At 35.1% G+C, this 57,671-nt stretch carries 47 protein-coding genes and 1 tRNA gene (1 of these 48 running past the window's edge); 23 read left to right on the plus strand and 25 right to left on the minus strand.

From position 1 onward, the window contains the following. Positions 1-25 precede the first annotated feature (25 nt). The 7 genes from ACQUQZ_RS19440 to ACQUQZ_RS19470 all read right to left on the minus strand — a co-directional run bounded on the left by ACQUQZ_RS19440 (position 26) and on the right by ACQUQZ_RS19470 (position 6,067). Complete coding sequence (locus tag ACQUQZ_RS19440; protein WP_435356750.1) at positions 26-1,237, minus strand: OmpA family protein; 1,212 nt, start codon at positions 1,235-1,237, stop codon at positions 26-28. 23 nt (positions 1,238-1,260) lie between these two features. After that, on the minus strand, positions 1,261-2,043 hold the full coding sequence (trpA, locus tag ACQUQZ_RS19445) for a tryptophan synthase subunit alpha (RefSeq protein ID WP_435356751.1): 783 nt from the start codon (positions 2,041-2,043) through the stop codon (positions 1,261-1,263). 40 nt (positions 2,044-2,083) lie between these two features. Next, positions 2,084-2,950, minus strand: a complete 867-nt coding sequence (locus ACQUQZ_RS19450) for a hypothetical protein (protein WP_435356752.1) — start codon at positions 2,948-2,950, stop codon at positions 2,084-2,086. Between the two features lie 2 nt (positions 2,951-2,952). Further along, positions 2,953-3,609, minus strand: coding sequence for a DUF2306 domain-containing protein (locus tag ACQUQZ_RS19455; protein WP_435356753.1), 657 nt, complete (start codon positions 3,607-3,609; stop codon positions 2,953-2,955). 46 nt (positions 3,610-3,655) lie between these two features. Next, a complete protein-coding gene (locus ACQUQZ_RS19460) occupies positions 3,656-4,036 on the minus strand; it encodes a Dabb family protein (protein ID WP_435356754.1) in 381 nt (126 codons plus the stop codon). Between the two features lie 51 nt (positions 4,037-4,087). Continuing rightward, the gene (gene trpB / locus ACQUQZ_RS19465) at positions 4,088-5,296 is read right to left on the minus strand and encodes a tryptophan synthase subunit beta (protein WP_435356755.1); all 1,209 of its coding nucleotides are present in this window, start codon (positions 5,294-5,296) and stop codon (positions 4,088-4,090) included. A gap of 138 nt (positions 5,297-5,434) precedes the next feature. After that, positions 5,435-6,067, minus strand: a complete 633-nt coding sequence (locus ACQUQZ_RS19470; RefSeq protein WP_435356756.1) for a phosphoribosylanthranilate isomerase — start codon at positions 6,065-6,067, stop codon at positions 5,435-5,437. 342 nt (positions 6,068-6,409) lie between these two features. Between ACQUQZ_RS19470 and ACQUQZ_RS19475 the strand changes: the two genes are divergently transcribed. Then, complete coding sequence (locus tag ACQUQZ_RS19475; protein WP_435356757.1) at positions 6,410-7,210, plus strand: hypothetical protein; 801 nt, start codon at positions 6,410-6,412, stop codon at positions 7,208-7,210. 8 nt (positions 7,211-7,218) lie between these two features. Here the strand turns inward: ACQUQZ_RS19475 and trpC are convergent, their stop codons facing one another. The 6 genes from trpC to ACQUQZ_RS19505 all read right to left on the minus strand — a co-directional run bounded on the left by trpC (position 7,219) and on the right by ACQUQZ_RS19505 (position 13,480). Next, positions 7,219-8,013, minus strand: coding sequence for an indole-3-glycerol phosphate synthase TrpC (gene trpC / locus ACQUQZ_RS19480; protein ID WP_435356758.1), 795 nt, complete (start codon positions 8,011-8,013; stop codon positions 7,219-7,221). Between the two features lie 108 nt (positions 8,014-8,121). Then, positions 8,122-9,111, minus strand: coding sequence for an anthranilate phosphoribosyltransferase (gene trpD / locus ACQUQZ_RS19485; RefSeq protein ID WP_435356759.1), 990 nt, complete (start codon positions 9,109-9,111; stop codon positions 8,122-8,124). A 93-nt stretch (positions 9,112-9,204) separates the two neighbouring features. Then, positions 9,205-9,771 carry an anthranilate synthase component II gene (locus tag ACQUQZ_RS19490; protein ID WP_435356760.1) on the minus strand — a complete coding sequence of 189 codons (567 nt, stop codon included), beginning with the start codon at positions 9,769-9,771 and terminating at the stop codon, positions 9,205-9,207. Positions 9,772-9,793: 22 nt separating this feature from the next. After that, positions 9,794-11,218 (minus strand): anthranilate synthase component I family protein, encoded by a 1,425-nt coding sequence (locus ACQUQZ_RS19495; RefSeq protein WP_435356761.1) that lies wholly within the window; start codon positions 11,216-11,218, stop codon positions 9,794-9,796. 379 nt (positions 11,219-11,597) lie between these two features. Further along, positions 11,598-11,981 carry a hypothetical protein gene (locus ACQUQZ_RS19500; protein WP_435356762.1) on the minus strand — a complete coding sequence of 128 codons (384 nt, stop codon included), beginning with the start codon at positions 11,979-11,981 and terminating at the stop codon, positions 11,598-11,600. Positions 11,982-12,082: 101 nt separating this feature from the next. Then, positions 12,083-13,480, minus strand: coding sequence for a Gfo/Idh/MocA family protein (locus ACQUQZ_RS19505; RefSeq protein WP_435356763.1), 1,398 nt, complete (start codon positions 13,478-13,480; stop codon positions 12,083-12,085). A 69-nt stretch (positions 13,481-13,549) separates the two neighbouring features. Here ACQUQZ_RS19505 and ACQUQZ_RS19510 point away from each other — a divergent pair, with 69 nt between their 5' ends. Next, entirely contained in the window at positions 13,550-13,768 is a 219-nt protein-coding gene (locus ACQUQZ_RS19510; RefSeq protein ID WP_435356764.1) for a hypothetical protein, read from the plus strand. Here the strand turns inward: ACQUQZ_RS19510 and ACQUQZ_RS19515 are convergent. Further along, positions 13,765-14,331 carry a GH32 C-terminal domain-containing protein gene (locus ACQUQZ_RS19515; RefSeq protein ID WP_435356766.1) on the minus strand — a complete coding sequence of 189 codons (567 nt, stop codon included), beginning with the start codon at positions 14,329-14,331 and terminating at the stop codon, positions 13,765-13,767. The two genes, ACQUQZ_RS19510 and ACQUQZ_RS19515, sit on opposite strands and share 4 nt — an antisense overlap. Before the next feature lie 126 nt (positions 14,332-14,457). On the opposite strand from ACQUQZ_RS19515, the gene trxA reads away from it, so the two are divergent. After that, the gene (gene trxA, locus ACQUQZ_RS19520) at positions 14,458-14,757 is read left to right on the plus strand and encodes a thioredoxin (RefSeq protein WP_435356767.1); all 300 of its coding nucleotides are present in this window, start codon (positions 14,458-14,460) and stop codon (positions 14,755-14,757) included. A gap of 69 nt (positions 14,758-14,826) precedes the next feature. On the opposite strand, the gene ACQUQZ_RS19525 is transcribed toward trxA, so the two are convergent. Next, positions 14,827-14,979 (minus strand): hypothetical protein, encoded by a 153-nt coding sequence (locus ACQUQZ_RS19525; protein WP_435356768.1) that lies wholly within the window; start codon positions 14,977-14,979, stop codon positions 14,827-14,829. 218 nt (positions 14,980-15,197) lie between these two features. Further along, positions 15,198-16,541 carry a 4Fe-4S dicluster domain-containing protein gene (locus tag ACQUQZ_RS19530; RefSeq protein WP_435357665.1) on the minus strand — a complete coding sequence of 448 codons (1,344 nt, stop codon included), beginning with the start codon at positions 16,539-16,541 and terminating at the stop codon, positions 15,198-15,200. Between the two features lie 211 nt (positions 16,542-16,752). On the opposite strand from ACQUQZ_RS19530, the gene ACQUQZ_RS19535 reads away from it, so the two are divergent. The 5 genes from ACQUQZ_RS19535 to ACQUQZ_RS19555 all read left to right on the plus strand — a co-directional run bounded on the left by ACQUQZ_RS19535 (position 16,753) and on the right by ACQUQZ_RS19555 (position 23,809). Beyond that, positions 16,753-16,825, plus strand: a tRNA-Phe gene (locus tag ACQUQZ_RS19535). 629 nt (positions 16,826-17,454) lie between these two features. After that, positions 17,455-18,816, plus strand: coding sequence for an FAD-dependent oxidoreductase (locus ACQUQZ_RS19540; RefSeq protein WP_435356769.1), 1,362 nt, complete (start codon positions 17,455-17,457; stop codon positions 18,814-18,816). Between the two features lie 38 nt (positions 18,817-18,854). Beyond that, the gene (locus ACQUQZ_RS19545; RefSeq protein ID WP_435356770.1) at positions 18,855-20,603 is read left to right on the plus strand and encodes an FAD-dependent oxidoreductase; all 1,749 of its coding nucleotides are present in this window, start codon (positions 18,855-18,857) and stop codon (positions 20,601-20,603) included. A 4-nt stretch (positions 20,604-20,607) separates the two neighbouring features. Continuing rightward, on the plus strand, positions 20,608-22,701 hold the full coding sequence (locus ACQUQZ_RS19550; protein WP_435356771.1) for a sensor histidine kinase: 2,094 nt from the start codon (positions 20,608-20,610) through the stop codon (positions 22,699-22,701). A gap of 37 nt (positions 22,702-22,738) precedes the next feature. Then, entirely contained in the window at positions 22,739-23,809 is a 1,071-nt protein-coding gene (locus ACQUQZ_RS19555) for an SMP-30/gluconolactonase/LRE family protein (RefSeq protein WP_435356772.1), read from the plus strand. A gap of 189 nt (positions 23,810-23,998) precedes the next feature. Here ACQUQZ_RS19555 and ACQUQZ_RS19560 read toward each other — a convergent pair whose 3' ends face one another. After that, the gene (locus ACQUQZ_RS19560; RefSeq protein WP_435356773.1) at positions 23,999-26,152 is read right to left on the minus strand and encodes a hypothetical protein; all 2,154 of its coding nucleotides are present in this window, start codon (positions 26,150-26,152) and stop codon (positions 23,999-24,001) included. A gap of 231 nt (positions 26,153-26,383) precedes the next feature. Between ACQUQZ_RS19560 and ACQUQZ_RS19565 the strand changes: the two genes are divergently transcribed. The 10 genes from ACQUQZ_RS19565 (at position 26,384) to ACQUQZ_RS19610 (ending at position 39,981) form a co-directional block, all read left to right on the plus strand. Next, positions 26,384-28,576 carry an alpha-galactosidase gene (locus ACQUQZ_RS19565; RefSeq protein WP_435356774.1) on the plus strand — a complete coding sequence of 731 codons (2,193 nt, stop codon included), beginning with the start codon at positions 26,384-26,386 and terminating at the stop codon, positions 28,574-28,576. 75 nt (positions 28,577-28,651) lie between these two features. Next, positions 28,652-29,548 (plus strand): PorP/SprF family type IX secretion system membrane protein, encoded by an 897-nt coding sequence (locus ACQUQZ_RS19570; protein ID WP_435356775.1) that lies wholly within the window; start codon positions 28,652-28,654, stop codon positions 29,546-29,548. Between the two features lie 131 nt (positions 29,549-29,679). After that, entirely contained in the window at positions 29,680-32,460 is a 2,781-nt protein-coding gene (locus tag ACQUQZ_RS19575) for a 2-oxoglutarate dehydrogenase E1 component (protein WP_435356776.1), read from the plus strand. Between the two features lie 96 nt (positions 32,461-32,556). Continuing rightward, complete coding sequence (gene odhB, locus ACQUQZ_RS19580) at positions 32,557-34,110, plus strand: 2-oxoglutarate dehydrogenase complex dihydrolipoyllysine-residue succinyltransferase (protein WP_435356777.1); 1,554 nt, start codon at positions 32,557-32,559, stop codon at positions 34,108-34,110. A gap of 21 nt (positions 34,111-34,131) precedes the next feature. Next, entirely contained in the window at positions 34,132-35,076 is a 945-nt protein-coding gene (locus tag ACQUQZ_RS19585) for an AAA family ATPase (RefSeq protein ID WP_435356778.1), read from the plus strand. After that, a complete protein-coding gene (locus tag ACQUQZ_RS19590) occupies positions 35,073-35,531 on the plus strand; it encodes a hypothetical protein (protein WP_435356779.1) in 459 nt (152 codons plus the stop codon). The genes ACQUQZ_RS19585 and ACQUQZ_RS19590 overlap by 4 nt, the downstream gene beginning before the upstream one ends. Before the next feature lie 2 nt (positions 35,532-35,533). After that, a complete protein-coding gene (gene lpdA, locus ACQUQZ_RS19595) occupies positions 35,534-36,934 on the plus strand; it encodes a dihydrolipoyl dehydrogenase (RefSeq protein ID WP_435356780.1) in 1,401 nt (466 codons plus the stop codon). 247 nt (positions 36,935-37,181) lie between these two features. After that, a complete protein-coding gene (locus tag ACQUQZ_RS19600; protein ID WP_435356781.1) occupies positions 37,182-37,898 on the plus strand; it encodes a thioredoxin domain-containing protein in 717 nt (238 codons plus the stop codon). Positions 37,899-38,000: 102 nt separating this feature from the next. Next, complete coding sequence (locus ACQUQZ_RS19605) at positions 38,001-39,155, plus strand: CaiB/BaiF CoA transferase family protein (protein WP_435356782.1); 1,155 nt, start codon at positions 38,001-38,003, stop codon at positions 39,153-39,155. A 277-nt stretch (positions 39,156-39,432) separates the two neighbouring features. Further along, a complete protein-coding gene (locus ACQUQZ_RS19610) occupies positions 39,433-39,981 on the plus strand; it encodes a fasciclin domain-containing protein (RefSeq protein ID WP_435356783.1) in 549 nt (182 codons plus the stop codon). A 141-nt stretch (positions 39,982-40,122) separates the two neighbouring features. On the opposite strand, the gene ACQUQZ_RS19615 is transcribed toward ACQUQZ_RS19610, so the two are convergent. From ACQUQZ_RS19615 to ACQUQZ_RS19625, 3 genes are all read right to left on the minus strand, one after another. Further along, a complete protein-coding gene (locus ACQUQZ_RS19615) occupies positions 40,123-40,713 on the minus strand; it encodes a phosphatase PAP2 family protein (RefSeq protein ID WP_435356784.1) in 591 nt (196 codons plus the stop codon). A 29-nt stretch (positions 40,714-40,742) separates the two neighbouring features. Beyond that, positions 40,743-41,297 (minus strand): acyl-CoA thioesterase, encoded by a 555-nt coding sequence (locus tag ACQUQZ_RS19620; protein ID WP_435356785.1) that lies wholly within the window; start codon positions 41,295-41,297, stop codon positions 40,743-40,745. Positions 41,298-41,673: 376 nt separating this feature from the next. Continuing rightward, on the minus strand, positions 41,674-45,378 hold the full coding sequence (locus ACQUQZ_RS19625; RefSeq protein ID WP_435356786.1) for a hypothetical protein: 3,705 nt from the start codon (positions 45,376-45,378) through the stop codon (positions 41,674-41,676). Between the two features lie 536 nt (positions 45,379-45,914). Here ACQUQZ_RS19625 and pfkA point away from each other — a divergent pair. After that, positions 45,915-46,889, plus strand: a complete 975-nt coding sequence (gene pfkA / locus ACQUQZ_RS19630) for a 6-phosphofructokinase (protein WP_435356787.1) — start codon at positions 45,915-45,917, stop codon at positions 46,887-46,889. 79 nt (positions 46,890-46,968) lie between these two features. Here the strand turns inward: pfkA and ACQUQZ_RS19635 are convergent, their stop codons facing one another. Next, on the minus strand, positions 46,969-47,697 hold the full coding sequence (locus ACQUQZ_RS19635) for a YdcF family protein (protein ID WP_435356788.1): 729 nt from the start codon (positions 47,695-47,697) through the stop codon (positions 46,969-46,971). A 225-nt stretch (positions 47,698-47,922) separates the two neighbouring features. On the opposite strand from ACQUQZ_RS19635, the gene ACQUQZ_RS19640 reads away from it, so the two are divergent. Continuing rightward, on the plus strand, positions 47,923-49,365 hold the full coding sequence (locus tag ACQUQZ_RS19640; protein WP_435356789.1) for a thioredoxin-like domain-containing protein: 1,443 nt from the start codon (positions 47,923-47,925) through the stop codon (positions 49,363-49,365). Positions 49,366-49,437: 72 nt separating this feature from the next. Here ACQUQZ_RS19640 and ACQUQZ_RS19645 read toward each other — a convergent pair whose 3' ends face one another. Together ACQUQZ_RS19645 and ACQUQZ_RS19650 are read right to left on the minus strand one after the other, a co-directional pair. Further along, entirely contained in the window at positions 49,438-50,520 is a 1,083-nt protein-coding gene (locus tag ACQUQZ_RS19645) for an aminotransferase class V-fold PLP-dependent enzyme (RefSeq protein ID WP_435356790.1), read from the minus strand. A 190-nt stretch (positions 50,521-50,710) separates the two neighbouring features. Continuing rightward, positions 50,711-51,946: a M16 family metallopeptidase gene (locus tag ACQUQZ_RS19650; protein WP_435356791.1), complete on the minus strand. Its 1,236-nt coding sequence runs from the start codon at positions 51,944-51,946 to the stop codon at positions 50,711-50,713. Between the two features lie 155 nt (positions 51,947-52,101). Here ACQUQZ_RS19650 and ACQUQZ_RS19655 point away from each other — a divergent pair, with 155 nt between their 5' ends. Continuing rightward, positions 52,102-53,193, plus strand: a complete 1,092-nt coding sequence (locus ACQUQZ_RS19655; RefSeq protein WP_435356792.1) for a glycosyltransferase family 4 protein — start codon at positions 52,102-52,104, stop codon at positions 53,191-53,193. 105 nt (positions 53,194-53,298) lie between these two features. On the opposite strand, the gene ACQUQZ_RS19660 is transcribed toward ACQUQZ_RS19655, so the two are convergent. Further along, positions 53,299-53,925, minus strand: a complete 627-nt coding sequence (locus ACQUQZ_RS19660; protein WP_435356793.1) for a LysE family translocator — start codon at positions 53,923-53,925, stop codon at positions 53,299-53,301. 277 nt (positions 53,926-54,202) lie between these two features. On the opposite strand from ACQUQZ_RS19660, the gene ACQUQZ_RS19665 reads away from it, so the two are divergent. Continuing rightward, a complete protein-coding gene (locus ACQUQZ_RS19665; protein ID WP_435356794.1) occupies positions 54,203-55,033 on the plus strand; it encodes a universal stress protein in 831 nt (276 codons plus the stop codon). A gap of 70 nt (positions 55,034-55,103) precedes the next feature. Here ACQUQZ_RS19665 and ACQUQZ_RS19670 read toward each other — a convergent pair whose 3' ends face one another. Next, entirely contained in the window at positions 55,104-56,300 is a 1,197-nt protein-coding gene (locus ACQUQZ_RS19670; protein ID WP_435356795.1) for a hypothetical protein, read from the minus strand. A 414-nt stretch (positions 56,301-56,714) separates the two neighbouring features. On the opposite strand from ACQUQZ_RS19670, the gene ACQUQZ_RS19675 reads away from it, so the two are divergent. Next, a protein-coding gene (locus ACQUQZ_RS19675) for an acetyl-CoA carboxylase biotin carboxylase subunit (protein WP_435357666.1) crosses the window boundary here: on the plus strand, positions 56,715-57,671 show its 5' portion. It continues 486 nt past the right edge of the window; only the first 957 of its 1,443 coding nucleotides appear in the window; the start codon lies at positions 56,715-56,717; its stop codon lies off the right edge, out of view.

Genomic DNA, 57,671 nt, shown 5'->3' on the forward strand with positions numbered 1-57,671 from the left:
AACTTCGAAAAGTTGTTATACAGGGTTACATGCTAATAATTTGCATTTCTACCCTACGATTTTGGGATTTATCTGTTTTTGAGATGGGAGAATCTGGCCCCATGCCTCTTACTTGAATGCGATTAGATCTAATTCCTTTTTTTACAAGGTAGGCTTTGCAGGCTTTTGCTCTATTTAATGATAATTCGATATTACTATTTCTATCACCTTCATCAGAAGTGTGCCCAATGATTTCGATTACCATACTTGGCGATTGTTCCATCAATTTTTGAACATTATCAAGCTCATTCATCGCTATTGATGTTATGACTGCTTTTGACTGTTCAAACTGAATATTTTTCAAAATAACTTTTTCTCCTGTTATCATTTTTTTGCCTTCATACTCTACCGACTTATTGGGAATAGGAATAGGCTTGTTGTCATTGACAAGTGGCTGTTTAGCTTTTCTTGTGTTCTTTGTCCATATAGTTATAGGAACTCTTACTCTCAGCCAAAGTGCAGCTTGTGTAAAACGCAAAGTATTTTCTCCAGCATTTGTATTGTTCCTAATAAATGTTGATTTGTCTTTTGAAAATACAGAAGTTGGAATGTGTAGTCCTACGCTTAGTTCCATTGGCAGATCGAATGAGCTTACACCGGTGACTCCATATTCGGGAGATATAATAATGGTATTAGATTTCTTAGAGATATTTGTTGTGATCAAACCATTACCATTTGTTATTAATCCTCTTCCACCTGTTCCATTGTTATTTTCGCTTACTGCTTTTGTATCTCCTGCATAATGAATATTGCATTGAAAAAATTGCCAATTATGGGTATATCTTGCACCTAATAATAAAGAAGTGTATTTATTGGCAAATAGCCATTTACTATATTGAGTTGTGCTGGAAACCCTTATTGGGTCGGGGTCGTTAAGGATATTAATGTGCAGGGCTCGATTGATGCCAATATTTAGCGACCATGTTTTGTTTATGCTATAATTTACGTCAATACCAAAAGTATTAGTGATTTTAAATACTCTACGAGAATTACCCGAAGATGTGCCAATTACATTAATGAGTCCGTTTTTGAAATAGTTGGGTTGAAGGATGAGATTACTGTTGCCTCCAGTGATAAAAGGGGGAATTGCCCAGCCAATTCCAATATGCGGTGAAACCGTTAATTTTGATCGAAAAGAAGTTTGTGAAAAAACCAAAGAGTTGATAAAAACGAAAAATAATATTCTTAGTAATTTCATCACCTCTTTGGTTTATGGACTATTTATCCTTTAACGGATTTAACATAGCTTACTATATCATTATATATACTACTTTTATCTGCGGCATTTTGTAACACTCTGATAAACTGGCTTCCAATGATGGCACCTGCAGCATATTGGCTGGCTTTGATGAAAGTAGCATTGTCTTTTATTCCAAAACCTATGAGTCGTGGGTTTTTGAGATTCATAGCATTGACACGGTTAAAATAAGTTTCCATCGTGTCAGTAATGCCTGATGTACCTCCTGTAACGCTCGCACTGCTTACCATATATATAAAGCCATCTGAGATTTCGTCAATTCTACGAATACGAGCTTCTGATGTTTGTGGCGTAATCAAGAATATATTGAGTAGTCCGTATTTATCAAAAATAGCTTTATAATCTTCATAATACTCATCCATTGGTAAATCTGGTAAGATTAATCCATCGACTCCTACTTCTTGACATTTCTTACAGAAATTTTCAATGCCAAATTGCACGACTGGATTAATATAACCCATCAAAACAATTGGAATTGAAACCTTGCTTCGAATACCCTCTAATTGCTGGAAGAGTACTTTCAAACTCATGCCATTTTCTAAAGCAACTTGATTTGATTGCTGAATGGTCTCGCCATCGGCAACTGGGTCAGAATACGGCATTCCGATTTCGGCAATATCTGCACCTGCTTCTTGAAGAGCTTCCAAAACCGTAGCTGTATCGTCAAGATTTGGGAAGCCTGCGGTAAAATATATATTTAAAACCTTATTGGGTTTATTAATAAATAACTGAGTTATACGATTCATTCTTTTTTTCTTTGGTAAATTAAAAATACATCAAACAAAATTATTGCACTGGTTTTGTTTCATGCCACCACTCATCCATTTCCCAATAATTATCCCAGCCAAGATGGCGGTATTTTGGGTTTATTTCTACATCACGTTCGCCAATACTAAAATCTTTAATGATTTCATTAACAAAACTAAAGAGGTCTTTTGCCCAAATCACTGATTTAATTGCTTTGGTAGAATAACTTTGCCATTCACCAATAAATCTAAATCCACTTGCTTTGCTTTTGGTTTGAGGCGAAAAAAACCAAAGTTCTGTTGAATTATCATTTCTTACTAAAAAATCCATTGTAATTTTTCCTGAGAAAATACCTGAGCCTTTCAACGTAGAATCTTCTTTAAGGATAAACTTTCCAACAGTAGAATAAACAACTTTATGTTTGATTGACTCTTGACCGAAGTAAGCCGTATCAATATTTGGATCTTCAAAAGCTGTCAAAGAATCAATGATAATTATGCCATCAAAGGGTATAATATTCTTTTTGAAACGACTTTTTCCTCTAATGTGATACGTATTTGGATTCTTTAAGTCTTTGCTTACTTCTGAAAAGAACATTTCTATGCGATAATTATCTTTGCCATACAAGCCATCAAATCTATTACTATAACCATCTTCAGGGTTTTTCGTAGCAAAAAGGGTCGATAAATCTAAAGTCGATAATGAATCATTGACTTGCTTATTAGTCAATGATGTCAATTTCAAAGGTTTTTCAACAATATTCTCTGTACGAAGGCTATCAATGGCTTCTTTGTGCGTTGTCAATTTAGCAGCAACTTTTGTTTTATCTTGTGTATTTCTCGAACATGAATAATAGGTGATAGATAAAGTCAAAAGAATACCAACAGCAAGAAGAGTATTTTTCATAATTATTTATGGTATTTAAGTAAGTATTTTGCTAAACCAACTTTAATAAGTACTTCGACAATTAATAAATTTCCAACCCATGAAAGCCAAGTAACTGTTAGATATGTTTCAATTGGTTTGGTACCAAAATGATAAATCATTACGTAGCTTCCTACTCTTAAACTCATTGCTGCCAGTGTAACTGCATAACTTCTAAGCATTGCTTGGGTATGCAAAAGCCAATTTTTACGGCGTATTTCTTGCCAAGCAAAAAAAGTAATAAACCACCAAACAATACATTGACACGAGAAACCAACTTTGGTTGATAAGCCCCCATTCGCATAAAAAGCCAAGCCAAGTCCAGAAGGTGCTGCTAAAAATAAGACTAAAATAACATACACTTTGCCAGAAATTCGGTGAATGATAGGGTAATTTTTCAAAATATAAGGAATAAATTGAAGAATACCTGCTACCATCACAAACCAACTACTAATAATATGTATATAAAACGACCATTGAAAAACACTTTTTTGTAATACTTGGTCGGTTTTTGTACTTAGAAAATTGATGGCAGGCTCAAAACTCAAATAAGGTATTACTTTCGTAAACATCAATACAGTAAAAGCTCCGATTGATAATAGGATTGTAATGAGTAATATTTGTTTGAGGTTTGTTGCCATTGATTACGGCGAATCTGGATGCGGTCGCCGCCCGATTCGCTCCACATTATTTTGTTGCCCAATAATCAAGTACCAAAACTTTATCAAGGTGTGGCCCTAAAACTTCTACGAAGGCTTTGTGAGCTGGGTGTGGCAAATAAACTGCTCTATCTTCTTCAGATTTGAATGTCACAAAAAAGAGGTGAGTAAAACCTTGATTCAAGTTTTCAGGGCTATTATTTGTTCCCCATTCAAACCCTGATATTTCTTTGATTTTACTTGGCAATGCTCTGAAAGCATCTTCTACTTTTTTGATATCAGCGGGGCTGCTTGAATCTTTAAACTTGAATAATACTGCGTGGCGTAGCTCTTTGCTCGCAGGCTTTGTTTGGGCATTTGACATAAATGAAACAGATAGTAAAGCAATTGCTAAAAAGAGGGTTTTCATTTTTTATTTTTGTTTTAATATTGGTTGAATAGTATTCTTGACTGTTTATACTTATAAATACTTCATATAAGTATCCAAATCCTTATCTCCACGACCTGAAAGATTAATCACAACAGTCTCATTATCAGTCGCTCCCAAATAGGGCAGTACTGCCAAAGCATGAGCCGACTCGATTGCGGGAATAATTCCTTCGAGTTTTGAAAGCTCAAACCCTGCTTTGATTGACTCATCATCAGTAATAGCAAAAAACTTTGCTCTACCCGAATCCCACAAGTGGGCATGAAGTGGGCCAATTCCAGGATAATCAAGTCCAGCCGAAATTGAATGTGGTTCTACTACTTGTCCATCTTCAGTTTGCATCAAAATACTTTTGCTTCCATGTAATACACCCATTTTTCCTAAGAAAGTAGTGGCAGCCGACATACCTGAGTTGATACCATGTCCACCAGCTTCGGCAGCAATGAGTTTAACGCTTGGTTCGTCAAGATAATGATAAAAAGCACCTGCAGCATTTGAACCTCCACCAACGCAAGCAATAACATAATCTGGATTTTCAGAACCTGTTTTTTCGAGTAACTGCCAACGTATTTCTTCTGAAATAATAGCCTGAAAACGAGCAACCATGTCAGGATATGGATGTGGACCCACAACCGAACCTATAATGTAATGTGTATCTACAGGATTATTTATCCAATGACGCATGGCCTCATTGGTGGCATCTTTAAGTGTTTTTGAACCACTCATGGCTGGGCGAACTTCAGCTCCTAACATTTTCATACGTGCTACATTGGGTGCTTGGCGTTTGATGTCAATTTCACCCATATAAACGATACATTCCAGACCCATCAAAGCACACACAGTAGCTGTTGCCACACCATGTTGCCCTGCTCCTGTTTCTGCTACAATTTTTTTCTTACCTAATTTTTGGGCTAATAAAATTTGTCCAATGGTATTATTTACTTTATGAGCTCCAGTATGGCACAAATCTTCACGTTTTAGGTAAACATTGGTCTTGTACTTTTCCGATAAGCGATTCGCATAAAATAGCGGTGTTGGACGACCAACGTAATCTTTTAGCAAAGCATGGTATTCTGCTTGAAAAGCTGGCTGATAGATAATTTCCAAGTAATTTTGTTGTAATTCTTCAATATTGGGAAATAACATTTCAGGAATATATGCTCCACCAAATTTACCGTAGTAGCCTTTTGAATTAACTGCAAAGCGGTTTGCCGCCTGTTGTGATTTCTCTATGGTTATCATATTTTAAACTACTAAGGTTTACTAAATTTCAAAAACTATTGATTGATTACTTAAATTATAACTTTTGTCCAAAATACTAACTTATCATGGTAAAATAAAACGCCAAACTTTCAATGTATTTTCAACAAAATCCATTCTTTAAACCTCAATTGGTCGAATTTTCTCTAATAATTCGGCGATTTTTTCAATATCTTTTATCGCAGGCGAAATTTCAAACTTGCTATTGACATCCATTGCATAAGGCTTTGGTACAATGCTTTCCAAATCATCTACATTCTCAAGACTAATTCCACCTGCCAAAAAGTAAGGTTTTTCGTTGTCATATTTTTTTAATATACTCCAATCGAAAGTAATGCCATTTCCACCATAACCATCTCCTTTTGCATCAAATAAAAAGAAGTCAACGTGTGGCTTATAGTTATTTAACTGACTGAATATAAATGAGTTATCTATTCTAAAAGCCTTGATAATATTTACTCCTTTAAATTTGAGGTTTCTACAAAAATCTGGCATTTCATTGCCGTGTAATTGCACATAATGTAATCCATATTTCCTAACATTTTGCACGATAAAGTCGATCGTTGCATTGACAAAAACGCCTACTTTTTTTATGTCTCGTGGCAAGGAATTGATAAATTCAGCATCAAAGGCTTCTGTACCCACAAAACGGGGCGATTTATCATAAAAAATAAAACCTATAAAATCTGGTTTCAACTCACTAAGTGCTTTGATGTTTTCCACATCACGCATTCCACATACTTTTAGTTTCATACAAAAACGCCTGCCCCCACAGGAGAGTTTATTTTGATTTCATACTTGGGGTAATAGTACGATTTTTAGCAAAACGCATAAAAAACCACCAAAATTAACACTTTTTCTTATATTTTAGCAATATTTTTATCTTATAAAAATTGGCAACAAGGATGAAACTAAAACAATTTACTTAACAATGTGCCGATATAAAAAATCTTAGTTTTTCTTTTAATTCAAACAAAAAAACAATTTATAATCTTAAAAAAATGCCCTTTCTAAAATTTTACCACCATGCACATTTTGTTACAGTGCTTTTTTTGCAACTTTACAGTCTCATATTAAACATAAAATCAAATTTTTATGAAATTACTGCTTACCGCTCTTTGTTTATGTACATTTTTATACACATTTGAGTCTTGTAAAAAAAGTGATAATACTGACCTTAACCCTTCATTATCATTTGTAACGATAGCTGATGCCAATTTTGAACAAACCCTCATTGACCAAAAAATTGATACAGATGGCAAACTTGATGGACAAATAAAATCTCAAGATGCTTTGAACGCAACAAAATTAGATCTTAATGGTAGTAATAAACCAACTACTAAAGCAATAAAAGATTTGACAGGAATAGAAAACTTCAAAAATTTACGGACTTTAGATTGCTCTAATAATGCTTTAAGCAGTTTGGATGTCAGTAAAAATCTCTCTTTAGTTGACTTACGTTGTTCTAATAATAATCTAAGTAATCTAAATGTCAGTAAAAATCTTGCTTTATCGATTTTTCATTGCGTTGGCAATAACCTAAGCGAATTAGATCTTAGCAAAAATATTGCTTTAACAGTCTTGGTTTGCTCTAAAAACCATCTTAGTACCTTAGATATTAGTAAAAATACGGCCTTAAATATCTTGCTTTGTGATTCTAACAAATTAAGTACCTTAAATGTCAGCTATAATTTGGCTTTATCCGATTTATATTGTGATTTCAATAATCTAAGCACATTAGATATTCAATATAACATAAAGCTATATTATTTTAGTTGTACCAATAATCCACTCCTTCAAACTATTTGTGTTTCCAATTTAGCGATTGCTCAGCTTGCTCAATCATATAATAATTGGAAAAAAGACAATCTGGCAACCTATATCACTTGTAATTAGGATATTGTTTATGCAACAAGGGAATCTATAAGACTTTTCAATGCTCCAGCGGGATTATCAGTTTTCATAAAAGTTTCACCAATCAAAAAACCTTTATACCCAACTGCTTGTAATTGTTTGATCGTTTCGGGTTGTGAAATACAACTTTCTGAGATTTTTACAAGATTGGCTGGAATCTTTTCTGCCAATGCTAAAGATGCATTGACATTATTTTCTGCAAAGTTTTTTAAGTTGCGATTATTCACACCTATCACATCTACATTTGCTAAAGGGCTTCGTTCCAACTCTTCTTCATCATGGATTTCTAATAAAACCTCTAAACCTAATTCATGGGCTTTTTTACTCAAATCTGATATTTGATTTGGTGTTAGACAAGCGGCTATCAACAAAATTACATCGGCTCCCCATGCTTTGGCTTCATAAATTTGGTATTCGTCAATCATAAAGTCTTTTCGCAAAATAGGTATTGCGGGGTTTGCCGCACGGGCTTTCAGTAAATCTTCTTTTGTTCCACCAAAAAAATCAAAATCTGTCAAAACAGAAAGGCATGCTGCTCCTGCTTGGGCATACCCTTGCGTAATTTCCTCAACTGAAAGCAAGTCATTAATCACTCCTTTTGAAGGTGATTTTCGCTTATGTTCGGCAATTATCCCAGTTGAGTTTTCGGACAAAAGATTGGCAACCAACGAATTGGTTTTCCTTGAAAAGGAATTACTTTTTTCTAAATCTTGTATAGAAACTTCAGCTTTTGCTGTTGCAACTTCAATGGCTTTATGGGCTGTTATTTTATCTAAAATGGTCATGAACAATGAGATGAGTGAATTAATGAATGAATGTATGAATGAGTGAATGTTTAGGAATATGCAAAACTTATTCTAACATTCGTTCACTCTATCATTCTATCATTAGATTTATTCTATTAATTTTTTCATACAATTTAAGGCTTTTCCGCTCAATAATGAATCTTTGGCTTGAGCAATGCCCTCTTCTAAACTGATGTCTTTTGCTATGCTTAAAGCCAAACCTGCATTTGCCAATACTACATTGGTTTGTGCTTCAGTGGCTTCATTTTTTAATATATTCAATAAAATTGCTGCCGACTCTTCGATTGTACCCCCACCATAAATATCTGATTGCTGCTGGAGTGTAAAACCAAAACTTTTAGACGAAACAATATTTTTATCTTTATTAATATGCGTAGAAATTTGAAAATCATCGGTAAGAGAAATTTCATCATAACCTGCTAAATCATAGATTATTCCAAATTTTGCAGATGTTCTACCAAAAAGTTCAGCGTACAAATCAAAAACAGCAAGATTATAAACACCTGAAAATTGTTTCTGAACTTTCGCAGGATTGAGCAATGGGCCCAAAATATTAAAGAATGTTTTCATTCCTAATTCCTTGCGAATCGGAGCGACATATTTCATGGCTGGGTGAAAGAGAGGTGCGTGCATATAGCAAATACCCGCTGTTTCAAGTTTTTGTTTCAAATAACTTTCATCATTGGTAAATTTCACACCCAAGTACTCCAAAACCGTACTCGAACCAACGGCAGACGAAACACCATGATTGCCATGCTTGGCTACATTTTGCCTAGCCCCTGCCAATACAAAAGCCGAAGTAGTCGAAATATTAAAAGTGTCTTTTCCATCTCCACCTGTACCAACAATATCCATCGCATCAAATGCAGATAAATCTATTTGAACTGCTAAGTCAAGCATGGCTTCACGAAAACCTTCGAGTTCGTCAACGGTAATTCCTTTTTGTTGAATCCCCATCAAAAAAGCGGCAATTTGGGAATTATTGGCTTCGCCACTTCCGATTTTTAAGAGTGCTTCTTGAGCTTGTTGTTTCGTTAGTGATTGTTTTTCTACAAGTAAATTTAAATATTGCTTCATCTGGTTTAAATATTAATTTTGATTAAAACCAAGAACGGATTTTATCTTATGCAACCGTCAGTCAGTTAAAACAGTCGGCAATGAATCTATTTTTTAACTTTTCATCCAATTCTCAACCATTTTCACACCATGTTGTGTCAAATAAGCTTCTGGGTGAAACTGTACGCCCCTCACATCATACTTTTGGTGAGCTTCGGCCATTACATACCCTTTTTCGTCAATAGCAGTGATTTTCAAATCAGCAGGCATCGTTTCTGGAACAACTGTCCATGAATGATAGCGACACACTTCTATTGCCGCTGGAATTCCTTGAAACAAAACTTCATTGGGATCAGTAATTAAACATTGCGTTGTAACACCGTGTAACACATCCCCCATATTATGTAATTTTGCCCCAAAAGCTTCTCCAATTGCTTGATGACCTAAACAAACACCAAAAATAGACTTGGTAGTAGCATATTCTTTGAGTAAATCAAGCATAATCCCTGCTTCTTCTGGAATGCCAGGGCCTGGAGAAAGCAAGATTTTATCATACTTTTTAACCGCCTCTAATGCAATTTTGTCATTTCTAAAAACGTCCACATCTCCGCCTAATTCTTTCAAAATATAGACTAAATTATAGACAAATGAATCGTAATTATCGAGAACTAATATTTTCATGTTATTTATTTTTTTATTTACTTCAAATCTCAGCTGCCATTTCAATTGCTTTTCGCAAGGCTGCCAGTTTTAAATGAATTTCTTTCATTTCTGATTCAACATCAGACTTGGCAACTACTCCCATACCCGCTTGATAAAAAAGTGTATTATTTTTACTTAAAAAAGTGCGAATCGCAATCGCATGGTTAAAGTTTCCTTTAAAATCCATAAAGCCGATAGCACCACCATAAATACTACGATTGGTTGGTTCATATTTATTGATAATTGTCATGGCATTATGCTTTGGAGCTCCAGAAAGCGTACCAGCAGGGAAAGTATCAGCGACTAATTGCAAAGGATTGGTACCTTCGTGCATTTTTCCAGTCACTTTCGATACTAAATGAATCACATGACTATAAAATTGAACTTCTTTGAATGTTTCAACCTTTACATTTTCGGCACTTCGAGAAAGGTCATTTCTTGCTAAATCAACCAACATGACATGTTCGGCAGATTCTTTTGGGTCGGCAAGTAGTTGGCGAGCAAGTTCTGTATCATGTTCATCATCACCTGTTCGTCTGATTGTTCCAGCAATTGGATGAATTTCGGCCTGACCATCTTTGATGAGAATTTGTTTTTCGGGCGAAGAGCCAAAAATATGGTAATCTCCCCCATCAAAATAAAACAAATAAGGTGAAGGATTGATTGAACGTAAAGCTCGGTAAACATTAAAATCATCACCTTCAAATTTCTTTGAAAACCTACGAGAAGGTACAATCTGAAATACATCGCCACGCAAACAATGACCAATACACTTATTGATAATCACTCGCATATCATCATCTGCAATATTTGTAAGCTCCTGACTATCAGATTTAAACTTGGTATTGGTCATTTTTGGATTCCTTACAAAAAACTCTAAAGTTTCCAATCCTTCAGGTAAAAACTTAGGTTCTTGCCCTTCGGGTGTATAAGTATGTTCAAAAATAAAAAGCTCATTTTTGAAATGATTAATAGCAATCACATAGCGATAAACGCGATATAAAATCTGTGGAATGGTTGTTTCAGGGCTTTTTTCTTGAATCTCAATATCTTCAAAATATTCAACCGAATCATAGGTGATATGTCCAAAAAGTCCATTGGTGATAAAAGGAAATTCACTTTTAGGGTTTTCAAAACGTTCAGCAAATTCTTGTAACACTCTCACACCCTCTTTTCTACTTTTCAAAGGGAATGTTTCACTCGTTCCATCTGGGAATTTTTGTGTAACGATATCATTGTCTAACGAAAAACTTGCTACTTCATCACAAGCAATATAACTAAAACTATTGTGCATTGCTTGATAATCAGCACTTTCAAGAATAACAGAATTAGGATATTGTCCACGCAAACGCATATAAATACCTACGGGGGTAAGGGTATCGGCAAGAAGGCGTTTGTGGCGAGTTGAGATTTTATATTTTTGCATTTCAGAATATAAATTATAAGGATTGAGACAAAATAAAAAGCGACTTACTGGTATGAACAGTAAGTCGCTTTGCTTAATTTTTGTATGTTTTTTTACATAGCAAATCTGTTCATCCTATTTGTGTAGAACGCCACCACCAGATTTTTGCTATGTTGTTTTGCTGAGTCATTTTTTAATTATAATTAACACCATTAGAAATGCTGTTGTACTGATGCAAAAGTAATAGTTGATTTGAGAAAACAAAATTATTTTTTTGAAATATTTTTGTTTTTAAAATGAAAATATTGTTTAATCAACTGATTATCAACAATTTAACAGCAAATAAAATAAATAAAGTTTAGTGTTTTTTGACAGAGTAGGAACTCCGTCCTACAGGAAATTAATCAACTGGACTACCAAATTGGAAAGAAACTTCCTTTACCAAACTCGAAGCATTGAAATAAAGTATCATTGATCGAGCTTGTGTAGCATTTTGGATGCTTTCACATTGCGGTCCTTTTTCTAAGAAAAACACAAAAACTTTTTCATTCCGACGACTCAAAATCTGGAAGTCATATCGGCCTAAAGTTTCATAAATTTGATTTTCCGATAAACCTAAAATCTTCGGTTTGATTGCTTTTAAATCTTCAATCAATTTCACTCGCTTTCCTTCACAGCCTCCCCTATCAGTTTTGAAACTTTGTAAATCAAATTTTCCAAAATCTACTTTTTTGTCTCGGCAAGAAGCTAAAGCTAAAAGGCTTATTATTAGTATTTTACGCATATTTTATTATTATTTTGCCTCATCCCAACCCCTCTCCAAAAAAGGAGAGCGGCTAAAGAAGAGGTGTAAAAAGCCCTCCCTATCGGGTTGGGTGCGGTAGTTTATATTTTCACTTCCATCATTTTTTTCCCTAAACGACTTTTTTCTGCCATGAAGCCCATTACGTGGCTTTCGATAGAGGCTTCGATGGTTGAAGTCAAAAGTTCAGGTTTGTTTTGGGCAACTGCCTGCACAAAGTTACGAGCTAAACCATAATCTCCACCACCATGTCCTGATGCTTGATTTTTGTATTCGGGCTGCTCGTTTGCTTTCCAAGAAGTCGTTTCTTTTGTTCTGAAATCATAGGTTTGTATTTGGTTCATATCTCCCCAAACTTCACCTTGTGAAAACATCAAACGAGTCTTGCGATGCTCAAATGAGGTAAATGCCTCCATAGCAAAACTCACCGTTGTCCCGCCTTCAAACTCCATTGATGTTGTATAATGGTCGGGTTGGTCGTTGTCCATTCTATAAACACATCTACCGTACTGAGATGTTTTCAATTTTTCGTAAATTTCGTCACTTTGTTTGGTTAAATCATCAGTTACGTCCAAAACATTAATGCGTTGCTTTTCTTTTTGGTAAATTCTGATTGCTGAAAACGGACAGGTTGCTTCTACTTTACAGCCATCTGTACAACGATCTGTGCTACCTTCGGGTGCATTTTCACGCTTAAACCAAGTGAGAGAGCCATGAGCTGAAATACTTTTGCAAGGTTTTCCTATAATCCAACGTAAAATATCAAGATCATGGCAAGATTTTGCTAAAATAATTGGATTTGTATCTTTAGAAATATGCCAATTGCCTCGTACATACGAATGTGCCATGTGTGCATATTCAACACCTTCTAAATGATTGACACTGATGAGTTTACCAAATTGCCCACTGGCAGTAATTTCTTTGAGTTTTTTGAAATATGGCGTATAACGAAGCACATGACAAACAGCAATAATTGCTTTCGTTTTCTTGGCCATTGCCATAATATCTAAACATTCTTGCATGGATGGTGAGATTGGCTTTTCGAGCAAAACATGATAGCCCATTGCGAGAGCTTTCATGGCTGGACCATAATGTAACCAATCTGGCGTAGAAATGATAATTGCATCGGCAAACTTGGGTACTTTGAAAACATCTTCCCAAGTTTTGAAGCGATTTTTTTCTTCAATATTATGAGACTTGGCAAAACGGTCATTGCGGAAAGGAATCGGCTCGGCAACACCAACCATATCCAATTCATTTGGGAAAGCCAAAGAAAAACGTCCATATACATTTCCTCGATTTCCTGCTCCCAATACAATTGCCGTTACTGGTCTGTCTAATGCGATATATCTTTCATCCGCTTCAACACTAATACTCTGATTATCAATCTCTTCTGCGAAAGAATCGGTATTAAATAAAGACAAACTACTTGCCGTTAATCCAAAAGTTTTGAGTAGGTGTCGGCGTGAAATATTTTCCATGTATAAGGCTGAATGTTTTTGAAGTATATTATATTTGCAAATATAACATAAACACTAAAATTTATACTGATGTCTGAGAATTTACAGAAAAAACTCCCAATTTTTATGCTCGTGCTTTTGATGTTAGCTACCATAATTGAAGGAATTTCAACCTATTATGCAAGTCCACAGGTACAAAAAATGGTAAATATTGGGCATTTGATTTTGGCAATTTTGGTACTTCTCATTGGTTTAGGCTTAGTTTATGTAAAGTTTCAGCAGAAGAAAAAAAGTTCAAATAAAGTTTAATTGCTTTGCTCCCAAACAACTAATTTCGTAACTTTTGCTCTTCCATTACTAAAAACTTGCCAATCAGTGCTATTTTCTTCGGGAAAGACTCGACTAATTAATCTGGCTTCACCATCATTTCCAAAAACTTCAACCGAAGTTTTATCAACAAAAATTTGCATTTTTACTCTACCACGGTCTGTTTTCATGGGAATTACCCACATTCCAAGAATATTCACAGCGTCATTTCTGCCTGCATGAATGCTATTGATATACAATTGTTCATTATTCAGCTGATAACCAACAATTGCTTCTTGATTTAAATTTTCTTTTAATAATACTCTTACACCAAACTCGCTTGCTCCATTAGGGTCAAATTCTATTTCAATCATGTATGATTCTGTATTATTTCTCCAAGTCATACCATTGTCACCTTCAAGGCTTAAATCCTCCATCATTATTACAGTATGCCACTTATCTTGCGAAGCTAAACGAATTCTCATTCGTTCCTTTATATCTACAATTGATTGACTATAAGCCAACTGAGAAAGTAATAGCCCGCATATAAATATTTTATTTCTCATTTATTTACAAATTTTTCAGAATGGCCAAAATTAGTAATTTATTGGTGATAAAATTACGAATACAGAAAGTAGTGAAACTCTACCAAAATTTTCATTGTTTATTATAAAAACATAAATCTCAAAACCATGACTGGAACATTTGAAGAATTAATAGCCTCTGAAAAGCCAATTTTAATAGATTTTTTTGCTACTTGGTGTGGGCCGTGTAAAGCATTAGCACCAACACTACAACAATTAGCTCAAGAAGAAGGTGATAAAATAAGAATAGTAAAAATAGACGTAGATCAGAATCCAAAACTGGCGGCAAAATACCGAGTTTCGGGTGTTCCTACACTGATATTATTCAAGAAAAGTGAATTAAAATGGCGACAATCGGGTGTACTATCCTTACCACAACTGAAAAATGTTGTAGAGCAATTTGTTTAAACTAAGAAATAGTTTTTCTGTTTGGGGAAAGGACTCCTCCAAAAATAGGGTGTTTTGAAAATAGACTCACTAAGAAATAGCTTCTTTTTCGACAATATCAGCCGCTGCTTGTTCTAAAACTCGCTTAACGCCTTCAAATGCTCCGCTAACAATAGCTAATGGCAACAACAATGGCATAAAAACTATCCATTGCATAAACATCGATGAATTGAACTTTTTCATGGGTGGTTGGGTGCTATATGCACGTTTGAGCTTACTACACGTAATTTTATGAAAGCAATTACAAATAGTGTACCAATATTAAATCTTTGTAAAATTAAAAAAAATATTCTTTAAGTACAAAAATATTTTGAATTAAATTGTATGTATGACACATAAAAAAACTGCCCCTTGAAAGAAGGCAGTTTTTTTATGTTTTTCACCCTTAAAACGAACAGTTTTTATTTTAAACCATCCACCCAATTAAAACGGTCGGCTGGAGAAAACTTCCACGGAGCCATATTATTTTCGAGGTTTGAAAACATACCATTCCAAGAAGCAGGTGCTTGAGCTTCTTCCATTACTTTATAACGTCGCAGTTGTAAAATAATATCTAATGGACTAATGTTAATTGGACATTCTTGCACGCAAGCATTACAGGTGGTACATGCTAAAATTTCTTCTTCCGAAATGTAATCTCCCAAAAGGGTTTTCCCATCATCAAAATCAGCAATTGTATTTTTTTTATCAGAGGCTAACCAACCTTTTTGAATATCTTCTAATCGATCACGAGTATCCATCATGATTTTTCGTGGCGAAAGCTGTTTACCTGTGATATTTGCAGGACATGAAGATGTACAACGGCCACACTCGGTGCAACTGTAAGCATCCATGAGATTTTTCCAAGATAAATCTTTTACATCTTTTGCACCAAAACGTCCTACTTCAGCAGGGTTGGCATCTGCTTCATCTAACCCCAACATGATTTTAACTTCTTTTGTAACCGTTGGCATATTTGCCATTTCGCCTTTGGCTTTGAGATTAGAAAAGTAAGTATTGGGAAAAGCCAAGAAAATATGCAAGTGTTTTGAGTAAGTTACGTAAGTGGCAAAAGCCATAATACCTAAAATATGAAACCACCAAGCTGCTCGTTCATAAGTCACAAGAGCTGAGTCAGATAAATTAATAAAAATAGGTTGTAGGAATTGACTTATCCAAAAATTGCCAGTAACAGCTTCCGCATAATGGCCAACGCCTCTATCTTGTAAAATTGTGTCAACAGCATTCATGCTCAAGAAAGCCCACATTAACAAAATTTCAGTAATTAAAATAATGTTAGCATCTTTCGTTGCCCAGCCTTTCATCTCACGATGGCGAGATTCTTGAAAACGTTGTACTTTTGTAACATTACGTCTTATTAAAAAAACCACACAAACTGCTAGCACACCTAATGCTAAAATTTCAAAGAAATTGATTAGAAAATTATAAAATCCACCCAAAGGCTCGGCAAAAATTCGATGTGTTCCAAAAACACCATCAATCATTATTTCCAACACTTCAATATTAATGATGATAAAACCTGCATAAATAATAAAGTGCATGAATCCTACAATTGGGCGATTGAACATTTTTTTCTGTCCAAAAGCTATCAATAGCATTGTTTTAAGTCGCTCGGAAGGATCATCGGAACGGTCTTCTGCCCTGCCCAACTGAATAGTGCTTTTGATGAGTATCACTCGGCGACTAATGAAATAAGCTGCCAAGCCCAATGCAGCTACGAATAAGATTTGTGAAAGAATTTGCATATTTTCGATTGGTTGAAATGATTCTGAGATGTTGTTGAACTCATCATAATAGTATGCTTGCATAACATTACAAATATCGTAAAAAAGATAATGAAGTCAAGAGAAAAAATTTTTTTTAAGTTTTTTTTACAAGATATTTGTTCTTAAAAAGTTTTTGTCTAATTTTGCACTCCCAAACGACGGCAACGTAGCAGGGAAATGGTGGTGATAAGGTGATGTAGCTCAGTTGGTAGAGCAAAGGACTGAAAATCCTTGTGTCGGCGGTTCGATCCCGTCCATCACCACCTAATAATCAAGCAGTTATGAAGAAATTCGTAACTGCTTTTTTTATGTGGTACAACAATAGTACAACATTTTGCTTTAGATATTTAATCAATCAGTCTATTAATAACTGATAATCTCCATCAATTTCTATGTATAATTCTTATTTTGTGTAAAAAAATAACCAACAAATTTGTTAGTTATCTCAATTATTTGGGGCTTAGTTGAAAATATTTTTAGAATTATTTGCCTCTGCAAACAGTCTCACCTTAAAAATCCTTTCTTTTTTTTAATATTAAACGGCTCCAATTGTAATTTTATCTGAGTGCTGATGAAAGTGTTTTATTTCCTCCTTTTTAGCTTATTATTTGTGAAAATTTTCAATAAAGCACCTTTAAATCATAATTTTTCTGAGAAATTTACCAAAAAAAACTTAATTCTTAGGAAACATTAAAAATTCTACCTATGTTTATATCCAACCTGTTGAAACCTTTTCTTTTCCCCTAAATTCTACCTTACAAATAATCATTTGTCAAGTATATAGAATTATCTTTTATCCCACGATTCTCCAAACATTTTTTGAGAGAAGTCAAACTGCCGTAGGAAAATGTAAAGGTCAAAGTATAGTAAACTAACCACTAAAACATTGACCATGAGTTCTTTTAAAAACCCAAAAACTCGCATTGGTATCATTGGAGCAGGCCCCGCAGGCATTTCTGCTGCTCATTTTTTAAAAAAACAAGGCTATTCAAATGTTACTATTCTCGAACAACACCCACAAGTGGGTGGAAAATGTATTTCCAAAACCATTGATGGCAAATCTTTTGATATTGGTGCCAATTATGTAACATCAAACTACAAAATAGTCAAGAAATTAGCACGAGAACTCAAAGCAGATCTATATACAGAAGCCAATAATAAATCCTACGATTTACGGATTAATCAATTTAGGTCTGTACTCAGTACCGTCTTAGGAGATACCTCTCTTATAAAATTTGCTTGGTTATGTCTATGTTATATGTATAAAAGATGGAAACTGAATGATATTATTTCACCTAAAAATCCAGGATATAAAGGCATTGCCAACCACCCCGAATTATGCCAATCATTTGAATCTTGGTTAAAAGAAAATAATCTAACCGAACTTCTACTTCTTTTTGAAGTACCTATATCGCTGATGGGTTATAGTAAACTTGCCAATATACCAACTGCTTATGCTCTTACCTATTTACCCAATAGCACTTTTATTGAGTTATGTCTTGCTTCAATAAGTACGAGTATCTTGGGTTATCCAAAAAGATTTAAGGAAGGGTATCAACGATTTTTGGAAAGGCTATCTTGGACATTTGACTCTGACTCTATAAAATTAAATACCAAAGTGACAAGTGTAAAAAGAGGCGATAATATTCAAGTAGAATATATAGATAATAGCAGTGATGAAAACCAAATAGTAAAACAAACCATTGAGTTTGACTATTTATTTATTGGTGTACCATTGTATTTAGAAGCATTACAACCCTTCATGAGTGATATGACACCAGCTGAAAAAGAAATATTTAGTCAAGTGATTTTTGACCCTTTCATCGTTACAACCTATAAAATGGCTAATTGTGAAGTATTTACAGCTGGAACTTTCATGCTTCCTGAGCCAGCAAAAAATGAGCCTTTTGTAATCACTCGTCAGTTTGCAGGTGTTGATTTTATTTCTATTTACACTCGTTCTGCTGTTGGCGAGCCTGTCAATAAAGAGAAAATCCTTGAAGAAAATGCTAAGTTTATTAAAAGATCTGTCAATTTAGACTTATGTGAACCATATTCATTCAATGATTTTGTTTATTTCCCTCATGTATTGACCACTCCAATGGCTAATGGTTTTTATGATAATTTGGAAGCACTTCAAGGTCAAAATAATACATTTTATATAGGAGGATTGATGAATTTTGAATTAGTGGAAACAATTATGAATTATTCCAAGCATTTAATTGAAACCAATTTTCCAAAAGTTGGCAATTAGCCCTAAACTATACCTACAAAACCCTAAAACATAAACCTATGAAACGATTTTTTTTTAAATTAGGAATTTTTCTTGAAATTGTCCTATTCATAGGGCATCTCTATGTTCTCAGAAATGGGCTGCCAATTCCAGCAAAAGATGGAGAAGGTCGAGAATTAATATTATTATTGCGAACCTATGAAATTAGTTTATTTGGTGCTGAACACACAGTGGACCAAATACTTGCTGGATATGATTACTCTTGGGCCGCTTTAGTCTTTTTTGGATTATTTGCCAGTATAATCACACTTTGTGTTCCGCTTCATATAAAAAAAGCTAAAATCTTTACCTGTGGAAAAACACTCATGTGGTTGGTTTGCTTTATTATAGCCTACAATGATTGGGGGAAAGTCCAACAAATCTTGTTGTTTACACTATTTTTAACTTTCCTACTTTCCTATCTATTCGATTGGAACCAACCCAAACAAAAAGACACAAAAATTTGCATCGTTGGTGGAGGTATTTCAGGTCTTACTGCTGCTTATCAGCTTCAAAAACAAGGGTATTCTAATATAACAGTATTTGAAAAAAGCGACAAAGTAGGCGGTAAATGCTTAACAAACATCACCGATTGGAAAGCTTTCGACTTAGGTGGGCATGAAATGCTCGCAGGTTATGGAGATTTGATACAAATTGCCGAAGAAATAGCTACGCCAACTCGCACAAGTGTCCCTCCGCTTGTATATGATACTATAACAAAAAAATACTTAAATTTCAATCAAGCTGCTTCAATTACAGGTAAATACTCAACTTTTGAGGTAATGCTTGCTGCCTTAAAATACTTGTATATTGTTGGTATTGAATTTAATAGCTTTTCGCAGCCAAGTACTGGCTACAAAAATGTTCCAGCCGAACTTTGTGTCGATTTAGAAGCATGGCTCAAACAACGCAATCTATTGGCATTATCCGATATTTTAAGTTTTGTAATCAAAGCTCAAGGATATGGTGGCTATGCTGATGGCACGGCTGCTTATCTTGTAAAATTTATGGGCTTCAAAAATTGGTTTTCATTGTTAGTTTCAGGCATTGGACTCACCAAAAAATGGCCTCGTGTATTTGTTTATGGGGCTCAAAATTTTTGCGAAAGATTGGCCGCAACAGTGCCAGATGTTCGCTTAAATTCAACTATTCAAAGAATTGAAAGAAATAACGCCGAAACTCAGAATGGGATTAAAGTATTTCTCGAAAATCAAGACAATCCAATCTTTTTTGACTACCTAATTGTATCTACGCCACTTGATGCTCCAAGTATAAGTTTAAAATACCTCGAATTAACTGAGGTAGAGAAAAGTTTGTTTGACCAACTTCAAACAATTGATGCTTATACTACATTGTGCGAAATCCAAGGACTACCAACTGGTGTTGTAGCAAATCTTCCACTTAATGATTTACAGAAAGGTGAATACACCGGTTTTATCAAAGATTTTGCAGATGAACCTGTCGCTTTATTTTTATCACTTGCCAAACCTGAAATGACTGGCGAATATATCTTAGACGAAATTAGGAAGGTGATTGCAAGAATCCCCCCCTATTATGGGGTTCAACCTGCCATGATAAAAAATATCCAACAAAAAAGATGGAGATATTTTCCTCATGTTACAAAAGAAGCACTTGCCAATGGTTTTTATGATAAAATAGAAGCCATTCAAGGACAGAATCAAACATTTTATGCGTCATCGGCCCTTAGCTTTGAAAACCTCGGTAACTGTGTTGCTTATACAAAAAGGCTAATCACTAAAAACTTTTGAAAATATGATGTTAAAACCTATTCTCAAAGGCATTATTACGATAATATTTTTATTAAAAACTGCCACAGTTATCGCACAAAGTCCTATTATTGAACTTTCTCCAGAAACTTCAAATTATGATATTGGCACCAGCACTACCTATTACGAGGATAAGACCGAAAGGTTAAATATTGAACAAATTCTTTCGAGTGAAATTGATAAGCAATTCGTTGTTTCGAAAAATGAAGCACTTGTTTTTGGTATTACCACTTCCTCTTTTTGGGTGAAAATAACTGCTCGAAATAAAAAACCACTCCAACTTTCAAGATGGATACTAACCGTTGACTATCCTCCGTTGGATTATATTTCGTTATATCAAAAAGATAAAACAGGAAAATGGATTAGTCAGGAGTCAGGCGATAGATTACCTTTTACTTCCAGAGCTATTCCTCATTATAAATTTGCCTTTGTACTTCCCATGCCCGATACATCGCTGCACACTTTTTATCTAAAAGTAAGGAACGGTGGTTCGGTGGTAATTGGCCCTCACATTGAATCAGAAAAATATTTTGTGGAAGATAGCCAAATCGGGAGCATTGGCTACGGTATTTTTATAGGGGCATTAGTTATCATGTTTTTTTATAATTTGTTTTTGTATTTTAGTCTGAAAGATATTTCATATTTGGCGTATGTCTGTTTTATTTTTATCAACCTTTTGTGTCAATTGTGTTATTCGGGGCATGTTTCACAATACATGTTTCCTCATAATCCTTTAATGGCAAATAAAATGCTGCCTATATCGGTTGCCTTAACACCGATAGCCATTTCATTTTTTACGATTACGTTTTTAAACACAAGAAAATTCACACCAATCCTTCATAAAATACTTCTATTAATTGGTGTTATTGCATTCATCAATTTCCTAACTTCTGTTTTTTTTACTGCACATGTAGCAGGGTATGGAAATGGTGCAAATATTTCATTTTCGTTGGTTATCGTAATTATTACTGGGGTAGGAAATTTAAGAAAAGGCAATCAATCTGCCAGATTTTTTCTTTTAGCATGGTCATTTGTAGCGGTTGGTGGTGCTATTATTACACTTAAAAGTTTTGGGGTTCATTTTCCCAATTTTATTGCCAGAAATGGTTCAATGATAAGTACTTTGATAGAGATAGTTATGCTCGCTATTGCTTTGGCTGATAAATATAATTTGTTCAAAAAAGAAAAAGAGGCAGCACAACTCGAAATTCTAAAACTCAATGAAAACGCCACCAAAGTACTTGAACAAAAAGTCACAGAACGTACCGCAGAGCTCAATTACTCGCTTGCAAGGCTTAAAACAACCCAAAATCAACTCATTCAAAAGGAGAAATTGGCATCTCTGGGAGAACTAACTTCTGGCATTGCCCATGAAATTCAGAACCCTTTGAATTTCGTAAATAATTTTTCAGAAGTTAGTGGCGAATTAATTGATGAATTAGAAGAAGAATTGAAAGCGGGAAATCCAGATATAGCTATTGAAATAGCCACAGATTTGAAGGAAAATCTATCCAAAATTAACCAACATGGCAAACGTGCCAGCGATATTGTAAAAGGAATGCTGGAACACTCTCGTAATAATACAGGCGAGCCTATTTTATCAGATATAAATGCTTTAGTAGAAGAATATTTACGACTAAGTTATAATGGATATAAAACAAAGAACAAAGATTTCAATGTCGAGTTGGTAAAAGATTTTGATGAAAATCTACCCAAATTAGAATTAATTCCACAAGATATAGGTCGAGTTTTAGTAAATATAATCAATAATGCCTTTCATGCAACTGCTTCAGTTATTACCAACGAAAGAGCAAATGGCTATATACCAACTATAGCAATAAGTACCATAAAATCAGCAGACAAAGTAAGGATTTTAATCAAAGATAATGGAATAGGGATTTCTGAGAAGGTAAGAGTCAAAATTTTCGAGCCTTTTTTCACTACAAAACCAACAGGACAAGGTGTTGGTTTAGGACTAAGTTTAGCACACGATATCATAGCCAAAGGACATGGAGGCACTATCGATGTGGAAAGCCAAGAGGGAATAGGTACTACATTTATAATTGAACTGCCCATTTAGAAAATTTTACTTATAAACTCACTAACCTTTACTCAACATGAAAAAAAGAATTAAACAATTACTTCTCATACTGTTAGTAGTTGCTATTGCTTACTTGACCCTTTACCCTGTTCCGATAGATCCCGAAGCTTGGACTCCAGGAGTAAATATAGGTTTTACTGGTATTTATTCTCCCAATAATGAATTAAGTAAAATTCAGAAAATGGCTGATGGGCAATGTCCTCAATGCGAAGATTTAGCAATTGATAGCTCAGGAAATGTTTACGCAAGTGCTTCTGATGGGCGTATTTTAGCATTTAGCCCTGATTTTAAAGAGTTTAATACAATAGTCAATACTGGAGGCAGACCTTTAGGAATGATAACCGATAATCAAGGTAATATTTATGTAGCCGATGATACAAAAGGCTTACTTTGGGTATCTACCAAAGGTGAAATGAAAGTTTTGTCAAATGCTTACAATAATCAAAAAATGCTTTTTGTAGATGATTTGACTTTTGCACCCGATAGTAGTATTATTTTCACAGAAGCTTCTCGCAAGTTTCCAGATAAAACCTTCGTCTTAGACATTATTGAACATCGTCCAAATGGAAATATGTTTCGTTACTACTTAAAAACAGGTAAAACTGAACTTTTGATGGATAGCTTGTACTTTGCCAACGGTGTAGCGGTATCGGCAGATGGCTCTTATGTTTTGGTTAATAACATGAATAAGTATCAAGTACTAAAACATTTCCTTTCTGGTGAAAATAAAGGAAAAACCGAGGTTTTTGCCGACAATTTACCAGGATTTCCTGACGGAGTTAATATTGGACCTGATGGAATAATTTGGGTAAGTATCCCTACGCTCCGAATTGAGTTATTAGATAAAGTTTTGCCGTATCCATTTTTACGAAAATTAATTTTACGCATCCCTCAGCCTGAGCAAAAAAAACATCCTTATGGATTCATACTTGGTTTTGATTCATCAGGAAAGTTGATTCACAACTTACAAGATCCAACAGGAGGATATTCAGGTATAACAAATGTTGTCCCTTTTCAGAATAAATTATATTTAGGAAGTATCAATGAAAAAAGTATTGGTATCTACGAGTTACCAAAAAACAATTAATCGAGAGCATCAAAAAGTTCTCTTTTTCGTAAGCACTATTTCTCTAATCGAAAGCGGGATTTATACAAGAAAAAGCTTATAATCAAGATGATTTCGACAAAATGCAAAATGAAGATGCTTACTAAATTATCATTTTGCATGTTTTGGAAGGCGACCTCAGAAAGTCTCGCTTTCCAAAACTTTTTCCCTTCACATCTTCACTCTCACTACGCTCGTATATTGCCCTTTGATAATAATCTCATTACCATCAACCATAATTTTTACTACTTTATTAGCAGGATTATGTCCCCAATAGGCGGTGTAAAGAATATCTTTGCTATTATCATCACGCTTTTTCAGTACTAAAGGAAAACCTTTAATATAGGCTTCGGTAGGAAGTTTGTTATCGCCTGTAACTGTTCTGCCGTCGGGTAAAATTACATCTGGGTATTCGATAGGTGTATTGGCTTCAAGAATATCATTGTTCATGCTCATTGCCCACACACCTGCCATGAGCCAGTCAATGTTTTTCTGCGATTGAAACGGATAGCTTGACAGTTGTTCTCCAAAGCGATTTTCTTTGTATTTATCGCCTTCGAGGTCTTTTGCTTTACTTCCCCATAAATCGGGGTTATTTACTTTTGTGTTGGGATCGCTCCACATATCCAAACCATCCAACCACATACTCCAAACGCCCCAACTTTGCATTAAATCTGGCGGAACGATTGGTTTTACCTGTACTCTAAATACCTCGCCATTGGAAGTTCGATGGTTCTGCTCGCCCAAATCCCAACCCATTATTTCTACTTCGTGCCAAATATTTGCTAAGACTTTTTTTGATGGTTCAATTTTTTTAGCAACCAAGCCTTCAGTCATGAGATGATAAATAGTACCAACATTCCGTAAATCGTTGCAATATCCGCCCACTTGCGAAACCGTCACGGCATCTCGCACAAAACCCCAAACATTGGAAGTTCCCATTGTCGGAAATGCCCGATTGTATGCCTCAAAGCCACTGCCTTGCCATTTTAATACTTGAGTCATGCCTTGTGCATTTCTATCTCCTTCAAACATTGCCCGACTAAATCCTTTTGGATTTAAGTTCCAAATGGCAAACTCACCTTCTGCTTTTTGGCTTTTTAATTCTTGAAGAGCAAAACCAATTTTACTTATACTTTTACTGCCATTCCAAACACCTATTGGTTCAAAATTTAAACTTAAATAACCAGTTTTTATATTTGGCCCCACAACATGCGAAAAATTATTCCTCAATACTTTGGCATCAACACCATCAAGCCATCTATTCACCACATCTTGAGTAACCGTATATGCTCTCGGACAACCAGCATTGAGTAACCAACCATCATAGTCCATCAATGCTCGTTTTCTTGGATTTTTCGCATTATGCACAAAACTTACACCTCGTTTGGTTGCTTTTTCGCCATCAATATCAGTGCCTGAGGCATAAGAAAACTTAACAATTTTGCCTTTCGGGAGCGAAAATTCAGGGAAAGAATCATAAAAATCAGGTAAAATGCTTTCACTTACTTGTTGCCCAGGATTCCAGAAATAGACCGATTTATTGATAGTATCAGTAACCATTCTTTTACCAGGAACAGTAATATAGTGTTGTATCCAAGTTTTACCATTCCAATATTTACCTTTTTCGGTATAAACCTCAACTACACTAAGGTCGAAACCTTCCATCGCTGCTATGTCTAAATTCTGTAATGCTGTTGTATTTGACTTTGAACCAAGTCCTATATAATAGCCCTTTTCATAATTATTATCATTATAAAAAGAGCGATTCCATTGTTCGTCAGTTAGTTTACCATTATTAATTCTCAATTTTGAAACTACTTCTTTTACTGAGCCATCAGCTCTTAGAAAACTATAACCATCGGTCATTTTAGGGTATCCATAAGATTTTAAATCTATACCTTTGCCACGCCTGATTGAAGAGGATAAAACACCCGATTGACTTTCATTACTTGGCACAGTAGTAGGTAAAGTCGATTTTTTTCCAAGCGGAGTGCTTTCGACAACAGGTGGTGTTTCTTTCGCTTTATTACCACAAAGTATCACTGAAGTGCCGTCTGCGGTAGTTTTCATCACGCAAAATCTTGGAACAACAAAGCTTTTGGGCATTTCTAAGCCATTATTTTCGGTGATTTCAGTAAAATGTTGTGCATAATTTTTATAATCACTTACTACATCTTTTCTTGTGAGCATATTGGCTCCTCTTACCACAAAGCTGTCCATTTCTCCTTGAATCACAAACATTCTATTGCCATCAACCCAAACCCTGAGTGGCTGCTTATTTATTTGCCATTGCCCAATTATTTGCCCATGTTGGGGTCTCATGATTAATTTTCTAAACTGTCCAAAACTTTGCAAAAAGCTGAAAGACAAGCACAGTAAAACGAACGTTTTTTTCATCATACATCATTAAAAATTTGAGCAAAAATATGGAGTTTTAATATAAAAACGGTGGTTTGTGGATGATGTTACTATTAAAAGCTAATTATTTACTCAATCATATTTTAAGTATCTTTGCTGCTCAACCCTAAAATCGTTTTTAACTATACTAAAAAAATGAGAAAAATACCTTTGCTCGTGCTATTAATGGGAATATTTGAGCTAAAAGCACAAACAATAACGATTCCAATAGAAACGAGCCAAAATGCTTTAGTGCTACAAACCGATAAAGATAATCGTTTGGGAATTATCCATTTTGGCAAAAAATTGAGCCAATCTTCTGAATATGTGACCATCGGACAATCACTGAAATATAATGATAATAATGCAGGAATTTACAACTCTATTTATACACCCAGTGGTTCGTGGAGTTTGGTAGAACCAGCTTTTGAAGTATTACATACTGACGGAAATACTTCGTCAGAATTAAAATATGTCAGTCATCAAACACAGAAAATTGATGAAAATGTCAGCCAAACAAGTATTTTATTAAAAGACCCTATTTATCCAGTAGAAGTAACTTTATTTTTCAAAACTTATGCCAAAGAAAATGTAATGGAGCAATGGAGCGTAATCAAGAATCAAGAAAAAGGCAATCTGATTTTGAAAAAATATGCTTCTGCCAACCTTTATTTTGTAGCGAAAGATTTTTATCTGCACCATTATCATGGCGGTTGGGCAAAAGAAATGAAACCCGAAGACACCAAACTTACAGCGGGAATCAAAACACTGGACTCGAAACTTGGCACAAGAGCTAATTTATTTCAACCACCTACTTTTATGCTTTCATTTGACCGCCAAGCGAATGAAGATGATGGAAAAGTTTTATTAGGTACTTTGGCTTGGTCGGGTAATTTTAAGATAGATTTTGAAAAAGATTCTTACCAAAATCTTCGCTTGATTGCAGGTATCAATCCTTTTGCTTCAGAATATACTTTAGCAGCGAATGAAGAATTTAAAACACCTTCGTTTATTCAAACTTATTCAGAAAACGGTAAAGGTGAAGCCAGCAAAAATATGCACAATTGGGCAAGAAAATACCGTTTATTAGATGGAGAAGGTTCTCGATTGACACTTTTGAATAACTGGGAAGCCACCTATTTTGACTTTGATGAAACAAAACTGACGAGTCTTTTCAAAGGAGCAAAAGAATTGGGAGTTGATATGTTTTTGTTGGATGATGGTTGGTTTGCTAATAAATACCCTCGCAACGGCGATGTGGCGGGCTTAGGAGATTGGCAAGAAAACAAGAAAAAACTACCCAATGGCATAGGCTATTTGGTAAAAGAAGCTACTAAAGCAGGCGTAAAATTTGGTATTTGGGTAGAACCAGAAATGGTCAATCCAAAGTCTGAATTGTATGAAAAGCATTTGGATTGGGTTATTCGTGAGCCAAATCGTCCTGAAACATATTTTAGGAATCAACTACCTTTAGACTTGGCAAATCCTGAAGTCCAAGACTTTGTTTTTGGTATTTTAGATGATTTGTTTACTAAAAATCCTGAACTGGCATTTATCAAATGGGACTGTAATGCCGTGACTTATAACGCTCATTCGATGTATTTAGAACGCACTAAAAAGCCTCAAACACAATTGTATGTTGATTATGTAAAAGGACTTTACAAAGTTTTAGAAAGAATCCGTGCCAAATATCCCAAAGTACCGATGATGCTCTGCTCGGGCGGTGGTGGACGTGTGGACTATGAAGCCTTGAAATATTTTACTGAGTTTTGGGTTTCAGACAATACTGACCCACTCGAAAGAGTTTTTATGCAGTGGGAATATTCTTATTATTACCCAGCCATTGCACAATGCAATCATATCACCGATTGGAGCAACGTTGGCATCAAATACCGCACCGATGTGGCCATGATGGGCAAAATGGGCTATGATATTGTAGTGAGCAAATTAGATGAAAAAGAGTTACTTTTTAGTCAAAATGTACTAAAAAACTACAAAAATTTAAAGGAAACGATTTGGCACGGAGATATGTATCGTTTGGTAAATCCTTTTGAAAATCAAATGGCATCTGTGCAATTTGTCAATGATAAAAAAGACCAATCGGTGATGTTTAATTATTTGACTGAAAATCGTTACGACCTTAATTCTTTGCTTTCAAATATTAAATTGAAAGGTTTAGATGCCAATAAAAAATATAAAGTCAAAGAAATTAATCTATATCCAGGTACAAGTTCAACAATCAAAGAAAATATTATTTATTCTGGAGAATATTTAATGACAATTGGCTTCAATCCAAGTGTATCAAATAGAAGAACAAGCGTAGTGATAGAAATCAATGAAGTGAAGTAAGCTATTTTAATCAGATTCTAATGTAAAGATATAAAATTGGTCATATTTTTGTTGTTTCAAACGAAAACACTCAACATGAAAAAACACATATTAGTATTATTATTAATACTTTCCCAAATCGCACAAGCACAAACGATTTTGGAAGACCAATTCCATTTCAACTTTTTAGCATTAAATCCTGCAATGGCTGGTGCAAGAGAGACATTTAGCTTAAATGCAATGCTCGGAAATCAGTTTAATGGTTCAATCCGACCACAGCAAATTTATCAGCTTTTTTCCACTGATGGAGCCATCCAACAAGGACGAGGTGGACTTGCATTACAAGCTTACAATAGTAATATTATAGGCTTCAATAATTCAGGCGTAAAAATGGCTTATGCTTATCGCAAAAAGTTTGGCGAATTATTTACCTTAGGAGTTGGAGCCGATGCTGGTTTTATTTACCAACCAACCATTATTACAGGTTTAGGTCTGAAGCAAATGTATCCTTATGCAGGCTTGGGTGGACTCCTCACAGCTGACAGATTCTTTTTAGGCTTGTCGAAACCAGTACTTTTCATTAATAGTGAAGGGCTATATAATACCAAGAAACCATTTTATACCCAATTGGGTGCTTCATTTGGAGATTATGAAAGAACTATGTTAAACCTTAGTGCCTTGATAGAAACCAACAAAAGCATAGGTAATAATTTTTATTTGAATGCAAAAGCATGGTTCAATCAAAAATTTGGTTTAGGTATTTCTTACCGTTCGCAAGAAGTAAGTAATGTGCGGACAGGTAAAATTGTACCGATGGCAGAATTACAAGTGTCGGAAGCCATTCGTTTAGGCCTTTCTTATGATCCTAAACCAGCTACTTATCAAACAACAGCATCGCAAGGAAATTTCAAACAAAATGGTATTTTACAGCTCTATTTTCGTTATGAAGGCCGACAAGATAGCCGAAGCACAAACCGCTTAAAGTTTTATTAAACCCACGCCTCTCAGAAATGAGAGGCGTTTTGTTTGATTTTTACAAAAAAAACATTACTTTATAGAATACGTACTGTAACTTTGCAGACATTTATATAAAATACTCATTTCGACCATTCATATATAGTTCAATGGACCAATTTTCATACATAGCCAACGCCGATGTTGCAGCGTTGGACGCACTTTATCAAGAATACAAACAAAATCCAGCCTCAGTTGATGAAAGTTGGCAAAATTTTTTCAAAGGTTTTGAATTTAATCAAACTTTCAACGGCAATGGTCAAACCAACGGAACTGCAGTAAAAACAACTTCTGTTAGTGCAGAACATACTCGAAAAGAAATGGAGGTTGTCCATTTGATTCGAGGCTATCGTTCTCGTGGTCATTTACTTTCAAAAACCAATCCTTTGGGTGGAAGAAAAGACCGTCAGCCAATGCTTGATTTAAAAGACTTTAATCTTTCAGAATCAGACTTAGACACCGTTTTTGAAGCAGGTATTGAGCTTTTTGGTGAAGCAGCAAGTCTTCGTAAAATTGTTGATGCTTTGAAAAAAGTATATCTTGGGAAAATCGGTTTTGAATATCTTTACATTAGAGATAGAAAAGCCAAAAACTGGTTACGCAAGAAAATCGAAAATGAATATCTTTATTTTGACCCTTCAAGAGAACAAAAATTACGCATTTTCGAGAAATTAAATGAAGCCGTAAACTTTGAAAACTTTATACATACAAAGTTTTTAGGCAAAAAACGTTTCTCGTTAGAAGGTGGAGAATCAACTATTCCTGCCCTTGATATTGCTATCAATCGTGGAGCTGAGTTAGGAGTTGAAGAAGTTGTGATAGGTATGGCTCACCGTGGACGTTTGAACGTTTTGACCAATATCATGCAAAAACCTTATGAGCAGGTTTTTAATGAATTTGAAGAAAATGTTGAATTAGAATCTTATAGCGATGGTGACGTAAAATACCACATGGGGTATTCAAGTCAAGTCGAAACACCAGAAGGTAAGCGTGTAAGTTTAAAATTAATGGCAAACCCTTCTCACTTAGAAGCGGTAAATCCAGTAGTTGTTGGTTATGCTCGTGCAAGAGCCGATGCTCACTTTGAAAAAGCTTCGATTAAGCCAAATGACCGTGATGATATTTATGATAAAGTATTACCAATCTTGATTCATGGTGATGCGGCCGTTGCAGGACAAGGTATTGTATATGAAGTAACTCAGATGTCAAATCTACCAGCTTATTATACAGGTGGAACTTTACATTTTGTGATAAACAACCAAGTTGGTTTCACAACCGACTTCGACGATGCTCGTTCATCAATCTATTGCTCAGATATTGCTAAGATTATTGATGCACCTATTTTCCACGTCAATGGCGATGACCCAGAAGCAGTGGTTTATGCCATGAAATTGGCGACAGAATTCCGCCAAGAGTTCAACCGTGATGTATTTGTTGACATGGTTTGTTACCGTAAATACGGACATAATGAATCAGACGAGCCACGTATGACTCAGCCAACGATGTACAAAACCATTGATAAACATGCTAATACCCGTGAAATTTATTTGCAAGAGTTGATGACTCGTGGAGAGGCTGATACGAAGTTTGCCGAAGAAATGAAAAAAGGTTTTGAGGGCGAATTGCAAGATTTATTAGCAAAAGTAAAACAAAAACAGTTACCATATCAAAAACCAAAATTAGAAGAAGCTTGGGCAAAATTACGCCGTTCAGTTCCTGAGGATTTTGAACAATCACCAGCTACTGGTATTTCTAAAGAAGTAATTGAAAAAGTTGGAAAAGCTTTATCAACTGTACCAGCCGATTTCAAACCGCTCAAGCAAATCGAAAAGATTTTGGAAGAAAGAAAAGCAATTTTTGCTCAAGACAAACCTTTCAACTGGTCGGTCGGAGAATTATTGGCTTATGGTTCTATCCTCAATGAAGGAAAATTTGTTCGCTTCACAGGTCAAGATGTACAACGTGGTACATTCACGCACCGTCACGCTGTACTACACGATTCAGAGACTAACTTAAATTATAATAACTTAGCTCACTTGGGCGAAGGACAAGGCAAGTTTGAAATTTATAACTCTTTACTCGCTGAGTACGGAGTGATGGGTTTTGAATATGGCTACGCAATGGCAAATCCTGATGCTTTGGTTATTTGGGAAGCACAATTTGGAGATTTTTCGAATGGAGCCCAAACAATGATTGACCAATTCATTGCTGCAACTGAATCGAAGTGGAATACCATGAATGGTCTGGTACTTTTATTGCCTCATGGCTATGAAGGTCAAGGACCTGAGCATTCAAATGCTCGTCCAGAGCGTTTCCTACAATTGGCTGCCGAGTATAATATGTATGTTTGTATCTGTACAACACCTGCCAATATTTTCCACATGATGCGTCGTCAATTAGCATTGCCTTTCCGCAAACCATGTATCCACATGTCGCCTAAGTCAATGTTACGACATCCTTTGGCAGTTTCACCAATGAGTGATTTTGCTGAAGGTACGCATTTCCAAGAAGTTATTGGTGATAAATATGCTGACCCAAAAAAGGTGAAACGAGTATTGCTTTGCAGTGGAAAAGTGTATTACGACTTGCTCGACAAACAACAAAAAGAAAACCGCACCGATGTAGCCATTATAAGAGTAGAACAGCTACATCCATTCCCAAAAACACAAGTAGAGGCCGAATTAGCAAAGTACCGCAAACCAGAAGTTATTTGGGTACAAGAAGAACCTGAAAACATGGGCTGTTGGACATTTGTATTGCGTGAATTCCCTGAAATTGGTTTAGGCAATATTGTTGCTCGCAAGGCAAGTGCCTCACCAGCAACAGGTTTTACAAAAATTCATGCCAAAGAACAAGCTGATATTGTTGAAAGAGCTTTTGCAAAAAGATAATTTATTGTTTAGTAAATTTCCGAACGAACTAAGTTAGCCTTTGTACACGTTAAGACATATAATCAAAGAAAAAAGCAGTAGAAAAATAGAATCATCATGGCAATAGAAATGAAAGTCCCTTCGGTGGGCGAATCAGTAAGCGAAGTAACCATCGCTTCATGGACAAAAAAAGACGGTGATTTAGTTAAAATGGATGAAGTTATCTGCGAATTGGAGTCAGATAAAGCTACATTCGAACTACCCGCCGAAGCCGACGGAATTCTAAGAATAGTAGCCCCTGAAGGTACAACACTACCGATAGGAGCATTGATATGTAAAATTGAAAGCCAAAATGGGCAGTCAGCAGCCAGCACTCAGCCAACGGCTGTTGTTGAAACTCCTGCGGTTGCTGAAGCTCCAAAAGCTGAAAGTCAGCCTGTTGCAGCCGTAGCTTCAAAAGTAATTGATGTTGTTGTTCCAGCCGTTGGAGAATCAATTTCAGAAGTAACAATTGCCGCTTGGAGTAAAAAAGAGGGCGATAGCGTGAAAATGGATGAAGTCATTTGTGAATTAGAATCGGATAAAGCAACATTTGAATTGCCTTCACCAGAAAATGGTGTGCTTACTATCATTGCCCAAGCAGGACAAGTTGTGCCAATTGGTGGTGTTGTAGCTAAAATCACCGTAGGAGCATCGGCAGCAGTAAGTCAACCTGCAGTAACTCCTGCTCCAGCAGCAAGTGTAGCACCAGCAGCTTCTGATGCAAGCTACGCAGCAGGTCATCCGTCACCAGTAGCGGCTAAAGTTTTAGCTGAAAAAGGTATCGACCCAGCATCCGTTCAAGGTACAGGCATTGGCGGACGTATCACGAAAGATGATGCAGTAAAAGCTGAAAAACCAGCAGCAACTCCTGCTCCACAAGTAGCAAAACCAGTGGTAACTCCTGCTGTTGCACCAGCTACACAAGGAGGAAGAGCATCACGTCGTGAGAAAATGACTTCCTTGCGTAAAACTATTGCAAAACGTTTGGTTGCGGTTAAGCAAGAAACAGCCATGTTGACAACATTCAACGAGGTTGATATGAAGCCAATCATGGATTTGAGAGCAAAATATAAAGATAAGTTCAAAGAAGTGCATGGTGTAGGTTTAGGCTTTATGTCATTCTTTACAAAAGCTTGTGCAATTGCCTTACAAGACTTCCCGGTAGTAAATGCCTATATTGATGGTGATGAAATTGTTTATAACGATTACTCAGACATTGCCATTGCCGTTTCGGCTCCACGTGGGTTGGTTGTACCAGTGATTCGTAGTGCAGAAAAAATGAATTTTGCTCAAATTGAAGCAGAAGTAGTTCGTTTGGCAGGAAAAGCGAGAGAAAATAAGCTAACAATTGAAGAAATGACAGGCGGAACTTTCACCATCACAAATGGTGGTATCTTCGGCTCGATGCTTTCTACGCCAATTATTAATGCTCCACAATCTGCTATCTTGGGAATGCACAATATCGTTGAGCGTGCAGTAGTAGTCAATGGTGAAATCGTTGTTCGCCCGATAATGTATGTAGCTTTAAGCTATGACCACCGTACGATTGATGGCAAAGACTCTGTTAGTTTCTTAGTAAGAGTAAAACAACTCTTAGAAGATCCTACGAGAATGTTGTTGGGGGTTTAAATAATTAAATTAAAGAAGTAAATGATAAAAAACATCTCCATTGAAAATTTTAAGTCTATCAAGAACCTTAATTTTGAGGCTCGTAGAGTTAATATTTTCATTGGAGAACCTAATACTGGAAAATCGAATGTTTTGGAGGCGTTAGCATTGTTTTCCTTATCACACAATTTTGACTTTGTTAATCAAAAAATTAGACTTGAAGATTTTGTTAGATTTAAAGATACTATCAATCTTTTTCACAGAAATAATATTAATAAATCTATAGTTGTAAAGGCTGATAATCAGACTTTAATAGCTGATAAAGGAATAATAAATGAATATGATTCCTTCGGAAACAATAATTGGAAGGAATCATTTTTCAAAGAAAATAGAAATTATTTTAAATATTATAGATTTAAGGTATTATCAAGCTATCAAGATGAGTTTTTAGATTATCTTTTACCTCCGTTTGGCAATAATCTTTATATACAAATACTTACAAATCAGGCATTAAGGGAAATAGTTGCCGCTATTTTGAAAGATAAAGGCTTTCGTCTAAATTTAGAAACAAAAGGCAGTAATGTTAATGTCTCAGAAGAAATTGATGATGTAATTTATACATATCCTTTTGATAGTCTATCCGATACCCTCCAAAGAGTAATATTTTATTTAGCAGCAATGCTTTCTAATAAAAACTCTGCTTTGATTTTTGAAGAACCCGAATCTCATATTTTCCCTTTTTATAATCAATATTTAGCCGAAACTATCGGTTTAGATGAAGAATCAGGGAATCAGTATTTTATAGCAACACATAACCCTTACTTCTTGGGGTCGATTGCTCAAAAAACAAAAATTGAAGACTTGGCGGTGTTTATTACTTACATGGAAAACCATGAAACAAAACTTCGCCAACTACGAGAAGACGAATATCCAGAATTATTTGATTTTGATATTTTCTATAATTTAGACCAATTCATTGAAGTATGAAAATACATTTGGAGTGTTTGCCAGATGAAACTTTAGCATTGGCATTAGGTATTAGTAAGAAAAATATCAAACATCATGCAGGAAATGGTCGAGTTTGTGCAGCTTTAGAGAAATTGGAAGGTAAAATCGGTTTCATAGACGAAGAACCAGGCAAACCACAAGCTAGCCATAAGTTTTTGAAAGAACTTATTTTTATTGAAGAACAACACGGAGTTAGGATATTAAAAGATAACAAAAGAGGTCATACAATTTTAATTGTTTGCCCCGAATTAGAAGGCTGGATTGTAAATATATGTTCGGAAAAGGATTTAGTAAAATTTGGATTTCCAACAAAAGCGAATCAAATTCATCGAATAATTACCTCTCGCTTAACTCAATTCAGCAAATTAGTACAGCACCTTGAAGCACAAGAAAATAAAGCAATTCTGCATCTTAAAAAATTATTGAATTCTTAAATATGCAATACAACGTAGTAGTTATCGGCTCAGGCCCAGGAGGATATGTGGCGGCAATTCGTTCGGCACAATTAGGCAAAAAAGTTGCCATTATCGAAAAATATAGCGTTTTGGGTGGCACTTGCCTTAATGTGGGTTGTATCCCATCAAAAGCTTTATTGGATTCTTCTGAGCATTTTTACAATGCAGCTCATCATTTTGCTGGACATGGCATCGAAATACCTGCTCCAGTAGCAAATCTTTCTACCATGATTGGTCGCAAAAATGGTGTAGTTGAGAAAATGAACACAGGTATCAATTTCTTGATGAAGAAAAATAAGATTACGGTTTATAATGGACTTGGCTCATTTGTAGATAAAAACACCATCAAAATTGCAAAAAATGATGGTTCGACTGAAAATATAAGCACTGAAAAAGTAATTATCGCAACGGGTTCAAAACCAACGATTTTACCTTTCATGAATTACGATAAAAAACGAATTATTACCAGTACAGAAGCTTTGAATTTGCCCGAAATTCCAAAACATTTAATTGTGATTGGTGCCGGTGTCATTGGTGCAGAATTAGGTTCGGTTTATGCACGTCTGGGTGCAAAAGTAACATTCGTAGAATTTGCCGATGCAATGATTCCAACTATGGATAAAACGATGGGCAAAGAATTGCAAAAATCAGTTAAAAAACTCGGTGCAGATTTCTTTTTCAATACCAAAGTAACGAAAATCGAAAACTCGGGTGAAGAAGTAACGGTAACTGCCGATGGTGCTGATGGTAAATCTGTTGAAATCAAAGGTGACTATTGTTTAGTTTGTATTGGTCGCCGTGCATATATTGATGGTTTGAATTTAGAGGCCGTTGGAGTAGCAACTGATAGAGGAAAAGTTGTTGTTGATGAACATACACTTGAAACAAATGTCAAAGGTATTTATGCCATCGGAGATGTAATTCGTGGTGCAATGCTTGCTCATAAAGCCGAAGAAGAAGGTGTTTTTGTAGCTGAAGTAATGGCGGGACAAAAACCACACATCAATTATAACTTGATTCCTGGTGTTGTTTATACATGGCCCGAAGTTGCTTCAGTGGGAGCAACAGAAGAAGAATTAAAAGCAAAAGGTGTTGCCTATAAAGCAGGTCAATTCCCATTCAAAGCTCTTGGACGTGCTACTGCCAGTGGAGATACTGATGGATTAGTGAAAATTTTGGCTGATAAAGAAACCGATGAAGTATTGGGCGTACATATAATCGGAGCAAGAGCTGCTGATATGATTGCTGAAGCGGTAGTGGCGATGGAATTTAGAGCAAGTGCAGAAGACATTGCACGTATTTCACATGCTCATCCAACGTACACTGAAGCGGTGAAGGAGGCAGCTTTGGCAGCAACAGCCAATCGTGCTATCCATTCATAAGACAATTTTCTAAATTGCAATGTTTTGTATTTCAATACTTCCGTTTAGAATAAATATAGTATAAAATTCGTTAGAAAGCCATCCATCAACCAAATGGATGGCTTTTTATTTTGGCTTGAAAATTGCTAAATTTTAAATAAATTAATATTAATGATAGCGTTATTTATAGCATAAATTACTAATTATCAATAGTTTAAATTATTACAGAATAATTCTTAATTCTACATTTTTCATTCTTAATTTCCCTATGAAACACGGCTTCTTCATTTTATTCTTATTTTTAACTTCAAATGTTTTTTCACAAAACAAAGACGCATTTTTATTATCAATTAATGATTTTGATATTAAACTGAAAGAAAAAGCAGGGGTTGCTCAATTAGTGGATGTTCGAACTACCGAAGAATACCTGCGTGGGCATCTAAAAAGAGCTTCAAATCTGAACTTTAATGATGACAATTTTGAGGATTTAGTAAAAACAAAATTAGATAAAACACGTCCTGTATTTGTCTATTGTTTTTCGGGAAGGAGAAGCTCTGATGCGGCGGTATTTTTACGAGATTTGGGCTTTAATGAGGTATATGATATGGCGGGAGGATTTGCAAAATGGACTTCTTCAAGCAAACCTTATGTTTCAGATAATATCACTACGCAACCAATTGCCGCTTTTACGATGGAAAATCTTGAACGAATTCTGAAAACAAATGACCTTGTTTTGATAGATTTTTATGCGGATTGGTGTGCTCCATGTAAAAAAATGGCACCTATTTTGAATAAAATTGCCGATGAAAACAAAGAGATTAAACTCTTAAAAATAGATGCTGAAAAAAGTGACAATATTGCATTAGTCTATAAAGTAGAAGAGATTCCGACGTATGTAATCCTCAAAAAAGGACAACAAGTTTGGCGTGGCGTTGGCGAAATGGACGAAGCAGAAATTACAGAAGTGATCAAGAAAATGAAATAAATAAGTTCATTTTACCATTAAAAAGCCTTTGATAGCTGACACTTTCAAAGGCTTTTTTGTTTTTCCAGCCAAAGGAATTATATTTCGTCCAAAAACAAAAAAATGCCAAATCGAAAACCTACTCAAGGGCCACTACAAGGAATACGAATCTTAGACCTAACACGTTTACTACCAGGCCCGCTCGGAACGATGCTCATGGCCGATATGGGTGCAGAGGTCATAAAAATTGAAGACCCCAAACAACCCGATTACGTGCGAAATTTTCCGCCCTATCAAAATGGCATTTCGATGAATTATTTGGCGTTTAATCGTTCTAAACTAAGTATTGCTCTTGATTTTACAAGCGACGAAGGGAGAAAGCAGTTTTTGGAATTAATCAAAACTGCTGATGTAGTCGTCGAGCAATTTCGCCCAAAATTCTTGGATAAATTTGGTATTGGTTATGAAGATGCAAAAAAAATCAATGATAAAATCATATATGTGAGTATTACAGGTTATGGTCAAACGGGGCCTTATGCTCATTTAGCAGGACACGATATCAACTATACTTCCGTGGCTGGTGTATTAGGTGTTACAGGTAAATCCGATGAACCTATTGTAACAGGCGTACAGCTTGCCGATATTTCGGGTGGTTCTTATATGTGTGTAATTGCCACATTATCAGCTATCTATGCACGTTCTCAAACAGGCAAAGGGCAGCAAGTTGATGTTGCAATGACAGATGCTGTGATGCCATTATTAACAGCTATTTACCAACCAAATACGAGTAATCAACTCTTATCTTGGCAAAATGCACGGGGTAATTTTGCATTGTCGGGCGGTTTACCAAACTATGGGGTTTATCAAACTTCCGATCAAAAATTTATTGCTTTAGGAACACTTGAGCCAAAATTTTGGCAGAAATTCTGTACACTTGTTGGAAAACCAGATTGGATGATGTTTATCATTCCTGAAAATGAAGAAAAGGCAAATGAATATAAAAATCAAATCTCAGAACTAATCGCTTTGCAAACAAGAGATTATTGGGTAAATTTAGGTACTAAAAATGATATTTTAATTACTGCTGTTTATGAATTAGACGAACTACACAACGATCCACAGCTACAAGCCAGAGAAATGATTTTGGAAGAAGAACATCCGCTTGTAGGCAAGTATAAAAGCATTGGTATCCCTCTTAAGTTTTCGGAAACTCCTGCCAAACCTTCATGGGTTGCTCCCGAATTGGGAGAAGATACAAGAGATATTTTAGGGTTATAGCTTATATATCCTAAGCCTTTTAAGCTTGTCTATTGCTACTAATTTAGTCACTTCTCAAAAAGGCATATCTTAAAAAAAGGGGATTTGGTCAAAATCCCTTACGCTTCATCAAATAAAAATTATTCGTTTTAAACCACTGATTATCAGTTATTTGAAAATTTATTTAAAAAAAATAAATCCAAGATTAACTGTGTGCCGTTTGTTAAGTCATAATCAGCAATAATAAAAACCAAATAATTTTAAACAAAACGATGCGGCGTTCCGCAACAAATCAACAATGAAAAAATTAGCAGTAGTTCTCGGTTTAGCTCTTATCTCGGTAAGCTCTTTTGCACAAATGGAAACCACAGTAATGGTAGGTGGTGCAGCTATGTATCCTTCAAAAAACATCATTGAAAATGCAGTAAATTCTAAAGACCATACCACTTTAGTAGCGGCAGTAAAAGCAGCAGGCTTAGTAGAAACACTTATGGGAGCTGGACCATTTACAGTTTTTGCTCCAACCAACGCAGCTTTTGCAAAATTGCCTGCTGGAACGGTTGAAACTTTAGTAAAACCAGAAAACAAAGGGACTTTGACTACTATTCTTACTTACCACGTAGTAGCAGGAAAATTAAATGCAAAAGACTTAGCTGCTAAGATTAAAGCAGGTAATGGTTCTGCAACTTTGACAACTGTTCAAGGCGGAACATTGAAGGTTTCGATGAAAGGTAAAAATGTTATTTTGACAGATGAAAAAGGTGGAATGTCAAAAGTAACAATCGCCGATGTAAACCAAAGTAATGGTGTTATCCACGTAATTGATACTGTTGTTTTGCCTAAATAATTAGGAATATAGCTTTAAATTTCACACCTCAATATGATTAAAAGTCGAGCTACACAAATTGTGTGGCTCGACTTTTTTTAAGTCATTAGATGATCAACAAATAAACCTATTTCTTAAAACCTATCTCCTATTACCCAAAATCTATCTCCTCTTTTGCAACCAACGATTAGCTTTATGACTCAACCATGCCGAACCAGCTCCAATGACAGCCCCTGCCAAAACATCACTTGGATAATGTACTCCCAGATGTAAGCGAGAATACGCAACAGTGCTTGCCCAAGTATAAGCTGGTACTGCTACATACCATTTAGGAAAAGCCAAAGTCAAGGATGTTGCAGTAGAAAACGCCGCAGTTGTATGGCCAGAGGGAAATGAACCGTTGGTTTCAATTATGACAGGTTGAATAAAAGAATAGTTGATTGCAGGTCTTTCACGATCAATGATTTTTTTTAAAACATAGGTTGTACCCATCGAAATAGTCAATGAAGCCAGTGTCACAAGTCCTTTTTTTTGTAGTACTTTGTCGTGCTTGATTAAACCTACTCCGAGTAATCCAATTGGAGTAGCTAAACTAATTGGGTACACCGATTCACTGATGAAATTGAACGGTTTATCAAGATTTTGATTCCGATTGACATGGATTTTTTTTAATAGGTCAATGTCTGCATTTTGAGCTGAAAGACTTAAATTTAATAGTAAAACAGTCAAAAATGTAAAAGTTATTTTTATCATATCAATTATTCTTTATCCGTTTTCCAATACTATTCCTCAATTGAATAGATAACTCGCTCATTATCAAGCAGATGTACATTTTCATTCACGTGCATACTTGACTTTTCATTGTCGAAATCATCTTTGTAGGCGTCTTTTAATTGTTTGCGTTTGATAGCTTCAAGAAAACGGCGAATATCATCTTTATTTTCTAAGATTAATATGGGAACTTCGGTAGGTTTGCCACTATCATCTTTGGCTACCATCGTAAAATAGGAAGTATTCGTATGCTTTTGTTCACCTGTTTTTACATTCTCTGATACAACCCTGATACCAATTACCATCGAACTTCTCCCAACATAATTTACCGACGCATGAAGTGAAAGCAACTCTCCTACTTCAATAGGTTGTAAAAAATTTACACCATCGACCGACACTGTAACAACATAGGCTCCTGCATGTTTTGAGGCACAAGCATAGGCTACTTTATCCATCAGTGATAATAAAATGCCTCCGTGAATCTTTCCACCAAAATTGGCATACGAAGGAATCATTAACTCTGTAATAGTTGTACGGGAATAATTGACTGATTTTGATTTTTGCATATAGCTCAACTGTTTTTTAAACTAATCACAATGATACACATTTTTTCTTTATATGTATTTTTGTTTAGATATATTTCAGTGAAGTAATGAATTTTCAACTAACAAAAAACGCCACCGCAATCTTGTGCAGTGGCGTTTAAAAATAAACCCTAACCCATAAAAATCAATATATTAATAACTATTGATATTGCATTATTTTAATAATTACTATTGCAATTTCCGTGCCGTTGTTTGCTAAAAAAAACTTTTTTATGTAAAAAAAAACAGAAAAAAAAACAGCATCAATTAACTAATTATAAGCAAATTAAATCAATTATGAGACTATTATTTCAAACAGAATTTATTTAAATTACCCATAACTAATCGAACTTACCATTTACTTATTTTGTACTTTTTCAAGATTTTTCATTTTAGCTTCTAATGCTTCAATCTTCTTATTAGCCTCAATCATATAGAGTGTCAACTCTTCCAACTTTTCCATTAACTTGGCACTCGTTTCCATTACATCCATTCCATTTTTAGCCATTTCTTCAGCCGATGGAACATTTGGTAAGTGTTGGTGATAGTTGATAAATTTCTCTACATCATTTAAAGGCATCAATTGATAACCCTTTTTGAAAACATAATCAGCCCAACGATCAGAATTAGCAACAGCTACTCTCACTCTTTCTGTCAATATTCCACCTTTTACAAAGAGTTGAAAACCATCAGGAAACGAATTAATACCTGTACCGATGACGACTTTACCGTTATTAGTATTATGAAGTCTTCCATCAACTATATTCCAACCAACTGGTGTATTTGTACCTGAAACTGCTGCACCTACGGCATCATTTACTAAAATTACATTTCCAAAATCATCAACCGAAAGCACTTTTCCATAACTATTACCCGGTGTTGAAGCAGCTTTGAGGTTAACTAATTGCAAGCCACTTTTGCCATCGGTATTGCTCAAGATAGAAATCCCATGAGTGCTGGTATTAAAAATGCCACCTGCATTATTGGATTTCCAAAGTTCAGTATTTACTACTGGGGTTGTTGCTGAAGGCGTATTTACTAATATTACATTTCCTTGGGTATCAACCGAAAGTACTTTTTGCGTAGTAACTGTAGGAGTAAGATTACTGTTGAGTTTCGATAATACAAAGCCATTATTAATATAGACAGTACCAGCATTACTATTGGCAATGTTATTACCATTGATACTCCAAGACGAAGGCACTACAGGTGCAGGTGCTACTGATGTTCCAACCGAATCTTTCACTAAAATCAAATTTCCATTGTCATCAACTGAAAGCACTTTTCCTGAAGATTTTAAAGCAGGAGAAGATTGTTTAAATTGGCGTAAAACAACACCTCCATTGGCTTCAAAATTGCCCGATTCAACTGTAAGTCCATTTTTAGATGATAAACCATTCATTACAAAAATTCTTCCTGAATTCGAATTACTTATATCATTTCCATTGGCTACCCATGGAGAACTAACAGTTGGGGTATTGACAACAACATTTCCCAGAATTACATTACCGGCATTATCAACTGTCAAGAATTTTTGTGCATTAACAGATGTAGCTGTTTCACTGGTAATTTGCGGTAAAGTAAGACCATTTTTGATTGAAACTCGACCAGTGTTATTATTAAATATGGTATTATCTGACAAAGTCCAAGGAGAAGGACTAACTGGAATCGGATTAGTAACATTTGTTGCCACAGAATCTCTTACTAAGATTATGGCTCCATTTTCATCAACCGAAAGCACTTTCCCCGAAGATTTTGAAGCTGGAGATGATTGTTTTAATTGATGTAAAACAATGCTTCCATTCGCTTCTAAGTTACCCGATTCAACGATAAGGCCATTCTTAGTTGATAACCCATTTCCAATATGAACTCTCCCAGAGTTTGAATTGCTTAAATCATTACCATTAATAGCCCATGGAGAAGTTACTGTTGGAGAACTAACAACATTTCCCAAGATTACATTACCGGCATTATCAACTGTCAAGAATTTTTGTGCATTAACAGATGTAGCTGTTTCACTGGTAATTTGTGGTAAAGTAAGACCATTTTTGATTGAAACTCGACCAGTGTTATTATTAAATATGGTATTATCTGACAAAGTCCAAGGAGAAGGACTGACTGGAATTGGATTAGCAGAACTTGTCCCAACTGAATCTCTAACCAAAATAACATTTCCATTATCATCAACTGAAAGTACTTTCCCAGAAGGTTTTTGAGCAAGATTGGTTGCTTTTAATTGCGTAAATTGCAAACCACTTTTATTTTCAATCGCACTATTAACTTCCAAAATACCTGACTCTAAATAAATTCCTTTTTTGGCTCGAAGCCCATTATTAACATAAACAGTTCCTGCATTGGCATTGCTAATATTATCGCCGGAAGCAGTCCACTGTGAAACGTATGTGACAAGATTATTTACTGGCGTATTCGCTAACAAAACTTTGCCATCACTATCAACGGTCAAGAATTTTTGAGCTGTCACTGTTGTAGGGCTATCACTATTCAGTTTCGATAAAATCAAACCATTATTGATATAAACATTACCTGTATTGCTATTTGCAATGTTAACTCCGCTGATATTCCATGCAGCTGGGGTACTGACCGGAATTGTTGAATTAGTTCCAACAGAGTCACGAACTAAAATCAAGTTTCCAGTATCATCAACCGAAAGCACCTTTCCATAAGGATTAAATGCCTTGTTTGATGCCTTAATATTACTTAGTTGTATTCCTCCATTGAGTATTAATTTACCATTATTACTATTGGATAAACTATTGGCGTTTAAAATCCAATGGTTTGGTGTTGCTGCCCCAACTGAATCTCTTGCCAATACTATGAATCCATTATCATCTACAGTAAGTACTTTTGAGTTTGACGGAATGGCAGGAGAAATGGTACGTAAAGTTTTGAAACGAATGTTACTTAATATGACATCACCTGTATTACTATTTTCAATCGAACTTCCTTTTAATGCCCAATAACTTGGAGGAATACTGACTGGAACTGATGAACCCAGCCCAACCGAATCTCGAACCAATATCACTCTTCCTTTATCATCTACCGATAATACTTTTTGTGTAGGTCTGCCTGCTGGTGAATTATTGGTCAATTGCTTAAATTCTAATCCACTTATATTAATCAACTTACTATCAATTGATAAAGCACTTTCTGGTTGTTTAGTATTAATCCCAACTTTTCCTGTCTCAAAATCACCAAAGATAAGAGGCATTGTAGAGAAATTATTATCAATATAGAGCTTATTACTTCCAACTTCATTCACCCCCGCCTTATAACCAAGAAAAACATTACCATCACCCAAAGCCCTCAATCCAGCTTGTGTTCCAATGGCAATATTTTGAGAACCAGTAACATTATTATACAAAGTGTTTGAGCCAAGAGTTACATTATCACTACCTGTTTTACTACTTGGCAATGACTGATAACCGATGGCAACATTGTTTAGACCCAAATTAGCTTCAAAAAGAGCATACGCACCAAGAGCAACTGAATTAAATCCGTGACTTCGATAACCTGCTCGATAACCAAAATAAGTATTCCCAAAACGATAATCAATAATCCCTGAACGATAATTATTTACTTTAAAAACCAGGGATGTTGTATCTAAAGTACCTAAAAAATTAATATCAGAACTTAGTCCAGTATTACCATTCACATTCCAACTATTTTCAGAACTGCTCCCTGATGTTGCTACAGGATTCGCTGCTGTGATTGCTGCCCCATCTGCACTTCGAGCATAAAGGCCTTTCCAGCTTGTACCATCAAAAAAGTAAAAACCTGAGAAGAAATCTGTTTGATAAACCATCAAACCATTGGCTGGAGACTTAATATTCCCTCGCTGAGCTAAGGTCATACGCGGTATTAAAAGTCCCTTCGAATTAGACGTTAGGTCTAATATCGCGGAAATATCGGGTTTTGTTGTTCCGATACCCACGTTTTCTGTCCCCGCCGTTTGTGCCATTGAGATAAAGGCATTCAAAAACACCAGCATGAACCCTCCGACTCTAAGACGGAGATTCTTAAAAGGTAAAATTATTCCAGACATTTTGTAAGAGTTAATGGTAAGCTAACTTACTTTTTTTTTGGGTAAATCGGCTCTATTACACCGTTTGCAAAAAAGTAAATTCAAATAGTATGCCAAAAATTTATAATGCTAAACAATTATATAATTTAGGGCTTTAAAATAATACCTAATTATTTTAAATAAAACACAAAGCATTGATAATCAAATATTTACAACATTGTAAATATTAATATCTAATGATTTTTTTTTTAAATATACTATTGATTAATAGTGATTTATAACTATGTAGCTTTTACTGATGATAAAAAGTATTAAAATTTACTTGATAGGAAGAATCTAAGGCAATACAAAATAATAATATACAAAAAAATATAAAAATAATCATATCTTAGAATATAATTTTGATAAAATCGTATTTTGCAAAACAATATTAGTAAGGAATAACGATGAAAGTTTGGGAGAAATAAAGAAAACTAATTACTTTTGTGGCTATGGGATTTTTTGTCGTACAAAAAGGCTCCAACAATATACTAAGTCAAATTAAGTAGATATATAAGATGAAACGAATAGCAGTTTTTACTTCTGGTGGAGATGCCCCTGGCATGAATGCTTGCATTAGAGCAGCAGTTAGGGGAGCCTTGTATCATGGATTGGAAGTCTATGGAATTAGACGTGGGTATAACGGAATGATTACAGGTGATCTTTTTCAGATGAATTCACAATCGGTGAGTAATATAGTTCAACGAGGAGGAACCATGCTAAAGTCGGCCAGAAGTAAGGAATTCATGACACCCGAAGGTCGTAAGAAAGCTTATGAAAATCTAATGAATGCAGGAATCGAAGGATTAGTTGCCATTGGAGGAAATGGAACTTTCACAGGAGCAGAGGTTTTCTTTAATGAATACGAAATCCCAACAGTTGGCTGTCCAGGAACAATTGACAATGACCTTTATGGTACTGATTATACGATTGGTTTTGATACTGCAGTAAATACTGCCTTAGAAGCTATTGATAAAATTAGAGATACAGCCGACTCACACGACCGTGTATTTTTTATCGAGGTAATGGGTCGTGACTCAGGCTATATTGCCATTCAATCGGGTATTGGTGGAGGAGCAGAAATTGTGATGGTTCCTGAAACACATACTCCGCTTAAAAAAGTGGTAAGTACATTAAAAGAGGGTTGGAGCCGTTCAAAATCTTCATCTATTGTGGTTGTAGCAGAAGGAGATGAAGAAGGACATGCCACTGATATTGCCGAAAAAATAAAAGGTCAAGTAGCTGATAAGTTAGATATTCGAGTAACTACGCTTGGACATATTCAACGTGGTGGCACACCTACTGCTTATGACCGCATTTTGGCAAGCCGATTAGGGCTTGGTGCAGTCGAAGGTTTAATTAAAGGCTATAAAAACGTAATGGCGGGTGTTGTCAATAATGAAATGGTTTATACGCCATTTATTGATACCATCAAAAAACCAAAACCTATTCATGACGATTTACTAAGAATGGTACATATTTTGAGTTTGTAGTCTATTAATGAATGAGTATTGAAAAGGGAGAATTGAAAATTAGTTTTGTTAAATTTTAATTCTCCATTTTCAATTAATATTAGAGCCATCCCATTGCTTTATAAACCCAATACCCCATCATTTCCCGAAAAAGCCAATATGAATATCCAAAACAGGCCTCATTAGGAAATAGATTTGAAGGTAAAAATTGTCGTTCATGTGAATAGTAATTTGCTCCATAAGGTGTTACATTGATACCCATTTTTTCAAAACATCGAGTTGCCCTTTTCAAATGAAACCCTGATGTTATCAAAATGACGCTTTGATTAAGGAATTGCTTCTTCAGTATTTTTGAACAATTTATCGCATTCTCTCTTGTATTTCTTGAATGAGATTCTAAAAAAATACTATCACTCGGTATTCCGCTAAAAATCAAATAATTAGCAATTTCTTCTATTTCCCTTTTTTTACTTTCGCCCAAAATACTAATATTTCCACCACTAATTAGTATTTTATTTATCTTCTTGTTTTTATATAAAAGAACTGCTTGCCCAATACGGTCACTGGATATTCCCAAAAATATATTCTCTTTTGGCAATTTATCTTCTTTGGTTGCTCCACCTGTCAGAATAATACCTATATCATGCGGTTTGACCGTCGAAATGGGTGTTGGAGCAACTTCCCACCAAAGCATTAATTCATTTACCAAAAATGGATTTGTGAATACGTAAAAAAAAATAAATGCCGAAATGGTTAATTTTTTCGATTTGGTACGATTTTTTGTATAAATAGCATAAACAAGCAAAATGCTAAGAATACCTCCTGGCATTAGTAGAAATGTGAAAAATTTGGAAACAACAATATAAAACATCGAATTTCGTTAGAAATGCTATTAGCAATTAGCGTTTAGCTATTAGTTAAAATAACATATATTTGTTTTCATTTTAAACGATAGCTAATCGCTAACCGCAAATTAACAACCATTTAACAACAAGGAATAAATTAAGCACTTATCTTTGTAAAAATATAATAAATGCCTAAAAATCACCAAAATATGCGAATCAGTTACTTATATTTAAAGAGTCTTTTACTCTTTTGTGCTCTTATTTTCTCAACAAATACTTTTGCTCAAGAATTTGGTCACTCTATCAAAGTACGTATGAAAGGCGTTACTGAAGGAAAAACTTGCCATTTAGCACACTTTTTTGGGTATAATCAGTATATAAAAGTTGACTCGGCCAAGGTAATTGGTGGAGAATTAGCATTTCAAGGCAAGGATCCACTCAAAGGAGGAATTTATTTGATAGTCCTTTCACCTTCAAAATACTATGATTTTGCGATCAATGGCAAAGAACAATTTATAGAAATAGAAAGTGATACAAGTGATTTTGTAGGAAATGTAAAATTTAAAGGCTCGAAGGAAAATGACATCCTTTTTGGCTACCGCAAGTTTTTACAAGCAAAAAGCAAAGAAGCTGAAAGTATCAATACAATGGCCAAAGATCCCGCTTCACAAGAAGCAGGTCGTAAGAAAATGGAGAGTATTCAGAAAGAAGTGGATACTTTTATGAAGGATATAGTAAAAAACAATGAAGGAACATTTGCCGCAAAGGTTATTAAAGGAAATATGGAACCTGAAATGCCAACAGTTTTACCAAAAAAAGCCAACGGCCGCCCAGATTCAACTTATTTGTTTAATTATTACAAAAATCACTTCTTTGATAATATTGATTTGACAGATGACAGATTATTGCGTTCACCATTTATTCATACCAGAATAGAACGTTATTTCAAAGATTTAGTCTATCAAACTACAGATTCTGTCAATCATGATGCCGACAAAGTATTAAAATTAACAAAAAAGAATCAAGAGGTCTATCGTTTTGCTTTATGGTGGGTTACAAACAAATACGAAAACAGTGAAATCGTCGGTCTTGATGGTGTTTTTATTCATTTAGCTGAAAACTATTACTTGAAAGATGCTGATTGGTTGGACTCAACTCAAAGAGCCAAATTTAAAGAAAGAGTTGATATTTTGAAGCCTTTGCAAACAGGTTTAGTATTTCCAACTTTGGTAGTTTCTGATTCTTTAGGACGAGAGTATAATCCTATGCAAAGCAAAACTAAATATACCATTGTACATTTTTATGACCCTGATTGTGGACATTGCAAGGAATCAGCTCCAAAGTTGATGGAATTTTATAATGCCAATAAAGCAAAAGTTACTATCTATAATGTGAGTATTGCCTATGACAAAAAGAAAATAAGTAATTTTGTATATACTTATAAAACAGGACCTTTACTCAATCTTTGGGATGCAAAAGGCAAGTATTATTTCCGAAATAATTTTGATGTGTACTCTACACCAACCAATTATATTTTGGATAAAGACAAAAGAATCATCGCTCGCCGAATACCAGTTGAAAAATTAGAAGATTTTATCAATTTCTATGAGCGTCAGCAAATACAAAAACAAGCAGAAAATCAAGGGAAGTAACGCCTGTATAAATTAAAAATAAAAAACTGGAATAGTACTATTCCAGTTTTTTATTTTTAAGAGAATCAACATTTACTCCATTTTTTTCAACTCCTTCAAAAGCATGTCAATTTGCTCCATTGTATTTGAAGGAAAATTTGAAATCCTGATTTGCGTATCTTTGTTTGGGCCATAACCGCTACCCACAATCATATTTTTTTCTTTCAACTTTTCAATAATACTTTTCGACGATTTTTTGGTATTAGCTACTACTACTGTCTTTGAGCGATGTTCTGCATTTTTGACAGCAATGCTACATAAATTACTGGTTTCTAAGTATTTATATATTTTTTTTGATTTTTCTTCAGTCTCTTTTCTGATATTATCGATACCTGTTTTATTCATATCTTCAGCAACTTTTCCAAGCAAATAAATACCAAAAACATTAGGCGTTGCAGGTGTCTCAAAGGTTTCATAATTTTTCCAAAGTGTTGGCAAGTTATTATGAGCACCAATGGTTAATCCTTCGTATTTTGAAAGTCTTTTTGCTTTTTCGAGACATTTTTCATTAGCAATCCAAACACCCAAACCCGCAGGCAATCCAAACGCTTTTTGGACTGAAAAGAAAGCTGTATCAACCAAATCTAAATCTATCTCAGGAATAGGTGCAGAAGAAACCATATCAACCGCCATCAAGCGTTTTTGGTTGCTTCGTTTCAATTTATGGATGTCGGCTTCACGCATTTGTACGCCTGTACTTGTTTCGTTCTGAGTGACACAAATCAACTCGGCATATTCAGGGACTTCCACTTCTCCATAACTAAAACCCTCTCCTATCGGTTTTTCTTGTTTATGGGCATATTTTTGAGCGGCAATGGCATATTTATAGAACTTATCGGAAAATGACCCATTGACTAAATGGAAACTTTCGTGTTCAACCAAGTTCATTAAAATTCGTTCCCAAACCTCTGAAGCAGAACCAGTAAAGAAAATACCTGATGAATCGGGGATATTCATTAATTCCCGTAGATTTTCAACACAATGTTGGTAAATCTTTCGAAACTGACCACTTCGATGTGAAATTGAACCAATTTGTTCGTCAAGGGCTTGACGTGTGAAATCTTCAAATTTAGGATGAAGTTCGGCAGGGCCAGCGGTAAAATAAATATTTTTCATCGTGATTTTTGTTTCGGAGAGGTCAAAAATAAAAAAAGTCAACGAAAGAGTTATCCTGTTGACTGTAAATGCTTTAAAAAGTATAACTCTTTCTTGATAATGTGATAGGAGTTAGGAGATGGGTTTTAGGATTTAGGAGTTTAGTTGAAAAAAAACTAATATCTATCTCCTAAATCCTAATTCCTAAAATCTAATTTTCTGGTAAAAATGTAAGATAACTCAATTGAGTTTCATCGAACATTTCTTGGGTTATTTCCTGTAATTCGCTTGCCTCAATTTTTTTAATTTCAGAAAAAATATTTTCCAGCGATTCTACTTTTCCTACATCTAAAATGCTCTTCGCCATCATCAACATAAAGTTTTGATTACTCTCTTCGGCCATTGCCAATTGTCCCATCAATTGTTCTTTGACCGTATGGAGTTGAAATTTCCCTAAAGGTTTCTCTTTCAACACTTGCATTTCTTTCAAAATCAACGCATTGGCTTTTTCAAGGTTCGACTTATCAGTAGCAAAGTAAATCCCCAAGAAACCAGTATCGGTAAATGGCGAATAAGTAGCATCAATGCCATAAACCAAACCAAATTTTTCTCGTAAAGTCATATTCAATCGAGAGTTCATACCCGGTCCACCAAAAAGATTCGTAAGCATAAAAAATGGTAATCGACGTTCATCGTGCATCGAATATGCTTGCCGACCAATTGCACAATGAGCTTGTGTTATTTTTTTAGCAACCGTAACTCTTTTGGCTTCATAACTGTTTGGTGGAATGCGTTTTACGTCTGTTTTTTTGGCAGGAATATCTTTTAAATATTTTTCCGAAACACGAATCGCTTTTTTGAAAGTGATATTTCCAACCACCGCCAAAACAATTTTTTCGGTGTCCATATTTTCTGCAATAAAAGCCTGTAATTGCTTTCGAGTGAAAGATTTTACACTTTCTTGCGTACCTAAAATATTGGCACCAAGTTGATGATTAGCAAAGATGATTTCATCAAAATCATCTTGTAAAGCATCTTCAGGAGAATCTTGGTACATCGACATTTCTTCTAAAATCACACCACGCTCCTTTTCGATTTGGTTTTCTGGAAAAACAGAATCAAAAGTAATATCAGCCAATAATTCAACCGATTTTTCGAAATGATTATCTAAAACAGAGGCATAAAAACATATCTTTTCTTTGGTCGTATAAGCATTTAGCTCCCCTCCTACTGACTCTAATCTATTAATAATGTGGTAAGATTTGCGTTTTTTCGTACCTTTGAAGGCCATGTGTTCCCAAAAGTGGGCAAGCCCTACTTGATTTGGTTTTTCGTCACGGCTGCCCATGTCGAGCATTAAACCGCAATGTACAACTTGCGTATAAGGTACTTGTCGGTGGGCAATTCGGATGCCGTTAGGCAATGTATGTATTTGATATTCAGTCATAAATTAAGCTTTTAGCAGTGAGCTTTGGCTTTTAGCTAAAAAAATAAAAAATATAGTTTTAAATGCTATTTTGAAAGACATTTAACACTAAACGCTAATGGCGAAGGGCTATTAGCAAGTATAATAATTGACAAAATTAAGCAAAAGATAGTTCAATGCGTATAGGTTTTGATGCAAAAAGGGCTTTTAATAATTATACAGGCTTAGGCAATTACAGTCGGTTTATCATTGAATCACTGCTTAAATATGCTCCACAGCATGAATATTTGGCATATACCCCGAAACCACCACGTGATAATAAAGGCCTAAAATTATCACCAAAACTGCCTACTACTCTCGTGGGTGGTGGACTTTGGCGGAGCTGGCTTATTAATAACGATTTGAAGAAGGATAATGTTGATGTTTTTCATGGATTGAGTAATGAAATTCCTTTTGGAATTAAAAAGTCAGGTGTAAAATCAGTCGTGACAATTCATGATTTGATATTCTTGCGTTATCCCGAATTATATCCTTTTATTGATAGATTTATCTATAATAAAAAGTTTCGATATGCTTGCGAAAAAGCGGATGCGATTGTGGCAGTGAGCCAACAAACGAAAGAAGATATTATGGAGTTTTACAAAATTCCACCAGAACGCATTCGAGTAATTTATCAAGATTGTCAAGAAATATTTCACAGAAAAAACCCACCCAACCCTCCTCAACAGGGAGGGCTTTTAAAGAAGTATTCTGTAAATAAGCCATACATTCTATGTGTTTCGTCTTTTTCTGAAAGAAAGAATCAAAAGCGTTTGATAGAAGCTTTTCAACAATTGGGGTTGAAAGATCATGAATTAATTTTAGTGGGTGGAAAATCAAAATATTCTCAACATATTTTGGAAAATACACCTTCAGGAGTCAGGGGTTTATTTAATGTACCCTCTTCTGACTTACCAACTTTATATCAAGGTGCTGAATTGTTTATTTATCCTTCTTTTTTTGAAGGTTTTGGTATTCCTATAGTTGAAGCCTTGCATAGCGGTGTGCCTGTGGTGGCAGCAAGTGGTTCATGCTTGGAAGAAGCTGGTGGAGATGGTGCTTTGTATGCCAATCCATTAGATGTCAATGATTTGGCTGATAAAATAAAACAAGTATTAACAAATTCAGCTTTACGAAATAATTTGATTTTGAAAGGCAAAGAGCATGTAAAACAATTTTCAGGTGAACGAATTGCAGGGCAATTGGTGGAGCTTTATAAGGAATTGTAGAGCAAGTTTTCAACTTGCTCTATTTTATCCCCTGATCCTGTTATCACAACAACGGCTAACACACCGACTGAATATAAATTCAGCCAAACTTCTCTCAAATAAAACTCACCTCTTCAAAGCAATCTGCAAGCCTAAGAGTATCAAAATTATTCCTGAAACTTTGTTTTGTATTTTCCAAAAACGCTGAAAATTGCTCAACTTCGCAACCACTTTACTGAAAAGCAATGCAATTAGCACATTGACCAAAGTTCCTGAGAAATTAAACCAAAGTCCTAAAAATAATATTTGAGAAGTAACATTATCGGACTGATTGTTAATAAATTGCGGCAAAAAAGCCAAGAAAAAAAGCGATACTTTCGGATTAAGCATATTGGTTATTGCTCCTTGCCGCAAAATTTTGAGATTGGTATTTTTATCATTTTCATTTTTACTAAAAATCATAGTTGATGGTTTTTCCATAATGCTTTTTACACCAATATAAATCAAATAGGCCGCTCCCGCATAACGAATTATATTAAACAGTATCTCTGATTGTTTAATGATAACCGAAAGACCTACCACCGAAGCAAAAATGTGTAGAAAACAACCTAAACCAATGCCTAAAGCTGCAAATATGCCTGCTTTAGTGCCTGTTAAACTTCGAGAAATAACAAAAATCATGTCGTTTCCAGGCGTTATATTGAGCATCAAAGCTGCCAAAGCAAAAAGTGTAAATTGTTGAAAATCAGGCATTTATTTATTGTTTTGAAAAATCATTTTTGAAACACATCTAATCTATAACTCAACAAAAATACCTATTATTTGATAGGAAGAAAATGATAAGCTATTAAAAACAATTTAGATTTTATTCTAAAAAAAATGATAAAACTCATTATTAAAGATGAGATAATCTATGTATGTTCCCTTACAAAGATCATTTTAGAAGAGAACAGTTATCATACCAAATGTAGAATTTTAAGTGAAATTTTGTATCAAAATCATGAAGTTTCATCTAAATATCTCATAAGTTATGAAAAAAATTCTTGTTCCTACCGACTTTAGTCCAATAGCTAATAACGCCCTTGATATTGCCGTTGATATTGCTCGCTACAATGGTGCAAAAATTGAATTACTCAATGTTAAAATGTATCCTGTTGCTGATGTAGGGGCATATTATTCGCTTTACGGTGCTTCTGGATTTACAATAGATGAAAAAACATGGGCAGATGTATTGAAAGCGGCTAAATTGGAATTAAACAAACTCATTGAAAAATATGAGGATGTTAGCATCAAACCACTTGTTGAAGAAACAGCGGGCGATTTTGTGTCATCTGTTCTCGAACATAAAGCAGACCTTATTGTGATGGGTTCAAATGGTGCTGATGGTTTGAAAGAACTTTTTAGTGGATCAAATAGCGAAGAAATTGTTCGTTTGGCATCTTGCCCTGTCTTAGTTGTCAAAGGTAGTGTAAAAACCTTTGCTCCAAAAAAAGTTGTGTTAACTATTGATTTTAGTCATGAGAAATTCCTAAAGAAAGCCTTTAATAATTTACCTCTCAAGGATGCCGAGTTACATTTTCTGCATGTTGATACAGGTTTAAAAGCAATAAATTATAAGGAAGATGATGACAAAATGCACAAACTTGCCAATAAAATTGGACTAAAAAATTGCCAATTTGAAATCCTTAATGCTGCTACAGTTGAATATGGCATTTTAGAATATACAGAAAAAATAAATGCCGACCTAATAGTCATGTACACACATGGTCGTAGGGGAATTAGTCACTTTTTCAATGGCAGTATTGCCGAAGATGTAGTGAATCATTCTGATGTACCAGTCTTTACTTATGTTGAAGCATAAAAATTTATTCACAAAAAAAATGCGTAGAACGTGCTACGCATTTTTTTAACTATCTCTGCTATCCATTAATTTAATTTCTTCTTCCTCTGCCTTCTGATCGACCATTATCTGAAGGTAAACTTTCACTTCTTCCTCCACGGCTTTGACGCTCTTGACTTGGAGCTGATTCTACGCTTCTGCTTGGTCTTTCGATGTTTGGACTGCGTTCGCCTCTGCCTATTCTATCACTTGATTCTTGAGTATTTGGAAATGAACGCTCGCTTCTGCTATTATCCACTCCGCTTCCTCTTCCATAAGTATCTGAGCGGGGTTCTACGCTGCTATTAGGTCTATTTCCACGACTTTCAAAACCACCATTGTTATTTCCATTTCCTTGTGGATAGGTATTTGGATCTACATTGCTATTGGGTCTGTTTCCACGGCTTTCAAAACCACCATTACTATTACCATTTCCTTGTGGACGAGTGTTTGGTTCTATACTACTATTAGGTCTTCCTCCACGATTTTCATAACTCCCATTGTTATTGCCATTTCCTTGCGAGCCTCTACCGTAATCATTCGATGATGGTTGTGAGTTTCTGTTATTGTCATAACCACCTCTCGAATTTCTGCCATAATCATTAGAATTTCTGTTGTTATCATACGTTCTTCGGTCATTTCCTCTTGGATTATTGTACCTACCATTATTATTGCTATAACGGCTTCTTTCAGAATAATGCTCACGACCGATACGGTTATTATTATTTCTATACCAACCATTGTATTTTGGAATAGGAACATATCCTAATCTGATACTACCAAAACCTCTTTTATCGAATCTATAAAAATCATAACCTCCTTGATAATACCATCTGCTATAACCACGATAATCACGACCCCAGCTATTAAATCCATAGAAAGTACGATCATAATCATATAATTCTAAACCTACTTGACGATTAAGATAAGTGATATCGTCCCAAACTTCTTGTTGTTCCCAAGTGCTATAAACGCCATCCGATTGATAAGCATATTCTTTACGCTCAACATTTTCTAATTGATTATAAAGTCGGTTGGCTTCATTTCGAGTAATTTGCCCATTTTGAATACCATTACTTATTCTTACCCTCACATCCCAATGCCAATCAAACTCATCATCATAGTAATATCTATCATCATTATAGCTATCATAACCATTGTTGTAGTCATAACCTTGATTGCCGTATTGTGCATTTACCGATGAAATAGTTGCCATTACTATTATTGCGGCTATCATGAATTTTTTCATCTTCTTTAATATTTTGGTTGATTTATACGTTAGATGCAGAAATGTATCAAAAGGTTTGTTTCGTTTTTGTTAATCGAATGTTAATAGCATATAACACACTCATTATCAATTCTTTAAATGAAATTCTATAAGTAGTTTTTAGGGAAAAATAGTTATATATTTGAACCTTATTGATATGAATAATTACTAATTAAAACCCATCCAAATCAATAACATTTCTTATCTATTTCATTTTTGCAAAGTTATCGGAGATATTATGAATGAATTTCAATAAATTCGCAACGCTTGATTCATTTTTTAAGAAACTTTCATGTAATCAAAGCATTTTTTGATACAACATAACCAATTGAGATAGTGATAAAGACCATAAGAAAAATCCTCATTGCGAATCGTGGCGAAATTGCTCTGCGTGTCATGCGTACGGCTCGTGAAATGGGTATCAAAACAGTAGCTGTTTTTTCGGAAGCTGACCGTAATTTTCCACACGTTAAATATGCTGACGAAGCTGTTTGCATTGGGCCAGCTCCATCAAAAGAATCCTATTTGCTTGGAGATAAAATCATTGCCGTTGCTCAACGCTTGGGTGCAGATGCTATTCATCCTGGTTATGGATTTTTATCTGAAAATGCTGAATTTTCTCGTAAAGTACAAGAAGCTGGCTTGATTTTCATTGGACCTTCTCCAGAATCAATTGAGGTAATGGGTGATAAATTATCATCCAAGCACGCCGTAGCAAAATACAATATTCCTATGGTTCCTGGCACACCAGATGCAATCACCGACCGAGTGGCAGCCAAACAAAAATCTGCCGAAATTGGCTATCCTGTTTTGATAAAAGCCAGTGCAGGTGGTGGTGGAAAAGGTATGAGAGTAGTAGAAAATGAAGAAGAATTTGATGAACAAATGGATAGAGCTGTGGGAGAAGCTATTTCTTCTTTTGGAAATGGAGCTTGTTTTATCGAAAAATATATCACCAAACCAAAACATATCGAAATTCAAGTTGTAGGTGATAAGCATGGAAATGTCGTTCATTTTTTTGAACGTGAGTGTTCAATTCAACGACGACACCAGAAAGTAGTGGAAGAAGCACCTTCGTCGGTTTTAACGCCCGAAATTCGTGAAGCAATGGGGCAATGTGCTGTAATGGTAGCAAAAGCCTGTAATTATTACGGAGCAGGCACAGTTGAATTCATTGTCGATGAAGATTTGAATTTTTATTTCCTTGAGATGAATACTCGTTTACAAGTCGAACATCCTGTTACAGAGATGATTACAGGAATTGATTTAGTAAAAGAAATGATTTGGGTTGCTGAGGGAAAACCTTTGAGTGTCAAGCAAGAAGATTTAAAAATTAATGGGCATGCGATTGAA

This window comes from Emticicia sp. SJ17W-69 (assembly GCF_051209875.1).
Classification (GTDB): Bacteria; Bacteroidota; Bacteroidia; order Cytophagales; family Spirosomataceae; genus Emticicia.

Bases quoted from the DNA above. Each gene is read 5' to 3' on its own strand.
- trpA (WP_435356751.1), bottom strand. From the start codon at position 2,043: ATGAATCGTATAACTCAGTTATTTATTAATAAACCCAATAAGGTTTTA.
- ACQUQZ_RS19500 (WP_435356762.1), bottom strand. From the start codon at position 11,981: ATGCGTAAAATACTAATAATAAGCCTTTTAGCTTTAGCTTCTTGCCGA.
- ACQUQZ_RS19645 (WP_435356790.1), bottom strand. From the start codon at position 50,520: ATGAAAAATATTTATTTTACCGCTGGCCCTGCCGAACTTCATCCTAAA.
- ACQUQZ_RS19590 (WP_435356779.1), top strand. From the start codon at position 35,073: ATGAAAATACATTTGGAGTGTTTGCCAGATGAAACTTTAGCATTGGCA.
- ACQUQZ_RS19565 (WP_435356774.1), top strand. From the start codon at position 26,384: ATGAGAAAAATACCTTTGCTCGTGCTATTAATGGGAATATTTGAGCTA.
- ACQUQZ_RS19620 (WP_435356785.1), bottom strand. From the start codon at position 41,297: ATGCAAAAATCAAAATCAGTCAATTATTCCCGTACAACTATTACAGAG.
- ACQUQZ_RS19660 (WP_435356793.1), bottom strand. From the start codon at position 53,925: ATGCCTGATTTTCAACAATTTACACTTTTTGCTTTGGCAGCTTTGATG.
- ACQUQZ_RS19540 (WP_435356769.1), top strand. From the start codon at position 17,455: ATGAGTTCTTTTAAAAACCCAAAAACTCGCATTGGTATCATTGGAGCA.
- ACQUQZ_RS19495 (WP_435356761.1), bottom strand. From the start codon at position 11,218: ATGCAAAAATATAAAATCTCAACTCGCCACAAACGCCTTCTTGCCGAT.
- ACQUQZ_RS19570 (WP_435356775.1), top strand. From the start codon at position 28,652: ATGAAAAAACACATATTAGTATTATTATTAATACTTTCCCAAATCGCA.
- ACQUQZ_RS19455 (WP_435356753.1), bottom strand. From the start codon at position 3,609: ATGGCAACAAACCTCAAACAAATATTACTCATTACAATCCTATTATCA.
- ACQUQZ_RS19440 (WP_435356750.1), bottom strand. From the start codon at position 1,237: ATGAAATTACTAAGAATATTATTTTTCGTTTTTATCAACTCTTTGGTT.
- ACQUQZ_RS19450 (WP_435356752.1), bottom strand. From the start codon at position 2,950: ATGAAAAATACTCTTCTTGCTGTTGGTATTCTTTTGACTTTATCTATC.
- ACQUQZ_RS19505 (WP_435356763.1), bottom strand. From the start codon at position 13,480: ATGGAAAATATTTCACGCCGACACCTACTCAAAACTTTTGGATTAACG.
- trpB (WP_435356755.1), bottom strand. From the start codon at position 5,296: ATGATAACCATAGAGAAATCACAACAGGCGGCAAACCGCTTTGCAGTT.
- trpD (WP_435356759.1), bottom strand. From the start codon at position 9,111: ATGAAGCAATATTTAAATTTACTTGTAGAAAAACAATCACTAACGAAA.
- ACQUQZ_RS19515 (WP_435356766.1), bottom strand. From the start codon at position 14,331: ATGAGAAATAAAATATTTATATGCGGGCTATTACTTTCTCAGTTGGCT.
- ACQUQZ_RS19490 (WP_435356760.1), bottom strand. From the start codon at position 9,771: ATGAAAATATTAGTTCTCGATAATTACGATTCATTTGTCTATAATTTA.
- ACQUQZ_RS19550 (WP_435356771.1), top strand. From the start codon at position 20,608: ATGATGTTAAAACCTATTCTCAAAGGCATTATTACGATAATATTTTTA.
- trxA (WP_435356767.1), top strand. From the start codon at position 14,458: ATGACTGGAACATTTGAAGAATTAATAGCCTCTGAAAAGCCAATTTTA.
- ACQUQZ_RS19560 (WP_435356773.1), bottom strand. From the start codon at position 26,152: ATGAGACCCCAACATGGGCAAATAATTGGGCAATGGCAAATAAATAAG.
- ACQUQZ_RS19475 (WP_435356757.1), top strand. From the start codon at position 6,410: ATGAAATTACTGCTTACCGCTCTTTGTTTATGTACATTTTTATACACA.
- odhB (WP_435356777.1), top strand. From the start codon at position 32,557: ATGGCAATAGAAATGAAAGTCCCTTCGGTGGGCGAATCAGTAAGCGAA.
- lpdA (WP_435356780.1), top strand. From the start codon at position 35,534: ATGCAATACAACGTAGTAGTTATCGGCTCAGGCCCAGGAGGATATGTG.
- ACQUQZ_RS19635 (WP_435356788.1), bottom strand. From the start codon at position 47,697: ATGCCAGGAGGTATTCTTAGCATTTTGCTTGTTTATGCTATTTATACA.
- ACQUQZ_RS19470 (WP_435356756.1), bottom strand. From the start codon at position 6,067: ATGAAACTAAAAGTATGTGGAATGCGTGATGTGGAAAACATCAAAGCA.
- ACQUQZ_RS19655 (WP_435356792.1), top strand. From the start codon at position 52,102: ATGCGTATAGGTTTTGATGCAAAAAGGGCTTTTAATAATTATACAGGC.
- ACQUQZ_RS19665 (WP_435356794.1), top strand. From the start codon at position 54,203: ATGAAAAAAATTCTTGTTCCTACCGACTTTAGTCCAATAGCTAATAAC.
- ACQUQZ_RS19610 (WP_435356783.1), top strand. From the start codon at position 39,433: ATGAAAAAATTAGCAGTAGTTCTCGGTTTAGCTCTTATCTCGGTAAGC.
- ACQUQZ_RS19545 (WP_435356770.1), top strand. From the start codon at position 18,855: ATGAAACGATTTTTTTTTAAATTAGGAATTTTTCTTGAAATTGTCCTA.
- ACQUQZ_RS19585 (WP_435356778.1), top strand. From the start codon at position 34,132: ATGATAAAAAACATCTCCATTGAAAATTTTAAGTCTATCAAGAACCTT.
- ACQUQZ_RS19525 (WP_435356768.1), bottom strand. From the start codon at position 14,979: ATGAAAAAGTTCAATTCATCGATGTTTATGCAATGGATAGTTTTTATG.
- ACQUQZ_RS19555 (WP_435356772.1), top strand. From the start codon at position 22,739: ATGAAAAAAAGAATTAAACAATTACTTCTCATACTGTTAGTAGTTGCT.
- ACQUQZ_RS19530 (WP_435357665.1), bottom strand. From the start codon at position 16,541: ATGCAAATTCTTTCACAAATCTTATTCGTAGCTGCATTGGGCTTGGCA.
- ACQUQZ_RS19650 (WP_435356791.1), bottom strand. From the start codon at position 51,946: ATGACTGAATATCAAATACATACATTGCCTAACGGCATCCGAATTGCC.
- pfkA (WP_435356787.1), top strand. From the start codon at position 45,915: ATGAAACGAATAGCAGTTTTTACTTCTGGTGGAGATGCCCCTGGCATG.
- ACQUQZ_RS19640 (WP_435356789.1), top strand. From the start codon at position 47,923: ATGCGAATCAGTTACTTATATTTAAAGAGTCTTTTACTCTTTTGTGCT.
- ACQUQZ_RS19510 (WP_435356764.1), top strand. From the start codon at position 13,550: ATGTCTGAGAATTTACAGAAAAAACTCCCAATTTTTATGCTCGTGCTT.
- ACQUQZ_RS19625 (WP_435356786.1), bottom strand. From the start codon at position 45,378: ATGTCTGGAATAATTTTACCTTTTAAGAATCTCCGTCTTAGAGTCGGA.
- trpC (WP_435356758.1), bottom strand. From the start codon at position 8,013: ATGACCATTTTAGATAAAATAACAGCCCATAAAGCCATTGAAGTTGCA.
- ACQUQZ_RS19600 (WP_435356781.1), top strand. From the start codon at position 37,182: ATGAAACACGGCTTCTTCATTTTATTCTTATTTTTAACTTCAAATGTT.
- ACQUQZ_RS19575 (WP_435356776.1), top strand. From the start codon at position 29,680: ATGGACCAATTTTCATACATAGCCAACGCCGATGTTGCAGCGTTGGAC.
- ACQUQZ_RS19670 (WP_435356795.1), bottom strand. From the start codon at position 56,300: ATGAAAAAATTCATGATAGCCGCAATAATAGTAATGGCAACTATTTCA.
- ACQUQZ_RS19615 (WP_435356784.1), bottom strand. From the start codon at position 40,713: ATGATAAAAATAACTTTTACATTTTTGACTGTTTTACTATTAAATTTA.
- ACQUQZ_RS19605 (WP_435356782.1), top strand. From the start codon at position 38,001: ATGCCAAATCGAAAACCTACTCAAGGGCCACTACAAGGAATACGAATC.
- ACQUQZ_RS19460 (WP_435356754.1), bottom strand. From the start codon at position 4,036: ATGAAAACCCTCTTTTTAGCAATTGCTTTACTATCTGTTTCATTTATG.